Genomic DNA, 57671 nt, shown 5'->3' on the forward strand with positions numbered 1-57671 from the left:
GGAGTTCCACGATCTGCAACAAAAGGAGCAACTAAACGTTCAATTAATCCATCTTTTTCCTGTCCTTCAGGTGTTGCTTCTACATAGTCAATGATGGGCATAATCCGATCCATCTGATCTGCATTGCCAGTCAACAGTCCAAAACAAATCAGACGTAAAGCAATATACCAATAGTCTTCTGTTCCCAAACTGATATGCCAAACAAATCGTCCATCAGCATCAGGACTTAAATTATATAAATGGCTTGCTTCTGCGTACTCTTCTGTCCAATGAAGTAGATATGGATATATTTCTTTTAAAGACTCAAGACTTCCGCCTGCCGAATACTGTAAAGACATTAAATTTAAGACATCGTTTAAACGCTGATGACCTGCCACAATATAGCCACCATATTTTTTTTCATTTTTATAATTACTAAAACCATCCGTTACGGAATATATCCCATTCACAAATGTATCAAATCTTTTGCTATACATTTTTTGTTCAAGCAAATTATCTCTAAATAAAGCTGGGTCTTTTATTTCTAAACTTAACCACTTTTGCCAATCTATTGTCTGCTCATTTACTTGTATGGACATTTATTAACGCTCCAGCATGTCATTCGGTAAAAGTAAAAAAACCATCCAAAAGAGGATGGCTTTTCTCAAATGATTAAATTATTTTTCACCATCCCAATACCAATATACCTCCCCCCAATCTAGCTCGATAAGTGCGGGAACAATCTCACCTTGTTTAAAGTATTGTCGTGAATCTGGTTGTGCTGGTGTTCTCCAATAACCTGTTTTAATACAGGCTTCTCCGCCCTTAACCTTCATTCGTTCTAGTTGTTGATCATCTAGAACTACTTTTGACTGTGTTCGAGCAAAATCAACCAAATCTTTTGGATAGAACTGATGTTCATAATATGACGTATCATCTATATCCAGCAACCACGTTACCGCTGCTGCTTCCCATGACCAATAGCCATAATAGCTTCTTCCAGATCTTATGTCTGGTTGAGGATGTTGATCATAATAAGGCTCTCGGCTGCTCGCCTCATACCAATCTTCTAGGTATTGCAGCATTAAAGCTGGACGCTTTTCAGGTGAAGCATTAAACACTTTAATGAGCTTACGATAAGGCAAATGTCGTCTTGCTTCATCTGGTGGAGTTCCACGATCTGCAACAAAAGGAGCAACTAAACGTTCAATTAATCCATCTTTTTCCTGTCCTTCAGGTGTTGCTTCTACATAGTCAATGATTGGCATAATCCGATCCATCTGATCGGCATAGCCAGTCAACAGTCCAAAACAAATAAGACGCAAAGCAATATACCAATAGTCTTCTGTTCCTAAACTGATATGCCAAACATACCGTCCATCTGCCTCAGGGCTTTGATGATATTGACTATGAATTTCGGCATATTCTTCTGTCCAGTTTAAAAGATATGGGTAAAGTTCCTGAATAAACGCAATATCACCACCAGCAGAGTACTGTAATGACATTAAATTTAAAACATCTTTTAATCTTTGATGCCCAGCAGCCATCATCTTACTGGATTTAGCATTTGCCTTATATTTTTGAAAACCGTCAGTTACTGAATAAACACCATTAAGAAAAGCATCAAACCGCCTTTGATACATATCTTCTTGTAAGAAACTATCTCTATATTTTCCATAATTTAGTATTTGTTGATTAAACCACTGTTCCCAATCAATAGACTTCCGTCATAAATCAAAAAACGTACAATTTATTTGATCTTAAATTAATCAGCAAAATTATTTAATTCAAGAGATAATCCTTGGATGAAATTCAAAGATATTCAAAAATTATCAAACGTTAAGTTTCGTAGGCTTACCGGTGTTAGTTGGGCTACATTTAACCTCATGTTGGCCGAGCTAAATAAGCATTTACCTCGTCATATTGGTAAAGGACGACCGCATAAATTACCGTTGGAAGATCGTTTGCTCTTATGTATAGAATATTGGAGAGAATATCGAACATTTTTCCATCTTGGTATGAGTTACGGTGTATCTGAAACGAGTGCAATTCGTATCACACGTGTTATTGAAGATACCTTAATCCGTTCTGGAAAATTCAACTTGCCAAAACAACTTCCTAATCGAGATGAAGTGGATTGGGAAGTTGTTGTGATTGATGCCACTGAAATATTAGTTCAACGTCCAAAAAAAACAGAAGAAATGGTATAGCGGTAAAAAAAAGCGACATACCTTTAAATTTCAGCTATCTATGCACTATATAACAGGTGAAATACTGAGTGTATGTGGAAGTCATGGAAGCATGCATGATTTTAAAATATTTAAAAAAAGCATGAGGAAATTAAAATTTAAGCCCTTTTTTATCGTTGATAAGGGTTATTTAGGGATAAAGAAATTGGGTTTTGGATGCCTCATGCCATCTAAAGCAAAGAAAACTGAAAAACTAGATTCTGAATTAAAAAAGTTAAATAAAGAGATTGGTCGTAGACGAATTCAAGTAGAGCATGTATTTGGAAGGATGAAATGTTTTAAGATTTTATCTTGTGTATATAGAAATCGTCGTAAAAGATTAAACCTGCGGTTTAATTTACTTGCTGGCATATACAATTTAGATTGGGTGAAAGATAAACAATTAAATTGATTGAAAAATGATTTATGAAGGAAGTCTAATATTTAAATCATTTATTTGGTTATTCAACTTTCTTACTCCGGCAACATATCATTTGGTAAAACAAATTCCAATTTAATACCATGTGCTGTCACTGTACGTGTACACTTCGGTTTATCAAGTCCTTTACATTTTTGATGATGATCAAACTTGTCCCCAGTAATAGTTACTAAACTACGATCATAAGGACAACGGACAGCCATTGTTTGTCTTTTACCATTTTTAAATACTCTTTCTGTTGATGGCTTAAAATCTACTCGTCTCCAAGCTTCAATAGCTTCAATTAAACTATCATGTGCAGGAATAATTCTTGCTGATTCGATTTTACTAGAAACCCAGAGATGTGACATTTGCACGCCATCTCCCACAGTCGTACCCACGGAACGCTTTACTTTATCGTCTTCGTCTGAAGCCATATAAACATCTAAGCCCATTCTCAAAGCCATCATTGCAGCTTTTGGGGTCATCAATGATCTGTGACTTAAAGCATTGGTCGCCTTGCTGTCGGTTACTCGGTATTTATGTCCTAATCTTGCACTATGCCATACATGATCAATCCCGTTGTGACCTTTATCATGATATTCATAAAGCACACCATTAAAATTGATTTTAGTTCGACTTTTCATGCGCTTAACATAGTAGTAATCCGTTATATGTTCACCACCAGAGCCTAACTCTTGATTTGAACGTCGTCTTCTCTTTCTTTGCTTTCTTTTGGTTGAATTATTTTGTGTGCCAGCATTCGCCGCATTTCCACCAGTATTTTTAGGTACACTACCATTTGGCGGTGTGTGAGGCGCAGGTTGTTGATTCGGTTGTCTAGGAGTCTTTGCCGCTGGTGTTGAGGGTGCTCTCGTCGTCACGACTGGAGCTCGTGCTGTTGTATTAGGATAAGGTGTGCCTAACGCTTTTTGGTGTGCAGCCTGTAATTCTTTCATTACCATATCAATTTTTTGATTGGCAACTTTTTTCATTTGCTTCAACTGAGTAACCAAGGTTTTTAGTCTAGCTTGCCCTAATACAGCTCTAGTTAACCAGCTATCAAAAACATCAGTTAAACCATCAATAATCTTATTACAAGTCGTTTGCAGCTCTTTGGTATAAGTATTCCAGTTTACATTTCTAAACCACTTATCAACATTGCCTCGCATGGTTTTACTTGGAATCGCATCTAAAATAGCCCCCATCGCTTTACCTGAGCGTAATTGCTTAAAGACAATTTTTAACCCATCTCCAGCTACAGGAATAAATGCCACAAGATTAAAAACCAAATCAAACCAGTTATCTTTCTCTTCTGGTTTTTCAGCTATCTTCACTACAGAAACAATGACATTCCCAACGTCTACCCCTTGCCCTACAAAAGGAATACAACCAATCACAACAGCAACAATAATCTGTGCTGGGCTTGATCCACTCCCATCAAGTACCCCTTTAATCCATTGAGCTGCCGACTCCTCACCTTTCTGAGTGACTCTCATTGTTTGAGATGTTGTTCTTGCTACAGCTGTATTCATTGTTTATCTCCTAGCCCTAACCCAGAAGTTGAATCCTCGCTGCTTAATAGAATTTCTTCTGCATCATCCTCCAGTACATCTTCTGCATTATTTTCTGATGCAATCAAATGTTCTTCATAATCGCTAATGTGATCATCATATTCGATATCATCTCCTTTGATCATATCTTCAATCTCATCAGGAAAATATTCATCTAATAAGGTTGCTAATTCTTGTTGATTATATTGTTCGATTAGCTGTTCTGCTTCTGCGACACTCATAACTTTCCTATCTTTAAAAGGATTAGCTACTTTCTCTTTATCAGGCTTTGCCTCTAAGAGACTAAATCCATAATAAACTTTGGATTGTGTTTTATCTCCAGGAATAGATACCTTAGCATAGCCATTTGCATCAAGAATTCCTTCCTGAGAGGTACCATCTGAAAATATTAGTTTATAAGGTGCTTGAATTACAGGCTTTAAATCATCGTAGACATACTTTAACTCAAGTTCTTTCGGCAATAGATTTAGAGCTGGCAATGCTGGCAAATTAGGTGAAACACTCGCCCCACCCATAAACAAATGCTGCCCCGCTTTCACCTCAAACTTGCCACCTGTGGTCGGAAAAATTCCTGAACCATTCAGCTTCAATTGAGAGTCTTTACCAGTTATCACAATCTCTTTCGCACTGATAATTTCAATCCGGTCTTCAGTCGAAATAATTTGAATCCCTTGCTTGGCAAGCAAGTCTATCCCATCTGATTGGGCATGCAATTCAAACTTGCCTTTGGCAGCCACTTGCTTGATGCCATTCTGAGCAGCAAAAAGACTGATTCTGTTTTGAGCATGGCCAATCAGATTCTTCTGAGTACTTAAATTAATACTATCGCCTGCAATCTGATTGATTTGCCCATCTGCGGAAATATGAATGTCTTCATTGCTACTTAAACCAATGCCTGCAGGCGAATGAAGTAACAACAACGCTTTATTAAATTTGGCAATCTTTGCCTCAATCTGTTCCGCAAATTGTTTTAATTGCTCAACTGATTCAATTTCATCGGTCTGTTGATTCTTGGCGACTTCACTTAAAGCCTTGGCATTGTTCTGATTGCCTTCTAGCTGTTGCTTGGCAGGTTCTGCATCGAGATGTTCACCTTGCGCCTGATCCTGCTTTTGAGTACTGAGCAATAAACCTTGCCCTGCACGCACGGCCCCCCATTGATCAGTCCTAAGTTCAAAACCTTCTCCACGGTCTTCACTTTCAGCTTTATCTTTTGGATGGCTGAGTTTACCGAGATTGAGTTGGCTAGCAGCATGACTGCTTTGTAGTTGAGCGCTGATCTGCCCCGTAGTGTCATCAAAGCGTAACTGGTTAAAGCCTTCCCCTTGATATTCTTTGGATTTGATCCCTGCCAGTTTCTTGGTATCAGGCAACTTACCTGCATGGTCAAACTTAGTCGGACTACGCTGTGCTTCATGAATCCGCCCAACCACATAAGGACGGTCAATATCGCCATCAAAGAAATCAATCACCACGATTTCACCAATCCTAGGCAAGAATCGTGCTCCGTAGCCCTCACCTGCCCACGGCGTTAATACATCGACCCAAGCGGAGTCAGTATCATTGTCATTAGCACCTGCACCACCATCATGACTGTGGTCATCTGCTCGGGTAAACAGGAAGCGAACTTTAATCCGCCCCCATTCATCCACATAAATTTCGTCACCGCTTGGCCCCACCACTTTGGCACGTTGTGGATGTGTCGCAGGTCGATGTTGTAACGGGTTATATTCAGGCACCAGACCAATATTGCGTCGTTGCAATATCAATTGATTAGCTTGGCGTTCATCCGAAGCCACATGCTGAAAACGGCTGCTTTGCCAATTGCTTTGTTGAAGTAACGCTGCGACTTGATCCGTTAAATCTTTAGGCAGGTTGTTTTGGTTATAGAACGTTTTTGAGCTGATCAGAAACTCTTTGTCTGCACCCTGATGCTGATCAATTTCAGGATGTTCATTCAGTTCAAACCAATAACCCACTGGGGCATCGCGAACGGTTGATGTCGCAACAAACTGCTTGGCCTGTGAGTCATAATATTGGCTCAGGTTCTGATTCAGTTTTTCAATTTGAGCATTACCCGCTTTGGTCGCGCCATCTTCGCCTTTTAAATCCTGAATCCAGGCAGGTGAAAAATGCCACGCCTGTTCTAAAGCAAGCTGTTGGTTATCGTGTTGATCGCTCTGATAATGTTTACTCAGAACACTGCCAGCCCCTTCTTCTTGCTCTAAAGCATCCGCTTGCCAACGCTGTACATGTACTGCACTTGGTTGCAGGGAACGCTGTGCCACAAATGCCGTGATGCTATCTTGTGTTTCAGTCGCACTACTGCGATGAAAGCGGATATTACGGCGCTCTAGGGCCTGATATTGATTATTGTCATCAATGAGTCTGAGTTTCTGCGGCTGAATCTGTTCACTTGAACTGGATACTTTCAGCTGTGCTTCATCAATTAAAGTGCTAATGCCTTCCGAAGCCAAAAGCCTTTGAATAAAGTCAAAATCCCGTTCATTATGTTGCATGATGAACGGCCTGACATCGTAGTCCCGAGTAAGTCCACTTTTATCGAGAGTCAGACTGGAAGCAAATAAGGGACTCCGTTGCTGCCATTCAGAAAAAATGGTCTGCACAACGTCCACAACAGATTTCGCCATAAAAACACGGCTGTTACGACGGTGCTTCCATAATGCAGTTGGATCTTGTACGCCTAAACGATAAATGGTCAGCGAACCATCACTGGCGCCAATATCGGCTTGGGTAATAATCCCAGAGATACGCGTCAGTTCTGCCTTATCGGTCACGATATCAATGGCCACCTGACTGCCAACAAAGCTTTTTAAAGGAATGACCGCATTGGTCGAAAGACAGAGTAATTGTAGATCAATCCCATGATTGAGCTGATGCAGACCATCAATACGTTGTAAGAAAACTTGGTTATTTAAAGATGTGTTGGAAAACTGGGCGTGAATCGCACGTTTTTGTGCTGTCAGGCCCAAACTTTCTAGAGCTTGAAAGATATTATTCGCCATCTTTTTATAGATTATCTACTTAAATTTAGCGCATTTTACTCAGAATATCGTGTTACTGTCCATACAGAACCGTCTTTTTATGACAATTTACGTCACATTTCTTATCGGATTTATTTCATCTAATCCTATTAAATCCAGTGATGTATTTAAGTGCTATCCAATTTAGACCAATAATCAATCTCGTTCCCGCTCTAAAATGCGAGGACCCGAACCCTCTTCTGCCAGAATATCTTCGGGATTACGTAAACGGCATTGCTCCAGAGACAAACAACCACAGCCAATACACCAGTCCATTTCATCTCTTAAACGAGTCAGCTTTTGGATTCGCTCATCCAAGTCCTTACGCCAACAGGTCGATAATTCGGCCCACTGCTCAGCGGTTAACTTGCTGCCTATCGGGTAGACACTCAACGCTTTTTTAATCTCCTCCAATGAAATGCCAACTTTTTGCGCGACTTTAATAATTCCGATATAGCGCAGCACAGTCAAAGGAAAACGACGTTGATTGCCATTGGTGCGAATACTTTTAATCAGTCCTTTGGACTCATAAAAATGTAAGGTGGAAACGGCGACACCACTTCGTTTTGCCACTTCTCCGACGGTCAGCATTCGATTGATATCAATTTTTCGTTCGAGTGTCATGATTGAATATGTCAAGATTACTTTAGATTTTATAGTTCAGGGCAAACTGAGTTGTCAATTTTATCCCGAATATCATGCTGTAAAAATAAGGCATGATCTTCATATTTCAAATAAAAACAAAAAAATAAATTTTGTTCAAGCTGGTTTTGGGCATGTCTTATTGCGCGCTTTAATTTTTCAATACACTCTATTAGCCCCATTATTATTTGGGTTTTATGCGGTTTGGCACTGCATTACCAAATGCAATTAAACAATTCATTCTTAATGTTGTTCAGCAGTCCATCTGAATCTACTCAGCAAATACGCCTATGCCATACTTCATTAAATCAAGTTTCGAAAGCCAATGGTTATGCGCATGAGTCGGTATTGTATGGCACTGTTATTTTATCGCTTATGGCTTAGCAAAATGCTTGATAACGATGCAGGATTTCAGACAATACAGGCAAAGATCACGCTGTATTTTGCACTTGAACATATTTTGGTGATTGGTGGTTTAATCGGTATTACGATTAGCAGCCATTTTCCTCAAAACCGAATTGAGAGCAACAAGTGAAGTCAGGTCGATAAAGCTCAACCTGACTGAATGACTAGTTTAGCGCAGCATGTATCAAGCCTTTTAATTGCTCAATTTCAGCCCCTGTTGCACTTTGCAAGGGCAATCTTGGCGAACCAACCGAGAAGCCCAATAGATTGAGTCCTGATTTCACTGTTTTCGGTAAGCCCCCTTTGACAATAAAGCTCAGCACAGGTAATTGCTGATAAAATATCGCTTGCGCTTTGGACAGATCACCTTGTTGAATCGCTTGATATAATTGCTTTGGCAAGTCACCGAGCAAATTGGGTGCTGCCGTACACCATCCTGTCGCCCCAGCACAAAAGGCTTCTAGCGCCAATGGATTAGAACCATTATAAAATGGCAACTTTCCTTGGCTCAAGGCATGAAATTTATGCATGCGCTGAATATCACCAGTGCTGTCTTTGACCATGCAAATATTGTCGATCTGGTTAAACATTTTTACGATCAACTCAGGTGACATATCAATCCCACTGGTGGCTGGATTGTTATAGACCATAATCGGCAACTTTACAGATGCTGCAATCTGCTGATAATAATCATAAATTTCCTGATCAGTGAGTTTCCAGTAAGACACTGGGATCACCATAATCACATCTGCACCCAATTCTTCCGCTTTCTTGGCTTTTTGAATCGCCATCGCGGTGGTCAGTTCAGAAATTCCAACAATCACCGGAACACGTTGATTCACCACCTCAATGGTGGTTTGTGCCACCTGCTGCCATTCCTGCCAAGACAAATAAGCACTTTCTCCTGCACTACCTAAAGGTGCAATCGCATCACAGTGTGATTCAAGCAATGCATTTAGACTGATCGTTAAGGCCTCAAGATCAAGTTGTTGCCCGTCCGCTTTAAATGGCGTGATGGGATAAGCAATAATGCCTTCAATTTTCATGTGCTTTACTCCTTGATACAATCTTGATGGTTTTTCAACGCCTTACGTGCGTAGTAGGCAAAATTGACTTTGTTGCGCTTATCGGTAGACAACCAGTCATGGGCTTCTTTTGCCAGTTCATGTGGAATCGGCTGGATTTGACCTGCTGACATCGCTAATAGTTGCAAACGTGCAGCACGTTCAATCAGCAGGGCTAAATTACAGGCTTCTTCAATGCTCTTGCCGGCCACCAATTGACCATGATGAGACAACAATACTGCTCGATTTTTTCCCAAAGCCTCAGAAATAAAAATGCCTTCTTCATTGCCGACAGGCACCCCCGGCCATTCATCGACAAAAGAGCAATCTTCATACAGAGCACAGGTATCCATTTGCGAAATGGTCAGTGGCACACGTAGCATCGATAAGGCTGCAATATGAGTAGGATGAGTATGGATAATGCAATTCACTTCTGGATGCTGCTGATAAATCCAAGTATGAAAACGGTTGGCTGGGTTGGCCATGCCGTGCTGATCTAAAGGTTTGAGGTCTTGATCGACCACCAATAAATTGGCTGCGGTAATTTCGTCAAAGCCCAGACCAAAACGTTGTGTAATAAAGGTATTTTCTTGTTCGGCACGACAGGTAATTTGCCCCGCCAAGCCTGCATCATGGCCATGATCAAATAAAATACGACAAGTTAAAGCCAACTTCTGTCGGTCACTATAATTGATCTCTTGGATCATATTCATATTCTGCTGTGCAGTTTGCATCAATTGCTGTTTGCTGAGTAATGCGGTTTGCATAACACCACCTCGCTACGGTTGATTTGTGGATGGGACAGATGCAGAATACGAAGTCAGTGGATGGGTTAAAATATCCAGTTTTTAAAACTTATATGGTCCAGATCAGCATGCAGCAGCCATGGAAGATTCGTCTTCATCTTGAAGATCGAGAAGAAAAAACCATCTTTCTCAAGTTGGCCAATCAGATTATTGAAGAGATTCTGTCTGGACGGCTCAGCTCAGGTTCACGTCTGTCTGTCTCACGCTCGCTGGCGGATGAATTAAAGATTAATCGTAAAACCGTACAGTCGGTTTATGAAGATTTAGAAGCACAAGGTTGGCTGATCTCCAAGCCAAGACAAGGCACCTTTGTGGCAGAGAATTTGCCTGAGTTAAAACATAAAAAGAGCAATGCTGCACTAGCACTCAATCCGTCACCGAGTACAACTCGCCCAACAGCAGTTAAAAATGATGGCATTCCAGATACGCGTCTGATTCCTTATGAATTATTTTCACGAGCCTATCGACATGCCTTGATTCAAGTGACCCGTTCTCAAATCATGGGCTATGGCGACCCACAAGGCAGTATTGAGTTACGTCAGGCATTGCAGCAAATGCTGTCGATGGAACGCTTTATTAAAACCACAATCGACAATATTGGTGTGGTTCGCGGCAGCCAAATGGGGATTTTTTTAGCGGCTCGTGTCTTGGCCAAATACCCCTCACCACGCAAGGTGATTGTGGTGGAACAATGGTCTTATCCACCGGCGATTGAAACTTTTTTATCGCATCATTATCACATCGTTCGGGGTCGACTGGATCAATACGGTCTTGATATTGAACATCTTGAACAACTACTAGAAAAACATGCTGTGGCTGCAATCTATACCACCCCGCATCATCAATATCCTACCACTGTGACCATGGCGATGGATCGGCGCTTAAAATTATTAGAACTCTCCAAAAGCTTTGATTTTTATATTATTGAAGATGACTACGATCACGAATTTCATTATGACAGCCGTCCGATTCCACCACTGATCAGTTTGCCACATTCAGAAAAAGTCATTCATATTGGTTCACTGTCCAAAGTGTTTGCGCCGAGTTTAAGGATTGGCTATGTGGTCGCTAATCGAGACATCATCCACGCCATGAATCAGGAGATTCTGTTGATTGATAAACAAGGCAATATCATCACTGAATTGGCGATGGCAGAACTAATGCAACAGGGAGAAATTAAGCGCCATATCCGCAAGATGCGCAAGATTTATCAACAACGGCGTGATTTTGCAGTGAATCGCTTCCAAGCGGTATTTAACAATCAGGTAGAGATTAACCCACCGTTGGGTGGGATGGCGCTATGGGTCAAATTCAAATTCCCCTATCGCGCTGAATATAATGAGCTTCTGAATCAGTTGCATATTGATGCTGAAGCACATTTTGCAGCTGAAAGCCAAGCATCAAATCAGCATTTTCATATCCGTTTTGGCTATGCCGCCATCAATGAAACTGAAATTTCAAACATCATCAACCTGCTCTATACTGCATTTCAGCCCAAAGCTTGAATAAACGTGATTTTATAATCCTAAGCGTAACTCCTGACTCCATGTCGATTTGGGTTGTTGATACAGATGCCAACAGGTCTGTTGTAGCGATTGCATCAATGCATAGTTAGTACTTTGCCAATGTGCCAGCGCACAATAGACCACGTGAATTCCCTTAGGATGGAACTCTCGTGCCAAGGATTGTGCTAAAGCACGAATACTGGCAGAGAGGCTTTGGCTGAATAAATCCTGCTCCGATTCGACGGGCTGCTGAGTCCCTAAAAAAATCAAGCTGCCTTGCTGTTTGGACAGCATGTGTCGAATCACAGCTTGGGCAATACTCACCGCGGTTAAGCCTGTATTTTGCCAATAGTTCTCAAGCTGTTCAGCAGACAAAGGATGACTATTTTCAGACAGCACAAAGTCAGGCTGAAAAATGCATAAATCGATAAAATGCCCAGCTTTCTGAATCTGCTGTATAACACTTTTTAGCGCAGCAGCATCAAGCAGATTTAGTCGAACACTGATCAACCCCTCCGCTTGAGCCTCAAGCTGTGGCTGGGTTTGTATCAGATCGTGCTGGAGTTGATATACAGGCATGGCATCGTACTGAATTTGCTCAGCAAAAAGTTGACTCAATTGCTGAACATGATTGCCCACGATCACAATACAGCCTTGTGTTTTTGGTTTGGATTTAAACCATTGTAGTAACAACTTACTCATCTTAGAATTTCTCCTGATAAGGACGTAGATCCAACTCATGCGTCCATAAATCAACATTTTGTTGATAGAGCATCCAATAATTTTCAGCAATTGCCTCAATATTTAAACCACCTGTACCGCGGGTTAATCGCGCCAGCCGCCCCAAGCCCCATAAGGCTTTATTGACACGATCTCCATCGACCATACCATCGACCACCACATGTGCCACATGGATATTTTGCGGGCGATACAACGCTGCCAAATTTAAGGCATAGCTTCTCAGCGCAGACTTACCCATGGTAAATGCTGCAAAAAACGGTTTCCCACGCAATGAGGCACTGGCACCGGTAAAAATCAATGTGCCCTGCTGCTGTTTTTGAAAAATGGGAAGACTACGCTGCGCCACCAACACTGCGGATAAAAAGGTGGAACGCCACATTTGGCTAAAAAACTTCAGACTGCTTTGCAAAAAGATCGAAGGAATATTACCGCCCACATTATGTATCACCGCGGCCAATGCTTCCGGCTGACTGTTCAAATGATCAAATAAGGTCCGCACCTGCTGCTCATTTTCAGCATCCAGTGCATAAGCAATAGCCTGCCCACCTTGCCGATTGATTGTTGCGGCGACCTTTTCAACTTTATTGAGCGTTCGCCCCACCACATAGACTTTGAATTTTTCTTGAGCAAAACGGCGACAGACTGCTGCACCAATGCCTTGCTCGGTCCCTACGCCAACCACCGCAACAATCGAGGTTGGCTGCGTTATCTCTTGCTTCGAGCGATTCATAATTGTTGTATCCAATGCTGAATATGCGGATAACTGTTAATTTTTGGTCCCCAGATTTTACTGGTGCGTATCACTTCTAACAGCTGAGAACCGACTGCAATATCGGCAATGGTTTTGCTCTCACCGACGAGCCAGCCGGTTTGGCCCAATACCAACTCGATCCGCTCTAAATGCCGAGTAAATTCTGCCTCGATATCGGCCTTCGCCATTCGTCCTGTGCCTTGCATCTTCACTTGCAGATTCAACGCAGCTTTGAGCAACGGTTTCATCAGTACAACCTCATGCTTGGGACGACCTTCCGCACTTATCGCGACCGCATGATTCAGGGCATCGGCATCGCTGACCCGAAAATACACTTCATAGAAATATAACAATTCGTCCGACCAGTCTTCCCACAATTCAACATAAGCTTTTTGTAGTGGCTCCACAGGATATAACCGTGGCAAATCTGGATATGCTTCATCCAGATAACGGGCAATGCGGGTACTGTCCTGAATCCGTTGTCCGTTGATATCCAGCACAGGGACTTTACCGACTTTGCTGAGTCCTGGGACTTTGGCCCCCAATACGCCGTTATAATTCACGGTTTCAAATGCAATGCCTTTAAACTGTAACATCCGCGCAACTTTCTTGCAGAACGGTGAAATTTCCCATTGATGTAAGACCACTTTACTCATTGTTATTTATCCATTTTTTATTGAATTCTCTCGGTGATAAGCGAGCAGCTTAATATTCACTCAACTTATCTTACAGATATTTGTGACTTTAGCGATGCATTCATGCAGATGATTTTCTCTACAATTTATTAATGCATAAAAGTCGACTGCTCAGCAGACAGACCAATTTTGATTTTGGTTTTTGCCACGATGTCAGATTCATCGGTATCATTGGGATGGAAGTCACGACGATAATAAGAGAAAAATTGTGGTACTAGTTTTCGATAAGTCTGCACGGTGAAACCTGCAAATTTAGCCCAAGATTTTAAATTCAGTAATTGCGTGTCTCTGGACATCAACACCACTTGGTAGGCATTCGAGAAGCTTGTGATGAGTAGCAAGCTCAAACTAAAAATCGCTATGCGTGGGATATAAGCATCCAAACCTTTGCCATAAAGATATTCATACATGTCATAGGCAACCGCTTTGTGTTCGGTTTCTTCTACGCTGTGCCACAACCATAAATTGCGAATGGTGGTATCGGTCATTAATTCATTAACGTTCTTCATCATCTCCACCACCAGTACTGCGGTGTAATGCTCCAATCCCACTGTGACCAATAAATTCCACTTTTTCGAAAAAGTACGTTCAATGGCTTTGAGGATGATACCTGTTACTTTTTCCAGTGACTCAGGGTCTAGCCCATATTGTTGTGCACTGATATGAAAAGCATGGTGTTCTTTGGAATGCATGGCTTCCTGACCAATAAATGCGCCAATATCACGATCCAGTTGTGGGTTGCTTTTGACTTGGTTCCGTAAAGCTCTGACTGAACGAACAAAGTAAGACTCTCCTTCTGGAAATAAGGTGGAAAGACCTGTGAAATAATGGGTAAAGCTTGGTTCATTATTACACCAGTATTTGGGTATACTCTGAAATTCATAATTCATTCGGCGGACTGGAAATGATGCAGATATCTTTTGCTTTGATTTTTCTTTTAACGCTGACGCAGACATAACTCACCTCAAGAATAGATCTCAAAATAATAAGTTCCAAAAAAGAACTAATTTGAAAAATATAGCTGGCATGGTAAGTTGTCAATAAAGCGGATATCTTAATGATTCAAGTTGTCCTAAAATGACAGCCTGCTTCCTGTAAAGACATATAGATGGTATTGCGATGAAATGGCATGAACTCGGTGAAATGAATTGTCCAATTGCACGGACTTTGTCAATTTTTGGCGACCGTTGGACTCTGCTGATTATTCGTAATGCTTTTATGAAAACCCGTCGTTTTGATGATTTTCAAAAGCAACTCGGGATCACCCGTCATCTGCTGACCGAGCGAATTAACCGTTTGGTGCAACACAAGATTTTTGAAAAGGTGCTGTATCATGAAGCACCAAAACGTTATGAATATAAGCTGACGGAAAAAGGTTTAGCGCTGTACCCGATTATTGTCACCATGAGTACATGGGGCAATATCTGGCAGAATGAAAATAAGCAATTTCCTGAGTTACGTTATCTGCATAAAAACTGTGGGCATTTGACCAGCCCAAGCCTGACCTGTGATTGCTGCAAGCAGCCTCTTGATGCGAGACAGATGTCACCTGTTTATGTATCGGGTGAGGATGGGGAATAACGTCCCCTTGCCTTATATGGAAACTCAGCTCAAATAAGCGTTCAATTCAATATATAATTTTTTCATAACCCTTGATTAGCGATTGTCAAAAAGACACCAATCTAAAAAGTTCTAAATTGTTTATCCATTAAATTTTCTCGTAAATTACGATATTGTTTTGGAGTCTGATTGGCCCAGCGCTTGAATGCACGGGTAAAATGTGTGACATCGGAATAACCTAATTTTTCTGAAATATAAGAAATACTATATTCATGATGATTCAGCAGCTTTTTTGCATAACGCTCTCTGACTTGATCCATGAGAAACTGAAAAGTAGCTCCCTCTTTTGCCAATTGGCGTTGTAAAGTTCGTTCAGTCAAATGTAACTTATCTGCAACCTCTTTCATTTTGAAAAAACCTTCAACCTCGTCAAAAAGCAGTTCACGCACCAAAGCTGTTAACGGACGTTTCTCTCCACGTTTTGCCGCCAACTTATTTAAATCATGTTTGCATTGTTCTCGGGCCAATCTGGCTGCGAGTGGATCAGCCATAATCAATGGAAGTGCCAAATAACTTTCAGGAAAAATGAGGCGGTTGTTCTGCTGGTTAAAACTGATTTCGCAAGGTAATAATTCTTGGACTTGTGCTAAAAATACGGGTTCGGAATAATTCAGTTCAGCCTTAATTTCTAGTTTATTTCCTGTGATGGCATTCGACATTTGAGCAAAGCCAACCATCAGGAATGTCATTCCGACCATCCCCATCTTAAAGTTGGTCATCGGCTGGTCTAAATAAAGTGAGGCAAAACCATCTTCAATTTCTAGACGTGGTTTTAATGCGGGACAACGTAGGCCAATAAATTGTTCCATGACATTCAGTGCTTCCCCCAGATTGTGTGAAACCATTGCGGCCAGACCAACTGAACCATGACATGACACCGTCATTTGTAAGCCAAGATAGACCCCCAATGCAGGTTCATGCGTCAGTTCAACCGCTCGATTCAGCAATTGATTGAAAATATCAAAGTCTAAATACCAAAACGGCTGTGAAAGCTGTTCAACGCCAATGCCACTTCCTTCCAGTAATTTCTCGGCAGGAATATTTAATTTTTGTACCACATCAGCCATCAGGCTGACATAAGTTCCGGGTAAAGACGGATTCACTGTCGCTATCTCATCCATGTTTTATACAGAATGTCGTGAAATGGTCAAAACTGTCATTTCATGAACTATGACATATAGATGCGATTCGGCATAGTAGCAACAACAAAATTGTCGCATTTTTATCCAGCTTAATACCGGATAAACATTGAAGGAAGTTGATGAGATATGAAAGCTCTGGTTACAGGTGGTGCGGGTTTTATTGGTTCACATATCGTACGTACGCTACTGAATGAAAATTATGAAGTTCGGGTCTTACATTTGCCTCAGGAAAAACTCACCAATCTTGAAGGTTTAGATGTTGAACTGCTTGCAGGGGATATTACTGATCCTACAAAAATGGATCAGGCCGTTGCAGGTTGCGATTTGGTTTTCCACACTGCTGCCATCTACGCCTTATGGCTTCCTCAACCTGAACTGATGCGCAAGGTCAATGTTGATGGCACGCGTATTGTTCTCAATGCTGCAAAAAAAGCTGGGATTAAACGGGTGGTCTATACCAGCACAGGTGCATGCTTTGCAGGACAGCCCAAAGGTATTCAGGCCACAGAACAAAGTCCTTTTGCTTTAGGCGCAACAGGTGACGCTTATGTGCTGACCAAATTTGAAGCACACCAAATTGCTTTACAGTTTGCAGCAGGCGGTCTAGATGTGGTGATCGTTTGTCCAACAGGCCCTATTGGTCCCCAGGATATCGCACCAATCCCGACAGGAAAATTGCTGCTGACGATTGCCCAGATGCCTGCCCTTGCTGTTCCAGCTGCGATCAACAATATGATTGATGTCCGAGATGTTGCCAAAGGCCATGTGCTGGCTGCACAAAAAGGCATAGCCGGTGAAACCTATATTCTGGGAAATAAAGATCTTGATGGTCTAAGCCTGGCAAAAACTGTTCATCATTTATTAGGCATCTGGCGACCTGTAATGACCATTCCCAATCTGGTTGAAGGTATTTCTTCCCAACTGGCAGGACATGCTGCGTTATGGATAACTGAACATATTACTCACCAAGCACCTCTAGTCACTCCAGCAGCCGCAAAAATTGGGCAATTAGGTACTTCTTTTAATTGTACCAAAGCGATAAAGGAATTGGGTTTACCACAAACTCCGGTCGAGATTGCGGTCCGAGATTCACTGCAATGGTTTGCAGCACATGGTTATATCCAGTCCCGCAGTCTGATCAAAAAAATTGAAGCAATTTCAATCTGAGTCAAATAGATAGGAGTCGAATGATGACTAAGTTTATGGATCACCAGATTATTGCCCGTAAAGTCCATTTTGATTTTTCCCAAACTCCTCGGCATTGGGTTCCCAATGATGTATTGGCGACTCATGTACTGAACAGTATGCATGTGTTGTTACCTGCTGTTGAACATTGGTTTTGTCGCCTTGCCAATAAAACCTTACCTTATGTGCATGACAAAAATCTGAAAGCCGATATCCGTGGATTTATTGCTCAGGAAGCAGCCCATGCCAATGCACATAAGGGGGCTGAAATCTATTTCCAGACCCACGGTATAGATCCCACCCCTTTCAGACATTTTTTAGACTGGATGTTTAAAGATGGTTTTATGGGGGATACCCCGTTTGGAATTTATGGACCTTTTAAACGCTATTCCAAACAATGGCTGGCCTTTCGTATGGGCATCATTGCAAGCCTAGAGCATTATTTCTGTTTCTTTGGTACTTGGGTGCTCGATGCCGAAGGTCTGGAACGTGCGGACCCAGCGATGCTGGATATCGTCCGCTGGCACGGTGCTGAAGAGGTTGAACATCGTACCGTGGGTTACGATGCTTATCGTGCACTGGCTGGTGATAATGTTAAAGGCTATTTAGGTCGTCAGCTCAGTATGGGCTTCGCCTTTATTGCCATGGTCGGATTCTGGTTAGGTGCATCTGTTTATCTGTGTAAGTTGGACAACACCCCTGAAGCAAAACGAATCTCCCGCAAGAATCCATTGGCTTTGATTTGGGAATTTCAGCAAACCGCCAAGCAGAAAAAAAGCCTCCCCGATCTGGTGATGATTCTGACTGCACTTAAAGGTTGGAGTAAATTTAACTATCATCCTGAACATGATGGTGATGTGAAAAAAGCGCTGGCTTATATCGCGCATTCTCCTGCTGCCCAGCAAGTTGCCGAAGCCTATGCTCAAGCGCTTGCAGCCAAAATGAATCGCTGAGGCCGTGATGAAAAGTGATCAACTCATCCTGCAACGTGACGGATTAAGCTTGCATGCCAATCTGTATGGTCATCCTGATCATCCTGTAGTGGTGTTGCTACATGGCTTTCCAGATACACCGCATTGCTGGGACAAGGTTTACCCTATTCTGGTCAATGCAGGCTATCAAGTTTTCATCCCTTGGTTGCGGGGGTATACACTCGATTCGGTAAGCAGCGATGCTCATTATGGTTTGGCATCCGCGACAGCTGACTTGAAAGCTTGGTTGAAAATGCTCGATATTCAACAGTTTCATCTGGTTGGACACGATTGGGGCGCAGCCATCGCCATGAGTTATAGCAGCCAATATACAGCATCGCTGTACAGTATAAGTTTACTGGCCGTTCCTCCGATTCCAGCCCTAAAGAATATTTTGAGCAATTTAAAATATTTTCCAAAGCAGCTGTATTTATCTTCTTATATGCTGCTAATGCAGTCACTGTTTGCCCAAACATTGCTATCGCAAAATCAAGCTGAATTTGTTGCGAGAATCTGGAAAAAATGGTCACCCACATGGCAATTTACACAAGCCGATTTTGCAGCCACACGGGAGGCTTTTAGCCATCCACAAATCGCATGGGCAGCCACACGCTACTACCGTAACTTATTTGCAATTCATCATTCCACCAACTTGAAAGCCAACCAACATTTACTCAATCCAGTCCAAATTCCAACATTGGCTTTGGCTGGTCTGGATGATGGCTGCATGCGTATTCCTCTGCATCAAGCTTTGGCTCAATCCAAATATTTCCCTAAGGGGCTGAATCACTTTTATTTACCCAACTGTGGGCACTTCTTACAGGCCGAGCAACCGCAGCGCGTTGCAGAGTTGCTGATTGAGCATTTTCAACAGTCCCACGTCTAGGCACTAACTCGAACCATTTTTTAACTCCCTCTATATCATTTCAGGATTTTTCTATGAATAAAATCGTGCAATCATCCAAACCCACTCAAGCAGTTGATGTTTTGATTATTGGTGCAGGCCCCTCTGGACTGAGTACCTGTATCAAATTAAAGCAACAAGGTATAAACAATGTCGTGATTCTGGATTTGGCCAGCCGTATTGGTGGTACATGGGCACTGAATGATTATCCTGGCCTGTTTTGTGATGTGCCCAGTGAAATGTACTCTCTGAGCTTTGCACCCAATCCGAACTGGTCACGTACTTATGCCCCTCAAGCTGAGATTCGCCAATATTTAGAAGATGTTGCATATAAGTTTGATATTGTTCCGCAAATTCAGCTTGGCACAGAAGTGGTCGAAGCACGATGGGACAAAGCACTGAACCGCTGGATGATCAACACAGCTGATGGTCAAAGTTATAGTGCAAAATTTTTTGTTCCAGCTACAGGCTTTATTGGCGAAGCCAAAATGCCAAGCTTTCCGGGACAAGAGCAATTCAAAGGCACCATGTTCCATTCAGGCAAATGGAACCATGAATATGATTTAACAGGTAAACGTGTTGCCGTTATTGGGAGTGGTGCTTCAGCAATCCAATTCTTGCCTGCTATCCAACCCCAAGTCGGTCATTTATATAGTTTCCAGCGGACTCCATCTTGGGTACTGCCAAAACCGGATTTTGCTGTTCCCAATATTGTGAAAAAGGTTTTTAAAAAAGCACCTTTGCTCGAAAAAATGATTCGTGAAGGCGCCTTGTGGAGTCTAGAACCGTCACTGCCAGTATTCATGAATATCAAGATTATGGAAAAGCTGCATGCACTAGGTAAACTGAATATCAATCTGAGCATTAAAGATCCTGAAATGCGTCGGGCCATTACACCGACACATACGCTGGGCTGTAAACGTCCGATGTTCTCCAACAACTGGTATGATGCGCTGGTGAAACCCAATGTATCTGTACTTTTTCAAGGTCTATCGCATATCACTAAAAATGGTGTCGTCGGTGAAGATGGTAAAGAAATTGCAGTAGATACCATTATCTTTGGAACCGGCTATGCTGTTGCTTAACCTGCGATTTATAAGATTATTAAAGGAACCGATGGTCGCAGTTTAAGTGACATATGGCAACGTCAACCACGTGCCTATATGGGCATGTCAATTTATGGTTTCCCAAATATGTTCATGATGTTAGGACCAAATTCGCAGAATACTGTTGGTTCCGTTATGTGGACAGCGGAGCAACAATCTATCTATATATCCAAAACTATTAGGCTCATGCAGGATCGACGACTTGATCGTATTGAAGTGAAAGAAGCGGTACAAAAACAATTTAATGCAAACATTGATAAACGATTAGCTAAGATGCCCGTCAGAGCAGATATATGTAAAAGCTACTATCTCGATGATGCAGGACGTAACCATATCATTTGGCCAGAGTTTGGCTTTGTGATTAAACATAAATTACATCATGTCAATCTCAAAGATTACAACACTGAAGCAAACATAATCAAAGTCATCGCTTAAACCTGACATCTGAGTCTGCTCTTAGCGGGCAGACTTTTTATTCTCTGCAATGATCCTAAGATCTTGAAACCGTTTGCATCGAGGCTGATTTATCATGATTAATGCAACCACAAGATCGCATGGGTTTGCACCATCATCTGGAAACTTTCTTATAGGGCAACGAATGTTTCTCTAGGTTTGAATCTGCTGTATAAAACCATTCAACCATATCGATGTCCCATGACACAGCCAGTATTACCACAGACCTCTGTTGCCATATGATCGATTGAATTCTGCTGATCAAACCGCAGCTATTTTGTTCTTTTCATCATTTAATTTAGGGAAGATAGCTTTAGCTAAAACCACCTATATTGCATTTCACATCATATTCACGCTGCCCCTTTTAAGCTAACTTTAAAATAGTGTGAGTTTAACAATATGACATTTCTAAGAACTGTGACTCTCTCTGCACTGACCTTATTTTCATTGGTTTCTTGTAAAAGTATACCAAGCTATAGCGCGGACTATGATAGGGCAAATAAGCAAATCTCAGGAATTATATTGAATGATGAACAAGCTCAGCTTGTCGGTCAGCACTTTGTAGCTGCATTTAATACAATGGGAACCGCTGATTTTGTCAAAAATGCGGGGCAACTTTATGCAGATCATTTATACATCAATGATACCCTTTCTCAATTTTCTACTAAAAAAGAGCTGGTTAAACATTTTGAAGGAATGAATGAACATGTCAGCAATGTCTCAGTAAAATTAATCAGTGCAACACATACACACGATTCGGCCTATATTCATTGGCATATGGTATATGACTTCAAAATGTTGGGCCGTATGAAAACCATGTCCTCATATGGAATTAGCCAAATCAAAATAAATGACGAGGGCTTGATCATTTTTCAGCAAGATTACTGGGACCCTGCTAATGGTTTATATCGTTCACTGCCCTATGTCGGCAATGCTTATTCTTTGATCTTACCATTGAAAAAAAATAGTTAAAGTTCAGTCAAACAAATAGCCATGATGAACAACTGTAGATTGTTAAATTTATTGAATAAAATATATAAAATAAAAGGTAGAGGTGGCAAATGCTTCATTATTTAGCAAAAATTGAACTCAGCAGCTTATGTCTTATGGCACCTTTAAGCTTAGCCCATGCAAATACGCAACTATGTACCACAGCCCCCTTAATTGTCACAACAAAAAATGTGGGATCAGTCAGCTATTATGCCAATAATTGCAGTCAGAACTGGGAAAATCAAAATATTCGATTAGATTTTTCTTATAACCAAAATATTCCAGAATGGGCATTTAAAAAGGCGGCCACTTACTACCTCAAAAAGAACATTGCTCATTTTTCGAATGAATCAGTTTTAAATAGAATTACAGAATTATATCACCCCGTTAAAAAGGGCGATCTCTACACTTTAAATTATGACCAGATGAACAAACAATTAAGCTTGTCTCTGAATCAAAAACGATTAGGTTCAATTACTGATTCCCAAGCGAATCAATACTTTAAAATATGGTTTGGAGACTCACCATTTAATGCTAAATTAAAGCAACAATTATTAAATCGATAACTTGATCAAATTATTATGAACAATCAATTTATTCTTATGGTTGAAGATCACTTCGAGCTGGCCGCCACCGTATGTGAATTTCTAGAACAACATGGCTTTGTCATTGATCATGCCCGTAATTTAGATGCTGCACGCAATTTTTTAAAAACAAACCCCTATCATTTACTTTTACTCGATATTAATTTACCCGATGGTTCAGGCTATGATTTGTGTGAATGGCTTAGAACTGATCAAGGTAGGGATATTCCAATTCTCATGTTAACGGCCAGAGACACTTTAGATGATAAACTAAAAGGTTTTACCGCAGGTACCGATGATTATTTAATCAAACCTTTCGATTTTAATGAGTTAGTGATGCGTATTCGAGCTCTCATCAAACGTTCTCTTGGAGAAGTATCAACAAATAAAATTCAAATTCATGATCTAATCTTAGACAGTTCCACCCAAACTGTAACACGTGCAGGTCAATCGATTGAACTCCCACGCATTCAATTCAAATTACTTAAAATTTTGATGAGAAATTCTCCCAAGGTTATTACTAAACAAGAAATTATTATCGAACTATGGGGCGATGAAGAACCTGAAAGTGATGCATTACGCAGTCATATCTACAACTTAAGAAAAATGATAGATAAACCTTTTCAAGAAAAGTTGATCCATACCATTTCAGGTGTTGGTTTAAAAGTGGCATTTGATTTGAATTCACATTAATTCATATACACCACAACAATTAAACCAGTTGTATTTTCTAATTGTAGATGAGGATGAGTGCTTAAATAATATTGGCGATCAAATAGCTCAACTCTCCATCCCAATTGAGTGCATAGCTTTCTAACCAGTTGTAAACCAATCCCATGACCTTTGACTGTAAGTTGAAATTGTGAACTTAGCTCCTGAACTTTACAATCATTTGGCATTACAATTCCAATTCCATTGTCAGCTATGACAATACTGTTTTGGCGTTGAATGATATGGATATTAGAGCCTTGAGAATAATTTAATGCATTACGCAGAATGTTACTCAAGACCATCTTTGTCATTGAGGGATAAATCTGTCGAGGTAACTCTTGTGGATCATAGTGAACAAAAATTTGAACACCTTTGCTTTGACTAACAGGCTCTAAATCCTTTAGCAAATCACTAATGACAGCGGATAATCGTGTTTGTTCAGCAGTTAAGGTATTGGTGGTATTGCGTGCGATCGCCAATAAGGTTTCGACAAGCAGTTGCATATCCTCAATGGTGTTAGAAATGCGGTGCAATGCTTTATCGTCCCCGTATTTAACCTGACAAAGCTGTACATTGCCTTTTAGAATCGTCAGTGGTGTGCGTAATTCATGACTTACATCACCTGTAAATTCACGCTCTCGATTGATAAAATCACTTAAAACCTGATGATACTTTTCTAATGCTTGCTTTAAATATTCAGCTTCCATATTGCCATTGGTGCTGATTCCCTGAAAGGGAGAAGCCTCTTTATTTTGATGGGCCCAATCAATATGATCCAAAGCATTTGCCAGCCGTGTAATTGGTGAAAAATAGCGTTTAGCTCTCCGGTTTGAAAACCATAAAATGCTATACAGTACAATCAAGCTGAACATCAGGGGGGCTAAGCCAAACATCCACACAATTTTGTTGACATTACTTTCACCAAAAACAAGCAGGACATGTTGTCCATTTCTTTCGCCATAAACAGACATTCGATCTTTGCCATCGACGAAGACGCGATGAACGCCTTGTTTTAAAGTCTGATTTTTAAATGCCAAAGGTGGATCCTGACTCTGCCAACGATAACCATATAAGTTTTTTGTATCTGGCAAATCAGCATTCGGATTACGATCAACTCGCATCCAATAATGTTCCATTTCTTGCTCAAGTGCTGTTTTGAGCAGTGAGCCTTTAATGACCCAGGCACTACATGCAATGCCGATGATAATTGACAGCGCGATCAACCCGATTTGCAACCAATAATGACGGTTAAACATCTCACTCAATGGATGAATATTTTCACCGCTCTTATTGGACCTAAACATACGCCTATCTACTGCTCGATTCTCATTTTAATTATACGGTTTTCTGTTTGAACAGGAAGTGACCAACGACCCATTCTTGTCCTTGTTCAAATCCAAACAATTCCGCGCAAGCCATAAAAAAGATACGCCAACGTTGCCACCAAGCATCGGCATCCTGTGTATATACCTGCTCGAAAAGTGGTTTGAGTTGTTCAGCGTTACGATCCATGTTTTCAAGCCAGGCATTTGCTGTTTTTTCGTAGTGTGTGCCTGACCACTGCCAATGCTGTGATAACTCCAGATGTGTTTGAAAGTGCAAAAAAGTTGATGTTGCAGGCATCAATCCACCCGTAAAGAAGTAGCGTGACATCCAATCATATTCACTTTTTATTTCAAATGGATAATGTAAGAAGCGATGACAAAAAATATGACACCATAACAATCCATTGGGTTTGAGCCATAATTGAATTTTCTGAAATAATTTTTCATAGTTTCTAACATGCTCAAACATTTCTACAGAAACAACACGATCAAACGAGTTTTCTTTTAATTCGAGAATATTGACATCACAAGTAATCACCTTAATATTTTCCAGACCACGTTTTTCCGCTTCAGCTAAAATATGTTGGCGTTGCGTTGCGGAGTTAGAAACAGCAGTAATCTTGGCGTTCGGATAATGCTCTGCCATCCATAAGGTAAAAGATCCCCAACCACAGCCCAGTTCCAAAATATTCTGACCATCATGTAGTTGCGCCCGCTCACAGTATATTTGCAGTGTTAGTTCTTCTGCCTCATTTAATTGGGTTATATCGTCAGCAAAAAAGCAGGCACTGTATTTTAATCGTTTGCCTAAAACGGCCTGAAAGAAAGCGGTTGGCAATTCATAATGCTGCTCATTGGCTTTGTCAGTTTCAATCGCAATTTCACTCTGCTTCAACATATTGAGTACATCCATATAGCGTTGAGCACCCTGTTCGGGATCATAGCGACCTTCCTGAATCAAACACTTTTTACTTAACGCTCGAATCGCCGCCCGAATTGCTTGATCGGGTACTAAACCGCTCTCAACGAGTTTCAAAGATTGCTGAATAATAAAGTCCATACGCGCACCTACTGTTTGGGTTTCCATGGAATAAACATCGAAGTTCGTTTTTGATAATCGAGATAATTTTGACCTCGATTTTTTAATGCCTGTTGTTCACTAAACGGAATTCCCGTGATGTAATACAAAAAGAACCACATCAAAACAGGATAAATCCAGAGGCTATATAGTCCTGCTGCCAACCCGATTACTGGATAGGCAAACCAATGGATCCATTCAAAAAAATAGTTTGGATGACGTGAATATTTCCATAGTCCCCGATCCATGGTCTTTCCATGATTCTGTGGATTTTGCTTAAAGCGGTATAATTGCTGATCCGCAACTACTTCACCCATAAATGCAATTACCATAATCATGCCTGCAATCATGAGAAGACCATTACTTTGGTTATTCCAAACCGTACTTGGCACATTTAACAGGCTCCACATGGGAATACTGAATAAAATTGCTAAACCAGCCTGAAACATAAAAAAAACTAAAAAACCAAGATGTTGATATTTTCCCATCGCTAAACGCATGTTGGCATAGCGACGATCTTCTTCGTGCTCGGCCACATAACGGCGAAATAAATGCACACTCAATCGTAAAAACCAGATAGAACTCAGAATGGCTATAAACCATCTGACATTATCCGGCGCGACATCTACACACCAAGCAGTAATGACAATATTCAGAAAAATACAAAAACTCCATGCCACATCAACAATGCCTGCACGGCGGTTATATGTTGTCCATAACCAGCAAACTGTCATCACGACAACATCAAGTACAAACAATTGCCACAACATGACTGTCTCCTTGATGTATCAAATAACTTTATGGTGAATAAGGGCTTGCTTCGAATAAAAGCTGTACATTACTAATCACACCTTCTTTAAAGCCACCTTCGCAGTAGCAAAGATAGAAATCCCACATTCGAATAAATTGTTCATCAAAACCCAATGCCAATACTTCTGCCTTGGCATTTAAAAAACGTTCACGCCATTGATGAAGCGTTTCGGCATAGCTAAGCCCAATATCTTCAAGATGTTTTAAACGCAGCTTCTGTTCAGATGCGGCTTGAGTCAGCACACTAATACATGGAATAAAGCTACCCGGAAAAATATAGCGCTTGATATAATCCACTGTACTTAATGCTTTTTTATAGCGTGCATCTTCAATCGTAATGGCCTGAATCAATCCCAAACCAGTTGGCTTGAGTAAGGATCTACATTGATTAAAGTAAGTTGATAAATATTGTTCTCCCACAGCTTCGATCATTTCGATGGAAACCAGTTTGTCGAATTTCCCTTCCAATAAACGGTAATCTTTGAGTTCAACCTGTACACGATGGCTTAGGCCTGCCGCCGCAATACGTTTATTTGCTTCATCATATTGAGCTTGTGAAATCGTAATTGTGGTCACTTTACAGCCATAATGCTGGGCTGCATAAATCGCAAAACCACCCCAGCCGCTTCCGATTTCAACGACATGGTCCATGGGTTTCAACTGTAATTTTTCACAGATCAATTCTTTTTTATAATCAGATGCTTGCTCTAATGTCATGTGTGTTTTCTTATAAACTGCACTAGAATACATCATGGAAGAGTCAAGAAAGAGTTTGAAAAAATCATTGCTAAGATCATAATGCTCTGCAATGTTTTTACGGCTGCCTGATAATGAATTTTTACGTGTTTTATACCACGCTTTTAAAATCAGTTGGCTTGCTTGGGAAAGTATATTTTGATTGATTTGATCGAGAACATGGCGATTTCTAGCCAAAATTTGGATCAATTCAACCAGATTGTTACTACTCCAATATCCGTGAATATAACCTTCTGCAGCCCCAAGCACACCATTTTTAAAAATCAGGTTCATCAGGGCTTTATCATATACGTCTATCGTTACTTCTAAATCAGAAATTTCACCGACCGTACCATTCCATTCACCACGGAAATGGATTTGACCATGACGAAGTTTGAGCAAGCTCCGTAAAACCAATGGCAGTGAATCATTTTCACCGAAAATAAGCGTTTTTATCATCTTGTTTTAAATCCTTATCTTTTTTAGGGTGCCGATAAAATGGAACTTTCTTTCGCCATAAATAAAACGCTTGTACATATATCGAAGCGAGCATTTTGAAAGGTTCAAAAACATAATGAACAGCATAACGATCAAGCTGTGAAGGAACTGTGATATTTTCCAATTCAAAAAGCATCGTTGCATCAAAAATTAATTTTTGTGTTTGATAAAGCTGCATATGAATCACGTTTTGAATATCAGAAAAGTTAAAGCGCCATTTGTACTGAATATCCATCGGCATAAATGGAGAAACATGAAAACTTTTTTGAAATTCGAACTCTGCACCATGATAGCCAGAATGCGCTTCTAACCTCTCACGACAATCATGCACATAAACTTTACGTTCTTTCCAAGGGGTGTTGGTGATCTCTGTCAAGATAAAAACAAGCTGTTGCTGAGCATTAAAAATGAAATAAAACACCACAGAATTAAAACTGAAACCAAGCATTCTTGGTAAAGCCAAGACACGAATTGCTGATTGTATCGGTAAGACCACATCTACTTGTTGCAATAAGATTTTTTTTATTCTTTGCCTTAAATTCCCAGTATAGCCCTTCAAAAAATCATTTTCGTCTAGCTTTAAAATATTCCAGTGTGCTGTTGAACACAACCATGAATGACGGAGTTTCTTTGTGATCTGATCTGGATCAAAATATAAATAGCTTAAGGTTGCTTCAAATTGATGAGCCTTGGGGATAAATCGACGATGTCTAATTTTAGCTTTTGCGATAGCAAGTGGAGTTTGCAACATATTCAACGCCCCTATTCATCAGCCATAGTCATTAAATGTTCTACTACACGTTCGGCACTCCTTGCCCCATCTTCGTGAAATCCCCACCCCCAATACGCACCACAAAATGAACTGCAATGTTTACCATTTAATTCATGCCAACGGGATTGGGCCTCAAGCGCATTTTTATTAAATACGGGATGTCGATAATGTCTTTCAATATAAATCTTATCTTTGGCTATCGGTGTATTGGGATTAAGTGTAGAAAAAACCTGTGTTTTACAGTTCAAGTTTTGCAAGCTGTTCATCCAGTAAGTAAAGCCAAAATGAACATTTTCAGCCAAGGTCTGTTGTTCAGTTTGAGGCTGAGGAGTCACATGAACATGCCAGCTCGCCCACTGTGATCGGGATTTCGGCATAATTGCTGTATCACTATGTACCACCATACGATTATCTTGATAATCAAAACAACCTAAGACTTCACGCTCTGTCTCGGAAGGCTCACTCAAAAGTTTTAATGTATCATCGGCATGACTTGCAAAAATGACCCAATCAAATCGCTCTTCTGCCTGTGCTGTTACAATGGAAATATGATCATGACTTCTGATCACTTGCTTTACTTGGTTTTTTTTCCAGACAATTGTTGGACAGTGGCGCTGAATTGCGTAGATGTAGGATATTGAACCACCTTTAACTGTTTGCCACTGCGGTCGATCTTTTAATTGCAACATACGATGGTGCTGAAAAAAACTGATCACAAACTTGTAGGGAATATTCCCCACTTGATCAACAGGGCTTGACCAAAGCGCACCACACATTGGATAGAGGTGCTCGTCTCTAAATACTTGTGAATACCCATGAAGATTTAAATACTGGTCAATGGTTAATTCAGGATTACTTTCTTCGACAGAAATATCTTTATTTTCTTTATAAAAACGAAGTAAATCTGACAGCATCAATCGAAATTTCTTATTTAAAAAATTTTGTGGTCTAACCAATAAGGACCATTTTTTTGAAGGATTATATTGAAGTCCTGTCACTTGGTTATTCACGGAAAAACTCATGTCACTGCTTTGCGCCTGCACCCCTAACTCGGCAATCATGGCACTAAAGAGAGGATAGTTATACGCATTGAAAACAATAAAACCGCTGTCTATGCTTAGGTTCTTTTGATCAATCCTAAACTCATGGGTATCTGTATGCCCACCAAAATAATTTTCTTTTTCAAAAATAGTAACATTATGCTTTTTTGAGAGTTTCCAAGCTGCATACATTCCAGAGATACCAGAGCCAACGATTGCAATGTTCATGAAGACTCCTTCGTTTGAATTTTGATTACGTTGATTTTAAGATTTTGTTTTTGGTTTTTATAAGCAGCATAAATACGTTGTGGCACAGGTTTTATTGCCCAAATCAAGCCCAACCAAGACATTGCTTTTAACACATAATAGGTGATATCGATTTGCCACCAGAAAAATCCTTGTCGAGTACTACCTGCATAATAATGATGATTGTTATGCCATCCCTCACCTAGCGTTATAATTGATAGAAGAAGATTGTTACGACTACTATCTGGAGTATCAAAATCTCTGCTGCCATATAAATGGGCAAGTGAGTTAATACATAAAGTCGCATGAATCAATAACACAGTTGAAATAACAAATCCCCAGACCAATAATTGCAGTCCAGAAGTGCCTAAATTCGGATGAGCAACAGCGAGCCACTCGCCCAATAGATAGATAGCAAAAGCGGTCATTAAAACAATGGGTAAGCTAAAGCGATCTAACCAAATGATTTCAGGAAACTTTAACCAGTCCTTGATGAGATTTTTGCGCGTCGAAAAATTCTGTGCATTTAAAAACCATCCAATATGGCTGTACCAAAAACCATGTATAGATGAATGAGGATCTTGCTCAGTGTCGGTAAAGCGATGATGATTTCTATGATGTGCTGCCCACCAAAGTGGACCGCGTTGTGCACTCATTGTTCCTAAAAGCAGGAATATAAATTGTATAGGACGTGAGGTTTGAAATGTTTTATGGGATAAATAACGATGAAAAAAAGCAGTAATTGCAAACATTCTGATCACATAAAATATGACCATAAAAATAATCGCAAACCATGAAACTCCTACCCAAAAAACAGCCAAACAAGCAAGGTGCAATAAGATAAATGGAATAATTCTCAACCATTGGATTTGAGTATCTTTGGTACTTTCAGGGCCATCAACTGGATTTGATCCAAGCCTATCTGTATTTGACCAACTATCTATCCATCCCAGAAAAAATTTAAGCATTGATTCTTCCCGACCTACCTATTTTTATAATTTTCATTTTAGAGAGCTGGATATGAAATTTATGTGAACCCCATAACACGAACTTAAATTTTAATTCAAAACTATTAAAAAACAAAAATTTATAGTTAATTTTAATTAATATTTAGTATAGTTCAGTCGTCCCCCTTAAAGATTTCACCTGAATAGTTTTATGGATAAAATTTTGCATCAATAGGCGTTTTGAGATAGACATACAATCTTAGAGAAGGATGATATATCTTTTAGTGATCCAACTAAAAATTTAAGTACTTGAATGAACCATGTTTTAAACACGATCGTATCAAAAACGCCTCAATCAATGCTAGATGTTAATTACCCGATTCTACACACACAATCTATAGATTTCGCACGTCTAATATGTAAATGTTATTGCAAATTTAGTTGAACTAAAAAATTAAACCTGCCCAACGATTTCCATTTATTTTTTCTGTGGCGTGCGAACCAGCTTAGACACATCATATCCATAATCCCGTGCAGTTTGCACATACGATTGATACGTTGCCGCATCCAAATTCGGATCTCTTGATAATATCCACAGGTACTTATGAGATGGGCCTCCGACCAATGCGACACGGTAATTAGAATCAACTCTTAGAACCCAGTAATCTCCTTTGGTGAACGGAATCCATCGTAATCCAGAAGGCAAGAAGCTAACTTTTAGCATACTATTCCCTGCATTTTGTGGATAAGCAACACCTTCAGAACGGATCGTTTCACCTGCTTTGGTACGGCAACTGTTAATGACCGCAATAGTTTGATCAGCGTTGATTGAATAGTTGGCTGTAGTATTACTCACACATTTTCGCTGAAAATACATTGGGAAATGTGCTATTTCATACCACTTACCGACATACTTATTTACTTCAATCTTATCTACTGCTCTAAGAGTCTGGGGTTCTGCATGCGATGCAAAAGAACCAAGAAAACCGAAAGAAGCGATCAAAGCAGGAAAAATCACTGTTGGCTTGCCAAGCTGCATAAATAACCTCTTTACGTTTATCATTTTTTTTAGCTTAATAGATACCGATGTGAATAAAATGTGAAAATTAAATTTTTTATACATCACAGACCAAAATATAGATACTTTCTACTTTATTGAATTCATGAAAATTATATAGACAGGGGTGGTTTTGCTTTTTTGGATTCTATTTTCGCCCCACGAGCACAATCAAAATCACACTTCAAACCCATTCTTTTTCTCTGACCTAAAAGCTGACAATGTCTTAACTACACTCGGCAGCTGATCTAAAACTTTCTGATATCTCAATACAGCTTTTCTCTTTTCATTTATACATAGGGATTTCACAAGGGCTATGATTATGAACATGACATTCAGGTGAGATCAGTTCGACCAGGTCAAGAGTATCCTGTTTTGTTAAATTTGATTGTTACAGGCGTTGCAATTTACTCGATATTCACCCACACTATTTTATATATTTTTCAATAGCTTAAATTTTAACTCAATAACATAAGAGGATATATGTATCCTCTTGTCTTGTTTCAATTACACTATATAAAATTTAATACGCTATACGGCTACAGTCGTTTTATGGTGTAGTCTTGCTTCCGCAACTTCTAAATCAGGCACCTCAATAGAGGGTAATATAGAATCTTGTTCAACTTGTTTATTGATACTCAAGTCTCGATTGGCCTGTTCTGATTTAGCTTTGACCTTTTGCTCACGTAATCCTTTCGCTGGTGCCCATTGCAAAATTGGTAACGCTCGAGCAACGGCAAGCAAAATACGGTCATTCAAGGCTTCACTCTTGACTGTATATTCAGGCGTAAAGTCTCGGTCTGTTGCATAAACACCGATAGGCAAAGTCTGTGCCTGAAAAAAGCTGAACAAAGGACGAAGTTGGTGCTCAAGTACCAAAGCATGTCGGTCACTCCCACCTGATGCTGCCAGTAATACGGGGACATCCACTAAAGCGGTCTGCTCAACAAAATCAAATAAATGTTTAAACAACCCCGTAAAAGAAGCACGATATACTGGTGTGCCCACAATTAAGGCATCAGCGGCTTCAATAGCAGCCAAATCATCCTGTACTTGCTTGGGTAATTGACTCCGATAAATTGCACCACCCAATAAAGGACCAATCTCACTGAGTTTTACAAATCTCACATTTATTTCTATTGCTTGCGCTAATTCATCCAAGATCGTTTGAATCAAACTTTCAGTTTTTGAGGGGCTGTTAAGCCCACCTGAAACCGCGACAATGTTAAGTGGTTTATCCTTTGAATATGACATGACTTGGCCTTTAGAAAAATTAATATTTTGACTTATATAGAACAAACCAAGACTTCTAGTTAAAGTCTTGGTTGAATAGGATTGAGAATGATTCTAGGCAATACGATACTTTGATTCTTCTGGTATACGCTGTAATGCCTGACGTTGGTTTTTAAAATGTGGCAGAACATGTTCACCCAAGCGATAAGCTTCTTCTAAATGCGGATAACCGGCAAGGAAGAACAAGTCGATTCCAATACTGTTATATTCCTTGATGCGTTCAACTATCTGTTGATAGCTACCCACCAAAGCAACACCTGGAGGGATACCAATGTAGCCAAAGCCAGACCAAACATTGGGATGAATGAAGAAATCATTCACATTTTTGCTGCCATCTTTATCCGCATATTCTTTTTCAAAACTGAGTACCCGTGCTGATCTGAGTCCTGCATGAGCAGCTGAAGCATGCAAGCGTTGCTTCTCTGCTGCTTCATCTAAATAACGTTGCGCCTCTGCCAAAGCTTCCTGTTCTGTACGGCGAGCAATTGTATCAATGGATAGACCAAACTTGATGTTGTCTCGACCATACTTCGCAGCACGTTGACGTACATCCGCAATCAATGCAGCAATCTCACTTGGTTTTTCAGCACGCATTAAATAATAATCTGCGTGCTTTGCGCCAAACTCACGTGCGGCTTCAGAAGAACCTGCAGTACAAATAATCGGTAACTCAGCCTTGTTGAGCGGATATTTCAGTCCGCCACCCTCAGCAGAATAATATTTGCCTTGGTAATGGAATGATTCATTGTGCCAATATCCTTTCACCACATCTAAAAATTCTGCGGCACGAATATAACGGTCATCATGAGGCGTAACGTCGCCAACTTGACGCTGAATGAATTCAGAACCTCCATTAATGATATTCCACACCAGACGGTTACCTGTTGCACGTTGGTAGGTTGCTGCACTTTGTACGGCGTTATATGGACTAAAGTGATAAGGCTGGAATGCAGTCACAAAATTCAGTCGCTTGGTTTCTCTCGCCAATAGCGAACACACCGTCCAAGGCTCCTCTCCTGTTGGTGCATTGACCATCAAAGCACCTGCGAAACCATTGATTTCTGCTGCGCGCGCCACCTGTGCTAAATAGTCAATATAAGTAAAGTCATCCCCGACTTGATAGTTAGATGTCGCTCCCGTATTTTCCACGCCAGATACCCTTGCCCAATCCCCACGATTTCGAGGATCTCCAGCCAGAAATTCAGCTTCACCATGTAAAGGTAGGCGAGTAAAAAATTCAATTCCCATCATATTTATCCTTATCATTTAAAATCTTGCAGTTAGAGAAACACCAACCTGACGTGGGTTTCCGTAAGTTAAAACATATTGTCCTGCTGGACCATTTGGACGACCATGTACCTGATATTCTTCATTCAGTAAATTCTTCACATAGGTATTAACTTGGTATTTATTATTTGCGCTGTGATAACCAATATTGGCATTCCATAAGGTATAGGCTTTTTGGCTGAGGATTGGATCAACCGAATCGTCTTGGCGATTCACCAAGAAGTATTCACGGTCGCGATAGCTTGCGTCAGTACCCACAACGATACGAGCACCATCATTTAAGTTGAAAGTATATTCACCGCCAATACCGACGGTATATTTAGGTGAACGGACCAGACGATTACCGGTATTGTCAGCATTGACCACATTAGTTACCGGGTTCTTGTCAACAAAGTCAGTGTATTCACTATCTAAATAAGCACCGGCAAAACGTAAACGTAGATTTTCAGTGGCTAAATAATCCAGCTCTAACTCTGCACCTTTCACTTCTGCTTTTGGCCCATTGGCTAAAACTGAAGTAACACCGCCCCCTTGCCCCTCTGTTGCAACTAATAAATTGGTTTGAATATCTTTATAGTCATAATAGAAAATATTGGCATTTGCGACTAAATCCCCATCCAATAAGTTCGATTTCAAACCGAGCTCGTAACTGTTTAAATATTCAGGGTTAACATCTGCAAGTTGGGTTAAGCTACTGGATAAACCTGTATTAAAACCACCAGAACGAAAACCACGTGCAAATCTGAAATAGCTATTTAAATCAGGCGTGATTTCATATTCTGGGGTAATATCATAGGTCAATTCATTCCATGTTTTCTTTCGGCTGGTTGAACCATTGGCATTTGCAGTTGGGTTATAGACCGCATTGCTATACCCATCTTTTTTCCACCAACTACCTTGGGTATAGTCACCTGTGGTGATTTGAGTCAGATCCAGATCAATATCTTTTTCTTCACTGGTCCAACGTAATCCACCCGTCACCTTAAATTTATCTGTAAATTTATAGGTACTATTTCCAAATACAGCAAAACTTTGTGTGGCTTGGTTATAAGTAATGTCTCTAAATGCAGGAGTTGATGCCGTCTGTGCTGCAGCACCATTTGGCAAAGTTTTCTTGACCCGTGCACTCACACCCGTAGAATCTAAATCTTCGTTAAAATAATGTAATCCTGCAATCCAGCTTAAACGTTTGTCCGCATCGGATGAAACTCGAAACTCTTGGCTATATTGACGCCATTCATTATCGCTATAACTTCTCGCAACATCATAAGGTGTGTAATCACCATCTGAAATCGACTTTTGTGTGGTCTTGTCAAAAGCAGTGATGGAGGTAAAGCTATGGCCTCCTCCCAAATCTCCATTTAAAGTGAATGAAGCACCGTCATGCTGAATTTTATTACTTTCATCTAAGTCTAAATTGGTATTACGTCCCTCTGGTCTTTCATAAACGCCCCAGTATTTCCCAACGCTGAGCGCACCATTATTTCCTAAACCATTGTAGGTTTGGCTATGTAAATTAACTAATGCATTCCATTGCTCATTCACTTTACCTAAAATCTGGAAACGGAAAGATTTCTTATCAACATCACCATAATCTTCGCCATTCGCTAAATTTTTTGCATAACCATCACGATCTTCAGAATAAAAAGCACCTCGAACCGCAATATTGTCTGAGACTTTGCCATTCGCTGCACCTTCAAAGGTACGTAGATTATGATCACCTACACCTATCGTTGCGTAGCCATTTGGTTTTTCTGAGAAAGTTGGTCTTTTGGAAATATAATTAACCGCACCTGCTGTGGTATTTTTACCGTAGAGCGTGCCCTGTGGCCCACGTAAAACCTCGATACGCTCTAGATCGAATAAGTCTCCTGCACCTGCAACGGGTGCATTCAAATACACACCATCAGCATAGATTCCAACAGGAAATACCGTCGATGCAGCAACATCCCCTGTACCTAAACCACGGATATACCAACGTGGTCGGCTATCACCATCTGGATTTTCCGCTGCTGCATTCGGTGTATACGTTAAAACATCACCAATAAAGGTTGAGCCCTTGGCAGCCAAATCTTTACCAGAAACAGCCGTAATCGCGGTTGGAACTTTTTGAATATTTTGTGCTCGATATTGTGCTGTTACAATTACGTCACTTAACTTTTTGACATCTTTTGCATTGACCACCTGTGCTTGTTGCTCAGCTGTAATACCTGTATCGATCTCTTCATTTGCCAAAGCCAGTGTTGAAACACTCGCTGTTACCCCCCACATCGCAGTTAAAATACTCTGCCTAATTTTTGTGACCTTAAACATGCTGACTCCATTTAAATAAATCTATTGTTATAGTCGCAACTTCCATGCCACTTAATTTATTTTATAAATTTCAATATCTTAGAAAACAAAAGTAAAACTTATGATTCAATTTTGCTGATAGATAAACATTTTCTCCTGTGCTGTTGTTGTTATTCCAACATTGTTTATTTTGGAAAAATGAAACAAAAAAAATAGCCATACAACTGTATGGCTATTAAGAATTAAAAATATTTCATGTATTTAAAATTTATAACTAAATTGTCCCTGCACCGTGAGTGGACGCATTGGCTGTAAGAATTCACTGTTTGCACCAGCTAAACCATTCACAAAATTACGTTCATTGGTTAGATTCAAAATATTTAAGCCCACAGTCCATTGGGGTTGTCGATAATATAATCCCAGATCTAAATTATAGTTATTTGGAACTTTAACCGTCTGGCTTAAATTGGTATACCAGTTACTGGTCCACCAGCCTGAAAGATTTACACCAAAGCCTGATTGATGTTGATAATCCACATAAGCACTGGCAGAGTATTTCGGAATGCCCGCCGCATCATAACGACCTGCTTTACGCTGGTTTAACCCATTACTGTCCCCCCAGACAGTTGCATTGTCTGCATGGAAGCCAAAGGGAGAAAAACCTGCTGGAATAATTGAGCTATATTCAGCATTCAAATAGGTTAAGTTACCGCCTATCGCAATATTTTTTTGGAGCTGCCAGCGTAATGAAGATTCAATCCCTTTCACTTCAAAGCGTGCCATATTGCCATTAGTATCCGGTGATAAATCTCGCTTCTGCTCAAATCCGCTTAATGTGAGGAAGAGTTGATCGATGATCGGCTCATATTTAATTCCTAATTCTTTTAATTCACTTTGACTGTCAAAAGCCAAAGGATTCAGTTGATTGCCTGCCCCCCAAATTAGAAATGGGCCAAAAACACCGGTGTTGAGTGCAGTGCTCTTATCATAGGTAAAATACAGGGTACTTTTTGCTGTTGGCTTGATAAATGTACTGGCTTGATAACTGAGCAAACTATATGTATTGCGATCTGAACGGACATCTGTCGGCACTAACACCAACGGGTTTTCCAGTTTGGCTTTGATTGAACTATGATTAATCCCAAGATTAATGCCAAACACATCATTAAACGTAAAGTTCTGCTGAGTAAACACACTCCACGTATCCCAAGACCCCGTTCCTGTATAAACAGCACCACCACCATTGGGAGGGAACCCCCCTTTTTCAGCATATAAACCATGGCCGACTGGATACATTCTTGGCAAATTTAAATAACCAAAGTATTGAGAATATTGAGGAACACCGGCCTGTCCAATCCAGCCTCCTGTTGAACTGCCATTATTGACCAACCCCAGTAAATCACCTGGATTTTTTTGAGAAGGATCATTGGTCAGATCATAAGGATTAATATTAAAACTATTATTTGCCGCTAAAGAAGTAAACTCCTCACGGCGATAAGCGCCTCCTGTACTGCTTTTATTATTCACTTTCAGGCCAAACAACTCGAAATCATAATCTGCGAGGAATTCTAGGCGATTATCAAATAACTCATGTTCCAGATCAGTAAAGAAACTTCCAACCGAATCACCTAAATCCTTACTGTTTTGATAAAGCGTACTATTAGAAACAGACCAATGTGTATTCAAATCTTTAACTAATTTTAATTGGGTGCTGAATCGTGTGGCACTATTTTTATCTTCGCTTCGACCAGAAATATTATCGTCTAGTTTGACCAATCCATTCCCGGGTATAGATGGATCATAGACCCAACCTCGAATCGTTCCAGCCTGATCTGCTGTTGCATTCGGTAATGGTGTTGTTTGAACTGGACCTACAGCAATATATTGGTTCTTATCATTCTTTTGTCGATTCTGCCAACCAATTACTTTCGAATTCGCTACTCCAGATTCAAATACAGGTGACCAGAAAGCTGAACCATTTTGAATAATTGGCGTCGCTCTGCCTTTGTAATACTGGCGGCTATCAACAGATTGTTGTGTTGCCCTATTCCAACCATGCGTCACGTTAAAATCATAATAATCGTCATAACTTATATTCCAGTCAACACGTAAACTATCATCTGGACGCCAAGCCAATGCACCATAGAATGCATTAAAATTATTTTTCACATTGTCATAATAATCATCGGTTTTTTGGGCTGTTGCACTGACACGAAATGCAAGTTCTTTAGAGATCGGGGCGGTATGATCAATACTGACAGAAAAATTAGGTTCTGTACCTTTTCCTGCATAAATTGAACCAACTGAACCAGAAATCGTTGTTTCTGCTTTATTAAAATTAGGTTTTTTAGTGAGATAATTAATATATCCACCTGAACCCGAAGTAGGCGCAAAAATCACTCCCGTCGGCCCTGCCACAATATCTGCCGCTTCATAGGCATTGAGATTAGTCGGATGACGGGTACTATAAATTCGTTGGCTATCTTGAAAGACCTCTGAATTTTGCCCCCGTATCTGCGGTGCGAAATTGGCATTTTGTCCCCCGCCTCGGGTAATACTTGGCGCATATTTAACCAGATCATCTGCACTACGGATCACATCTTCACGAAATTGTTGTTCCGATACTTGGGACACCACACGAGGTGTGTCTAATACTGAGCTATCCGTTCCATAGATTGAAGTCACTTTACGTTTGGGAACAACAGTTTGTTTTTTATTTGCACCAGTCACCACGACATCTGCCAAAGTAATCACATCACTTTCAGTATCTGCCGATGTTTTTTGGGTTTCTTCGGCAAACACATGTATGGGTAAAGATGCCCCCAAAAAGGCTAAGGCAATCACTAAAGGTTTTAATTGAAAAGGCTGCTTCATATCATACTCAGTAAAGTAAATTTACAGTACATTACGCAAGGCCTATGCCAATCATTAAACTGCCTCCAAACAACACCCAAGATATTGATTTAATAGTTTTTAATTTTTATATATTTAGATATCAGCTTTATAAATGTTTATTTTTTCAACAGATTTGTTGAAATAAAGACAGTAAAAAAAAACCACAATAAATTAAGATGCTGATAAATATAAATAAATTATTGGCATTTATTCTGCAAGTCCATAAAGATGACTATCCAATATGAGTATTTATAATGACAAACCGATCAATTCTATTGTCACGTCGAAAATTTTTAGCACAAAGTCTTAGCGCAGTAGGTGGCGTTTCTTTAATAGGGAGCTTGTCTGGCTGCGATCAATCACCACAAACGGGTACTGACGTACAAAGCCCATCTTCTCTCACTCCCAAACATGGTGGAACGATTCGATTGGGTCTAATTGGTGGACAACAATCTGGCAGTTTAGATCCACATCTGTCTACTTCAAGCGCAGGAATTACCCGAGGTTTTGCCATATATAACAAGCTATGGGAATGGGATGAAAATATGCTGCCACGTCTTGCCTTGGCTGAATTTGCTGAACCCAATCATAATGCGAGTGAATGGACCATTCGTCTACGTAAAGGTCTAGAATTCCATCACGGTAAAACGATGACTGCTGATGATGTGATTTTCTCAGTAAAACGTTTAACTGACCCAAAGCTTGCTTCGCCGTTTCGAAATCTGGTGCAATGGATTGATCGGGATCACATTCAAAAATTAGATGAATATACCGTTCGTATTCCTTTTATCAATTCAATTGCTGGTTTCGTTGCACTACCTGAAACTTGGGTGAATTTTGGTGGAATCGTCCCTACCGACTTTGATCCAATCCACAATCCAGTCGGTGCAGGCCCTTATAAAGTCAAACAGTTTATCCCTGGTCAACGTTCTGTGTTTACCCGTTTTGAAAACTATTTTAAAGCGGATCAACCTTATGCAGACAGTTTTGAGGTGATTGATTTTAAAGATCAAGTCTCGCGTTTAAATGCCTTATTGGCAGGGCAAATTGATGTCGCCAATGCCATTTCACCTGAATACATTAAAATTCTGGAGCAGGCGAAACACATCCAAACCATTCGTTCTGAAACCAATACCCATAATGGTTTTGACTTTAATACGCAACAAGCCCCTTTTAATGATCCTAAAGTCCGTCAGGCATTTCGTTTAATTGCCAATCGTGAGGAGCTTGTACAACGTGGGTTAAATGGTCAGGGACGTATTGCCAATGATCTCTACTCACCACAGGACCCTGCTTTTCTTAACCTACCCCAACGTCAACAAAATATCGAGGAAGCAAAAAAATTATTGGCACAAGCTGGTTTTAAAGATGGTTTAAGTGTTGAACTTGTTGCACCTGCTGGGAGCGCTCAGCCTGCACTGATCTTTGCAGAACAAGCAAAACATGCCAATGTAAATATACGGGTCAAACAAGTTGATGCTGCAACATTTAATGGACCAGACCGCAATAAATGGCAATTGTCGAGTAACGCCACCAATGTCGGTACACCCTATTTATCTACTGCTGTTGTCAATGATGCACCGATTTCAACCACCCATAAAATCAATTTTAAAGATCCTGAATATAGTGAGTTGTTTTATAAGGCGCTTGCCGAACCAGATTTAGCAAAGCGAAAAGTGTATTTGACCCAAGCACAGAAAATTCAACATGAACGTGGTGGAATGCTGATCTGGGGATTTAGCCATACCATTGATGCAGCCACAAAAAATATTGGAGGCTTAGCCCCAGAACATACTATTTTTCCAACGTGGCGTTTTGAGAAATTATGGAAGGCTTAAGTACATTCGTTTAACTTTGTTTCTCCCCTCTTTATGAGGGGATTTTTATTCTGCCAGAATAAATTAAAAAAGCTGCCGAAGCAGCTATTTAAGATGTGGCTGGGATTATTGAGGAACAGTGATCACCGATAATTTATCTACGCCAACTCGTTCAATACTTGCCAATAATTTTGCCACTGTCCCATAAGGAACAGTTTCATCCGCATTCAGGTTCAAAGCCAGCTTCGGGTTGCTATTCTTGCGTGACTGGATTTCTTGTTCAAAACTTGCAAGTGACACTTTGTCCTTATCCAAAAATATCTCACCCTGTGGATTAACACTAATCACGACAGCTTTATTCTGATCAGTGGATTGAGTCGGTGCGGCCTTAGGTAAATTGACTTTCACCGTATTGGTCAGCAAAGGTGCTGTGACGATAAAGACAATCAGCAAAACCAACATCACATCCACCAACGGTGTAATGTTGATTTCACTCACCACGTCATCATCTTGAGAAGTAGAAATTGCCATTATGCGAATACTCCTTTCTCTTTCACTTCTTTTGTTGAAGCATCATTCAGAATCGTACTCTCTGCGGTATTTTTGGTTTTGGCAGTCGGTAATTGAAAACCAGCCTTTTGATTTAAACTGACAAAATCTGTTGCAAAATCATCTAAGTCTGCACCAATCGCTTTAACTTTACGTACAAAGTAGTTATAGGCTAACACTGCAGGTACAGCAACAGCGATACCAATTCCTGTTGCAATCAATGCCTCACCAATCGGTCCAGCAACGACATCCATACTTGCATTACCAGAATGGGCAATCGCCTGTAATGCATGAATGATTCCGAATACGGTGCCAAACAAACCAATAAAGGGTGCATTGTTACCAATAGATGCCAATAGTGCTGAACCTTTCTCCAATTGACGACGTTCAGCTAGAATTTGTTTGCGTAAATGACGTTCCAATAAGTCCTGACGGCTCCAACTGTTTTGCAAGTCATGGTGTGTTTTTTCATCTGCTTCTATCAGTGTTTTAAAACCCGCATTTGCAACACGTGCTGCTGGTCCTTGACCCGATTCAGATTGAGTTACGGCGTCAGATAAATTTTTTGCTTTCCAAAACGCCTCTACGAAACGTTTATCTTGTTTTGATGCTCTTTGGGTCTGAACGATTTTGATGACAACCAGTGCCCAAGTCACAATTGAGAAAGCAACCAATAACCAGATAGTGCCGTCATGGATCAATGAATTAATGTCAGTCATGTAAATATCCTCTTAATCTATAAAATTAAATTTATTTCGGTAATTGATAATGAATTGGAACATCGACCCAACCTTCTACAGGGGTTTTACCTTTTAAAGCGGGTGAAAATTTCCATTGCTTTACTGTTCTTACAGCAGCGCTATCTAAAAGTTTTTTGCCACTACTTTGCTTGACACTGACCGTATCAGGGCTACCATTTGCTAATACTTTGACCCTTAAAATCACGGAACCCTCCCAACCACGTTCGAGTGCCTGTTCTGGATATTCGGGTGCAGGATTGCTCAGATAACCAGCATATCCTTTCGCTTCTGTCACAGGTAAGTTGTCATCGACCGACTTCACAGGTTCAACCACTTTCTGAACAGGTGCAGGAGCCACCTCTTTGGTCACAACAGCCTCTTCCACTTGTTGTGGCGTAGGTTGAGTGACTGCTTTTGCGACTGGTTTAGGTTGCTCTACCGCTTTCTGTACAGGTTTGGGTTGTTCAACCTGTTTAACGATTGGTTTTGGCTTTTCCACAACCGGTGGAATTTTAGGTTTCTCTGTGACAGGAGGAATTTTGGGTTCAATTACTTTGGGGGGTTGTTCAGGTTTTACAATTTCAATCACCACCGGTTCTGGCTTATGAATGTCCAAAGTAGGTGTAGGCAAGTGTTTTGCGATATACCAAATTCCTAAATGCGCAGAAGTAACTGCAATAATCGCAATCAACACCTTATTCAAGCGAGGTAGTGATGGTTGGCTCAGCGCCAAGGTATGCCGTGTAAACGGATCTGCTATGTTGTTTGAACTAGCTTCAGGTGCATATTGTTCAAATAGCAACGCCCGTTTATGCGAGTTAAATATTAGTTCACTCATAGGGTTTTAAACGAAAAATAAAATATTGAATAAAAAATTGCACAAGTCATGCCAAAATAACAAGTATTTGATTTTTATATTCTTAATCAGTATTTTTTAATTATTCTATATTCAATATGTTGGTTTTCAGACAGTGTTATGCTGTTCAAACAACAAGATCCCTTTGATATCTCAAAGGGATCTAAATTTATTATTTTAATTTATATCCAACCAGTGGTAAGACCTCTTCTGCTACCCGATAGGCTTCTTCCAAATGAGGGTTACTGGCTAAAATGAAATGACCAACACCAATATCAATATATTCTTGCAAACGCTCTGCAACCTGTTCATAGCTACCCACTAAAATACAGTTTGGTCCGCCACGTACATTGGACATCCCCGCCCAAACGTTCGGACTTACAAATAAGTCTTCGAAACGATTGCCCTGCACCAAAGCCTGCTGACGTTTTGCACCAACCGACTCAGTATCTTTTCGTTCAAAGGCATGACCATCAACAGCAATGGTTTCATACATCTGTTTAAGCTCCTGAAAAGCTTGCTCTTGTGTAGGCCGTGCCAGTATATCAATACGCATACCAAATTTAACTTTCCGATCAGGCGAGTTTTGTTCAAAAAACGCTTGCGCCTGTTCAATGACTTTTTTCTGCTGCTGAACAGGTTCACCCCAAGTTAAGTGAATATCAGCATGACGTCCTGCGACGTGTAAGGCGGCATCACTCGCACCAGCCAACCATAAACGAGGGACATCATATTGATTCATTGGGGATCTCAACCCACCCTGCTCAACATGAAAAAACTTGCCATCATAGTCAAATGGCGCATGATGTGAATAACCTTTTACAAACTCCAAAAACTCGTTGGTCCGTGCATAGCGCTGGTCATGTTCAATAAAATCACCGTAAGCACGTTGCTGCGCACCGCCTCCACCTGAAATGACATTCCACTCGACTCGCCCCTGACTTAAACGCTGTAAACTGGCAGCCATTTGACTGGCATAGGCTGGATGAATAAACCACGGCTGAATCGCAATCAACAGTCGAAGTCGTTTGGTTTCCCTTGCTAATGCTGAAGCCAATACCCAAGGCTCTTCCGTATGAGGAAAAGCGGGAATCAATGCGCCATGAAAGCCAACAATATCAGCCGCTTTTGCCACTTGTTGTACATAATCATAGTAGGCAAACAACTGATCTTCATGTTGTGGTGCTACGCGTTGTGGAGATTGAATTGCTGGATTTAACTGATTCCATTCACCACGGGTATGTAACTGATGTGCTCGACGACCATCCCCATGAACAGGAATTCTCCATAAAAACTCAACTGACATAATAGTTCTCAATAATTAAACATTTCACGACATCGTGTTCGTTAGCTATGTCATGAGCAGAAATCATGCCGTTTTTTATTCGATAAATTTTTGACATATATTATTGTTTTATTTAAACTTTATAAAAACATACCAAAACGTAGTGTTGAAATTTCAACACTTCTCCACATTTAAATGTCTGTTTCACAGCATACATGGCTGATTCAACAACAATAATCCGAATAAAAAATAATAAACAATTGATTTTTATATATTAATTATTTTGGCTTGGTTCTTGCTCTATTCCTCTATATTTTTTAATTCCTATGACGATATGCGTATTCTTCCTAGCTTATTTTTAAGTTTGAGTCTTTTAGGACTCGTCGCTTGCGATGCAAAACAAAACCAACAAGCATCTGAGAATAAACCCACTCAGCAACAGTTGCGTATTGCTGTCGTAGCAAATGGAACATCAGGTAGTCTGGACTTTATTGGCGTACCACAACTCATCTCTCAAGACCCTATTTTTCTCAAGGCCTTAAAGCAACAACATATTGAATTGAAATGGGAGCCAGTGACCACTGCAGCTGTAGCGACTTTAGTGAATGAAAGTTTCCTGAACAATAAAATTGATTTTGCTTTTTATGGCAACCTACCGGCTGTGGTACTGAATGCAACTGGGGTAAGAACACAAATTGTAGTGCCTGGGGGGATTGGTAATAATGTCTATCTGATTGTGCCACCTGATTCACAGGTAAAAAGTATTGAGGACTTAAAAGGTAAAAAAATTGCTTTACATCGTGGCCGTCCTTGGGAAATCAATTTTGGTCAACTGATACAAAGCAAAGGTTTAAACCTCAAAGACTTTCAAATTATTAACCTAAACCCTCAGGCAGGTGCAGCAGCTTTATCTGCCAAAAGTGTGGATGCATTTTTTACTTTAAGTGATGCGCTGACTTTACAAGACCGCCATCTCGGTAAAATTATCTGGTCATCTCAATCTTTGCCTGCTGACTGGAAAATGCGTGCAGAATTATGGGGACGTAAAAACTATCTTGAACAACACCCAGAGACCACTCAGTTACTTGCTGACGCAACAGTGAGAGCAATGAACTGGATATCCCAACACCAAGATGAATTTCAGCAAAGTCAAACCAAGTTTGGTCAACCTTTAACTGTGATTCAACGTGAAAGCCAGAATAGTGCAAGTACATGGCAACAGGATTGGTCTCCTGAATACAACGTTGATTTCCTTAAACAACACTATGCCAAAGTCATTGATCATGCTGTGAAAAACCAGTTGATTCAAACGCCTATCAAAGCAGATGAACTGTTAAATCCAAAATTTGCCGATCAAGCAATTCAAAATTTACATACAAACGATCAGCAGAATAAACAGGGAGACTAAGCGATGAAAACGCTTGTAAATCCTTCTCTTGAAAAGAATATCGTTGTGAATAGATCGCCATTATGGAGGAGGATTTCTGCTGAGCAGTGGTATGGGCTGCTCTCGCTGATTTCCCCCTTATTGGCTGTACTTACTTGGCAATTTATTTGCTCGCTGCAAATTTTCCCAACTCAAATTTTGGTGCCACCCACAACGGTCTGGAATACATTTATTGGTTTATTGCAGAGTGGTGAGTTACAGCTGCACTTAAAGGATAGTCTTTCCCGATTGTTTTTTGGATTTTCTATTGCAGCACTCAGTGCCATTGCTTTTGGAATTGCCTATGGTTCAATCACCACATTCCGTAATTACACTTATATCTTATTCAACCTCCTTTACCAGATTCCGATCTTTGTCCTTATTCCTATTTTTATTCTCGTTTTTGGGATTGGCGAACTGTTTAAAATTTTACTCATTATCAAAGCCTGTTTTTTCCCAATTGCTTTGGCAACAGCAGATGCAGTGAAAAATATTCCTAAACACTATATTGAACTCAGTCAAATCTACAAACTTAAAACACGAGCGTGGCTGAGGTACATCGTCATTCCCTCAACATTACCACCCTTGATCAGTGGACTGCGAATCGCATTAGGCCGAGCATGGTTGATTTTAGTAGCCGTTGAATTACTTGCAGCAGGTACTGGTATTGGTCAGATGATGGAACTAGGACGGCAAATGCTTCGTCTGGATGTGGTGATGGTCGGGGTATTTATCACAGGTATGATTGGTTTTAGCCTCGATAAACTTTTACGGTTGGTCGAACAACGCTTTATATCACCTGCGCTCAGTTCAAGGGGGAAATAATGTCGTCACTATCACTGACTTTGAAAGGTGCATTACAACAGCCTGTGGTCCTATTACAAGGTCTCGTACTTCCTGTGCTATTACTGGTTTTATGGCAGTACAACTCAGAACTAGGCTCTAGTCATGCCTATGCCTTTGTCCCTTTACAGAATATTTATTCTGCTTCTCTTCAACTACTAGAAACAGGGGAATTGTGGGTGAATACATGGGGTAGTCTGAAGAAAGCGGGATTAGGCTTTTTATTTGGTTCAACAGCTGGACTAATTTTAGGCGTCTTACTCGCCTATTCAAAAGTTTTTAATGCGCTGGTTTCTCCACTGTTTAACAGTATCCGACAAGTTCCACTCCTCGGTTTAACGCCATTAATTGCTTTATGGTTTGGCAATGGTGAAGAAGCCAAGATCTTTATTATTGCACTGGCTTCTTTTTTCCCCTTGGTTATTAATACCTTTCAAGGACTTAGCCACTATGATGAAAAATACAGTGAAGTCGCACGAATGTATCAGTTTTCATTTTGGCGTGAATTTAAAAGAATCCGTTTGCCACAAGCCTTGCCACATATTTTAACGGGGTTAAATTTAGCGGTCCCTTTTACCTGGATCACCACCACCGCAAGTGAGTTGCTATTCAATGCAGGCGCTGGCTTGGGCAATCTCATGATGAAAGCTGAAATTAATGCCGAAATGGACATCCTACTGGTGTGCGCAATGACCGTCACGATCAGTGGTATTGTGATGACCACATCTATCCACTTCATTTCAAAACGTGTGCTGCAATGGCGAGCTTAGTAGCCTCTAATTTAAAAATACAATCAGGATTTCAACATGTCTTTTCCTTTACTCTCGATTAAAAAACTCAATAAATCATTTCAACGTGATCAGAACACCTTAACGGTTTTAGACGGTATTCATCTCGACATTGAGCAAGGCGAATTTATCTCGATTGTCGGCAGCAGTGGTTGTGGAAAATCGACGTTACTTCGTCTGATTGCAGGACTAGACCCAGACTATCAAGGTGAAATTTTACTCAATAAAATTCCGATCCAAGGAACAGATTTAAAACGAGGCTTAATTTTTCAGGAGCATCGCTTACTGCCTTGGCTCACCGTTTCCGAAAACATCCATTTAGCGCTGGAAGAAACGGGGTTAAGCCGTTCAGAAAAAAATGCACGTGTGAAAGAGCATATCGAAATTGTTGGACTTACTGGATTCGAGAATGCCTACCCTCACGAATTGTCTGGCGGTATGGCGCAGCGGGTTGCCATTGCACGTGGCTTGGTCAATAAACCTGATATTTTACTTCTAGATGAGCCATTTGGTGCATTGGATGCCATGACGCGGAGTCATTTACAGGCTGAACTGCAACGTATCTGGCAACATGAAAAAATCACCATGATTCTTGTGACGCACGATATTGAAGAAGCAGTCTATCTTGGAGATCGTGTGATTGTGATGTCAGCTCGACCAGGGAAAATCAAGGAAATTATACCTATTCCTTTAGCCCATCCAAGACATAAAGACAGTGAAAGCTTATTCAATTTTCGTAATCAAGCACTTCATCTACTGGATCATACCGCATAATTAAATCGAATATTGATCGATATTAATATGATTTAGAAAACAGACGATGTCGTGATATTAATAGTCTTTATTATATATTATTCAGGAGTTTTAGCATGGGTTTATCAATTTGGCATATTCTATTATTTGCCGTTATCGTTATTTTATTATTTGGCACTTCAAAGCTAAAAAACCTAGGAAAAGATTTGGGTGGTGCAATTAAAGATTTTAAAGATTCTGTTCATCCTGATGATCCAAAACTAATACAGAATCAGCAATACAAAGATATTAATTCGTTAGAATCAAATAACGAAAAGCAGACCAAATTATAAGTGATATATTGTCATGTTTAATATCAGTTTTGGGGAACTATTTGCTTTTGGAGTTATTGCCCTCATCATTTTAGGGCCTGAAAAGCTTCCTCAAACATTAAGAACGGTACTAGTCAAATATAGAGCAATTAAAAACCAGCTTCATAAAATCCAGAATGATCTAGAGAATGAACTGGAATTGATTGAACTCAAAAGAATCATGCAAGAAGAGCTGCAAAAAATAAAACAAAATGAAGAACAGCTCAAACAACAACTCGCGCTCATGCAACAAGAAATTGAAAATGTACAATCCACTGTTGCTATGGAACAAAGAACTACAGCAACGTACACCACGGATTATGTCTATATCCAATCATATGACAAGTTAAGGACGCCATTTTTAACTCATTTTAAAACAGTCAATAAATTCAATGAGGATCAAGCCGCATGACTGAACATCTCGTCAGTGAAAACCTCACTGAAATGAAATATAGCGAACACCTAAAAGAGTTAAGAAAGCGTTTGATCTATAGCATTGGTGCGGTTGTTGCTATTTTTTTAGTGCTTCTGCCGCTTGCCCAACAAAACTACCATGTTCTTGCTCGACCTTTAATCTCATTGTTACCTGTTAACTCAACCATGATTGCAACGGATGTCATGGGTACATTCTTAGCGCCGTTCAAGCTCAACATTTATCTGGCAATTCTAGTGAGTATTCCCTTTATCCTGTATCAGTTTTGGCAATTTGTTGCACCTGCACTCTACCAAAACGAGAAAAGATTTGGTGTCGCGCTAGCTCTTTCCAGTATTTTTTTATTTTATCTCGGTCTTTTGTTTGCTTATGGCCTAATCTTACCCTTAGCCTTGAAATTCTTTGTATTGGCTTCTCCTGAAAATGTATTACCGATGACGGATATCAATAGCTATCTGGATTTCTGTTTAAAGCTTTTTCTTGCTTTTGGTCTGGCATTTCAAATTCCAGTTTTGACTTACATTCTTATTTTTATTGGAATTCTCTCTATTCAACAATTAGAACAACATCGCAAACACATCATTGTATTCTTCTTTTTTATTGCAATGTTCATTACCCCTCCAGATGTGTTCAGTATGCTGGCTCTTGCTGTCCCTATGTGGCTGTTATTTGAATTAGGTTTATGGATCACTAAATTAACAACCATAAAAAAAGAACATCCATAGCTCAAAGATGGATGTTCTTAAAATAGACTATTTTTTCTATGCAATTTCATTTTCATTCTTATTGGGCAATAAATTATAGCGAGACAAAAGGTTGCGCAAAACATTGCGCGAAAGGCCTAACATTTTTGCAGTCTTGACCTGATTATTCCAGCAACTTGAAAATGCGGTATTCACAATCTTATCTTCAATAATATGCCAAGCTTCCCCATCATATTCCTGAAATAAACGCTTCAGGATATCTTCAAACTCCTGAATTAAATCACTATCAGGTAATGCTGCTGATCCACCATTTTCAGAAAATCGCAGATGTTCAATATCAATCGTTTTACCACTACTCATCAGCAACGCATAATGAATATTGTTTTCCAACTCTCGAATATTCCCTGGCCAACTATAATTCAGCAGTGCATTTCTTGCTCGATCACTAATATTTGGCTTGGTGGTAATCAGCTTCTGAGAATATGAATTTAAGAAAAAATCGACTAAAGGTAAAATATCGCCCTTACGTTCCCGTAATGGCAAAATATTCAGTACCACGACATTCAAACGGTAGTATAAATCGAGTCTAAACTTGTTTTCAGCCACAGCCTTACGCAAATCGACATGCGTACCAGACAGAATACGTACGTCGATTGGAATCGGTTTACGGCCACCTACGCGCATCACTTCTTTTTCTTGCAGTACACGTAATAGCTTGACTTGTAGAGACAGCGGCAACTCTCCCACCTCGTCCAAGAACAAAGTACCACCATCTGCTGTTTCAAAAATACCAGCACGTGTTTTATGTGCTCCGGTAAAGGCACCGGCCTCATAGCCAAATAACTCAGACTCAGCTAATGTTTCAACCAGCGCACCACAGTTCACCGCAAGAAAAGGTTTGTTTTTACGGTCACTTTTTAAATGAATTTCACGTGCAATCAACTCTTTACCCGTGCCCGATTCACCTTGAATAATAACACTGGCAGAGCTTGGAGCAATGGTTTCAACTTGATTTAACAATTTACGGGAGTTTTGATCTGAGAAAATAATTGCTTTTGCTCGAATTGGTTTTACAGGTACCCCGTTATCTGGCAAAGTAATTACTTTATAATCATTATCCAAATAGGATTTCATAATTAATCCTTTAAATAGATGAGGATGATATTAAAATAGAATAGTACAGTTCAATTACAAAACTGATAAATAACAATTACAGATATTTAATCCATGAATTAAATATTTATTCACCTAAAAAATCACTCTTATAACTTTATTAACAATATAATTCTCATTTTATGAAATGTTGATTTTCAAGCAGAATCCAGATGCTTCTGATCAAATTTAGACAGATAATTAAAATCCTATTTCCTAATCACCTATTTTATATCAGTTTAAACTTGGCATTTATTTTGCTCATTGGTTAAAAATCCATAAAATAGGTTTAATAATGAGCATCGAATTTGTTGGTATGGTTTTTCCCAATCAATGGTCAGAAACCAAAGGGAAACGTATTGGTCATAAAATAGACCTCGACTATCTACGTTATCATGCACGGGCACATGAATATGCGGGTTTTGATAAAGTCTTAATTGCGAGCGGACCAAGCAGCCCTGATAGTACACAAATCGCAGCTTATCTAGCACAGCATACTGAGCAACTCGGGTTTATGATTGCCCATCGTCCCGCGCTTGTATCACCAAATCTGGCTGCGCGTTCTTTTGCGACACTTGACCATACGACAGGTGGCGGAAGAATCCGTTTACATACAATTACGGGAATTACAGCTGAACCTCAAGAAGGTGATTATCTTGTCGATAAAGTTCAACGTTATGAACGGACGGGAGAATATCTGGATATCATCCAGAAACTATGGAAGAGCGATCAGCCCATTAGCTATCAAGGTACGTACTTTAAGTTAGATAATGCTTTCTGTCCGTTAAAGCCAGTTAACGGAACAATCCCGATTTCATTCGGTGGCTCATCCGATATTGCCTATGATATTGCAGTTCGCCATGCAGACCTGTATTCACTATGGGGGGAACCACTAGCTGGTGTAAAAGAGCAAATTACTAAATTAAAGCTCGCAGCAGAACACGCCAATAAACCGCAGCCTCCTGTTAGCTTATCCGTACGCCTTATTATTGGCCCAACTGAAGAACTTGCGTGGCAGCGCGCAGAACAGATTCTTGCCGATATTCAGAACAATCCAACTTTTCAGAATAACGGCACATTGTCAGGGCATAAAATCAAAGGAATTGGTTCACAACGCTTATTGGCAGCAGCGCAACAAGGTGATCGACATGATCGTGCCTTATGGATGCCCACAGCCACTGCTGTAGGCGCTTATGGTGATACCACTGCCTTGGTGGGTACACCAGATACCATTATTGCGGCATTACTCGATTATGTAGATTTAGGCGTTACCACCTTTTTAAATCGTGGCTACGATCCGATCTATGACACGGTCGATTATGGCCGCTATATCATCCCTGCTGTACGTGAAGAGGCTGCAAAAAGATTAAAGCGCATCGCTTAAACATTTAAAGCATAAAGCCGCTCTTCAACATCTTTGAAGAGCGGCTTTTTACAATAAAGATTCTCTTTAGTGAGAAAATCTTTATGTCATCTTTTATTGTAAGTCAGGCTTACAAATAGCCTGAACTTTCTCTCCCGCAATCACCTTTTTAGCAAATGGAATCGAATCTTGTAATGAAGCATTAACGGTCTCGCTATGCCCTAAGCCATGATACAAATGGCCTTCGACCACGGTACCCGCTTTACACGCATCGGCCACCAGCTTCATTTGAGATCGGGCATCAGGGGTGCGGTCGTTTGCCCCTGTTCCGATAAAGAGTGGGTGACTGATTTTTAATGTCGGATAATAACCATAATCATTCGATTGTTGCTCTTGCAGCTTTTTATAGTTTGCAGGTGGATGAGGTTTATACGCTTGTGCTGGCGAAAGACCCGCAGATTGAATATCCCCCATAAAGCTGGTTAAGCACGCATTTCTTGCTTGTTCAACTAAAGGCACTGCTTCAGGCGTAAAAATATCTTCTGTTTTTATTTCTGGATATAAACTTTGCGTCACTAAAAAACTATAGATGCCATAAGCAAGCGACGGACTGACTTCATAAGGATTTAACTTTAGCTGATTCTTTTCAGGGGTCGCCTCAGGATCTTGATAAATCACGCCTGTACCAATTGAACCTTTAATATTTAAGTCAGGTGCATACGTAGCCGAATAGGAAGAAGCCGCAACAGCGCCAGCACCTCCTTGAGATTGGCCAACAATCACAAACTTATTTGCAAGGGGTAACTTTGCTTTTAGAGCAGCTCGACCACTATCTAAAATACTATAGGCCAGCATGGGGTTATTGATTAACAAATGCGGCCCAGCAACCCCCAGACCTTCATAATCTGTAGCCACCACGGCGAATCCTTCTTTCAGCCAACGATTTAAATACTGTACATCACGGTATGATCGACCACTCCAAGACGGCGCACAGGCATCGGCCAAGCCTACAGTCCCATGTGCCCATAACACCACTGGCCAACCTTCTTTCGGTGGCGTTCCTTTCGGTAAATGAATACTGCCGGAAACCACAATCGGTGTTTTGCTATCTTTGCCACTGGTCGAACTATAAAGAATTCGAATGGCCTGACTGTCATTTGCCAAGCGAATATACGGGTTATGGATAGGCTCTGTTCTTAATAATTTTCCTGCCTGTGCTGGAATCGCCGATTTCCATGTATAAAACTCGGAAACCCGGCCATCTCCATATTGATCTTGAAGCGTAGGAGCTGGTTGAGCAAAGGTCAAACCACTCGAAGTTAACATCGTGGTGACTAAAGAAAATTTGCATAACGTTGATAAAAAAGTAGGTTGCATTGTCATTTACCTTAAAATTTGTTTCATCATTTTTGATTTAAAATTCGTAACTTACGCGACCATACAAATACGTTCCAAATGCTCCTTCAGGCGCATTAAAACTATATTTGACAATGTTGCCGACCGAAGAATCTTTGGCTTTATCCGGATGGCTATTCAATAAATTGATCGCCCCTAAATTGAACTTCAGACCTTTCACAAATGCATCCGCTTTGTAGCCGATATCCAAATCTGCAATCCACTGCGGATCAAAAGTCTGATCTAATGCAGTGTTGGTATTATTTAAAGTGGTCCATTGATCATAGCGACGGACTGCGGTATTGACACTCCACGCTTGATTTGACCAAAGTGCGCCAAGCGTCAGCTTGGTTTTCGGTGCAGCAGACTCAATCAGGCTTTGTGTATTTCGTCCTGCAATGCTTGAAACCGGAATTCGCTCACCTTTTGCGGTGATAGAATCTCTGGTTTCTGTGATTTCATTTTTGTTATAGCCCAGACCGAGGTTCAGATTTAACTTGCCATATTGGTCAAGGTTTAAATCATGCTTAAGCGCGAGCTCTAAGCCTTGGGTACGTGTGTCGAGTAAATTATTAAAGAACGCCACATTGGCAATGTTTGCATATGCTGTATTGGCAAAAGCATTGGTGATTACACTTCCAGTAATATTGTCTGAAAGCAAAATACGATTTTTAATATCGATTTGATAAAGGTCCAAAGTTGCTGAGGTATTCGCAAGTGGCTTCCACACAAAACCTAAAGAATAATTCGTCGATTTCTCAGGTTTAAGTGAGTTTCCGCCAATAAGTAAAGCCGCCTCACTGCCTGCAACTAAAGTACGTTGTTGCACATCTTGCCAACCTGAAGCGGTTTGTACTGTTTGTACGCTATAAGCAGAATATCCTTGTTGTGCCAATGACGGCGCTCGATAGCCTGTATTGATTGAACCCCGTACCGCAAATTGAGGTGATACATCATATTTAGCAAACAATTTTCCGTTTGTGGTCGACCCAAAGTCTGAATATTTTTCACTTCGAACAGCTGCGCCCACATTCAAGTCTTTAATAATATCTGCTTCTAAATCTAGATAGACACCATAAACATCACGACTAATTTTTCGTTGATCTTGGTCTGTGATTCCGGCATATATCCCTGGAACACCAACGCCTAAAGTTGTGCTTGGATTAAAATATGGACCGCGGGTATAGGCTATCGGATCACCAGCATTTTGCTTATATTGCTCCCAACGATATAAACCCCCTGTAGACAACGTCAGCGGACTTGCCAACCCATCAATTGCAATATCACGGCTATAATCGAGCCCTGTATTTAATTGCGAAAAAATATTTTCGCCCAAGTCATAGTTTGAAGGAGCGTTTGAGCCATAACTTGGGTTAATACCATTGCCTTGTTCTGTGCTGACTTTATTTTGCCCATAGGTCGCATAAAGATCATATTTACCTGACTTCAACTCCCCTTTTTTCACTCCAACTGTGGTGGCAAAATCATCTACAGTGACTAAGCTCAATGGCGAGCGTCCATCTGGATAACGTTCTTTAAAATAGCTGGATTGATTCAGTACTGTTTTGGTCGTTGGTGGTTCATAAAAGTTTTCACCTATTGTTTTGCGATGGCCATAGCTACTAAAACCATAAAGTGCAAGGTCATCTGTCAAAGGTAAATCTAGATTGGCAGTCACATTGACTTGATCTTTTTGTTCGGGTGAACCAAATTTCCACGTTCGATAGGGTGTATTTTGTTCTGTATATTGAGCTTTGGTTGAACCATCATAAAAAGTTCGCGTATCAGGTGCCGTGTTACTTGCAGCTTCGCGTTTGCCTAAATCTAATGCAACCGTCAAAGCACCATCATTAGGGAGCGCAAAACCTTTCCAAAGATTAACTTTGTGCTGTTCACCATCTCCTTGGGTATAGCCACCCGTTTGATAACTTACCCCACCCCCATGATCACGTGATTTCAAGATAATATTCACAACACCAGCGATTGCATCCGAGCCATATTGGGCCGCAGCGCCATCCCGCAAGATTTCTATGCGTTCAATCGCACTCACTGGAATTAAACTTAAATCAGTTACTGCTGCTCCCCTTCCACCAGCATATGCTTGGCGGGTGAAATAAGCGGATGTATGTCGACGTTTTCCATTAATTAAAATTAGAGTTTGATCCGCAGATAATCCTCTGAGCGCAATACTGGGTGGAACTGATGCACCAAAACCACCTGCAGGAGAACTCGGTAAACTCACAGAAGGAGACAACCGTGTTAACGCCGCAGCAAGATCAGTTGCTCCAGTCTGTTGTAAGTCTTTAGCAGTTAAAATATCAACAGGCGCAGGCGCATCGAGCGAACTATGAATTGCGCGTCTAGAGCCTGTGACAACCACAGATTGTAATGTGATGGCATCCTCTTTCTCTGACAAATTCTTTTGATCATTTGCCATCGCAATTGAGGCAGTAAGTGTACTCAGTGCAAAAAGTGTGGAGTGAAGGATGAATTGAGAAAAATATGTACGCATATAAGCTTCCTTAACGATCTAAACCGATATAGCAAAGCCAATGCCAAATATTTTATTTATAATTATCAACATATTGAGTGAAAAAACAAAAGAATCATTGTTTAAATTTAAACAATGATTCAAAAAAATGTTTATAAAACTACAGTTTTTAAATTTGCAGACCGCTAGACAAGCTGATTTTGTAGATAGGACTGATACAATTGAAAATAAGCTGCCTGTTGCTGCATTAACTGCTCATGCGAACCTTGCTCTACGACATGACCATTTTCAATAACAACAATTTTATCCGCCTCACGAATGGTACTGAGCCGATGTGCAATGACTATACAGGTTCTATTTTGGCATAAGCGTCTAAGCGCATATTGTATTTTTTGCTCAGTATAAATATCAATTGCAGAAGTCGCTTCATCTAGAATTAATATTTTAGGGTTTGCCAAATAAGCACGAACCAGACAAACAAGTTGCCTTTGTCCATGACTAAGATTTTTACCAAGCGCTCCTACTTCGGTGAAATAGCCTTGCGATAGCTGCTGTAATATCTCATCGGCCTCTAACTCTTCAATTACCTGAATCAGTTGCTGATCTGAAGCCTGAGGTTGAACTAGACGCAAGTTATCTAAAATTGTTCCACTAAATAAAACATTATCTTGTAAAACAATACTGACATGCTGTCTTAAACTGGCAAGCTGAATACTCTCTATTGGATAACGGTCTAGAAAAATTCCACCCTGCTGGGGTTCATAAAACCGTGTTAGCAACTGTGCCATGGTACTTTTGCCATGTCCTGTTGGCCCGACAATCGCAACGATTTTTCCAGCTTCAATCTCCAAATTAAAATTTTGTAAAACAGGTTTGTGGGTATAAGCAAAATCGACCGACTGAAATCGAATATGACCATTCAACTGTACAAGC

At 40.3% G+C, this 57671-nt stretch carries 51 protein-coding genes and 2 pseudogenes (1 of these 53 only partly in view); 21 read left to right on the plus strand and 32 right to left on the minus strand.

Annotated features, from left to right (window positions below; all coding sequences use genetic code 11):
* Both F895_RS15920 and F895_RS15915 read right to left on the minus strand, forming a co-directional pair.
* A partial coding sequence (locus tag F895_RS15920) for a PoNe immunity protein domain-containing protein (RefSeq protein ID WP_005239024.1) occupies positions 1-578 on the minus strand: 578 nt, incomplete at its 3' end.
* A gap of 78 nt (positions 579-656) precedes the next feature.
* Positions 657-1667 (minus strand): PoNe immunity protein domain-containing protein, encoded by a 1011-nt coding sequence (locus F895_RS15915; protein WP_416202037.1) that lies wholly within the window; start codon positions 1665-1667, stop codon positions 657-659.
* 117 nt (positions 1668-1784) lie between these two features.
* On the opposite strand from F895_RS15915, the gene F895_RS15910 reads away from it, so the two are divergent.
* Entirely contained in the window at positions 1785-2189 is a 405-nt protein-coding gene (locus F895_RS15910; RefSeq protein ID WP_000669095.1) for a transposase family protein, read from the plus strand.
* Between the two features lie 37 nt (positions 2190-2226).
* Positions 2227-2619 (plus strand): annotated as a pseudogene (locus tag F895_RS19310) (transposase family protein); the annotation flags it as partial.
* Between the two features lie 62 nt (positions 2620-2681).
* Here F895_RS19310 and F895_RS15900 read toward each other — a convergent pair.
* The 3 genes from F895_RS15900 to soxR form a co-directional block, all read right to left on the minus strand.
* On the minus strand, positions 2682-4160 hold the full coding sequence (locus F895_RS15900; protein ID WP_005239026.1) for a hypothetical protein: 1479 nt from the start codon (positions 4158-4160) through the stop codon (positions 2682-2684).
* A complete protein-coding gene (locus F895_RS15895) occupies positions 4157-7225 on the minus strand; it encodes a type VI secretion system Vgr family protein (protein WP_005239028.1) in 3069 nt (1022 codons plus the stop codon). Before F895_RS15895 ends, F895_RS15900 begins: the two co-directional genes overlap by 4 nt.
* A gap of 174 nt (positions 7226-7399) precedes the next feature.
* Positions 7400-7867 (minus strand): redox-sensitive transcriptional activator SoxR, encoded by a 468-nt coding sequence (gene soxR, locus F895_RS15890; RefSeq protein ID WP_005239029.1) that lies wholly within the window; start codon positions 7865-7867, stop codon positions 7400-7402.
* A 370-nt stretch (positions 7868-8237) separates the two neighbouring features.
* On the opposite strand from soxR, the gene F895_RS15885 reads away from it, so the two are divergent.
* On the plus strand, positions 8238-8420 hold the full coding sequence (locus tag F895_RS15885; RefSeq protein ID WP_005239030.1) for a hypothetical protein: 183 nt from the start codon (positions 8238-8240) through the stop codon (positions 8418-8420).
* A 34-nt stretch (positions 8421-8454) separates the two neighbouring features.
* Here the strand turns inward: F895_RS15885 and F895_RS15880 are convergent, their stop codons facing one another.
* Both F895_RS15880 and F895_RS15875 read right to left on the minus strand, forming a co-directional pair.
* On the minus strand, positions 8455-9336 hold the full coding sequence (locus tag F895_RS15880) for a dihydrodipicolinate synthase family protein (RefSeq protein WP_005239031.1): 882 nt from the start codon (positions 9334-9336) through the stop codon (positions 8455-8457).
* A 5-nt stretch (positions 9337-9341) separates the two neighbouring features.
* A complete protein-coding gene (locus F895_RS15875; RefSeq protein WP_005239032.1) occupies positions 9342-10121 on the minus strand; it encodes an aldolase in 780 nt (259 codons plus the stop codon).
* A gap of 38 nt (positions 10122-10159) precedes the next feature.
* On the opposite strand from F895_RS15875, the gene F895_RS15870 reads away from it, so the two are divergent.
* Entirely contained in the window at positions 10160-11665 is a 1506-nt protein-coding gene (locus tag F895_RS15870) for a MocR-like pyridoxine biosynthesis transcription factor PdxR (RefSeq protein WP_005239033.1), read from the plus strand.
* A gap of 12 nt (positions 11666-11677) precedes the next feature.
* On the opposite strand, the gene F895_RS15865 is transcribed toward F895_RS15870, so the two are convergent.
* The 4 genes from F895_RS15865 to F895_RS15850 form a co-directional block, all read right to left on the minus strand.
* Positions 11678-12367 carry an SDR family NAD(P)-dependent oxidoreductase gene (locus F895_RS15865; RefSeq protein WP_005239034.1) on the minus strand — a complete coding sequence of 230 codons (690 nt, stop codon included), beginning with the start codon at positions 12365-12367 and terminating at the stop codon, positions 11678-11680.
* Between the two features lies 1 nt (position 12368).
* The gene (locus F895_RS15860) at positions 12369-13136 is read right to left on the minus strand and encodes an SDR family NAD(P)-dependent oxidoreductase (RefSeq protein WP_005239035.1); all 768 of its coding nucleotides are present in this window, start codon (positions 13134-13136) and stop codon (positions 12369-12371) included.
* The gene (locus tag F895_RS15855; protein ID WP_005239036.1) at positions 13133-13813 is read right to left on the minus strand and encodes a glutathione S-transferase family protein; all 681 of its coding nucleotides are present in this window, start codon (positions 13811-13813) and stop codon (positions 13133-13135) included. The genes F895_RS15860 and F895_RS15855 overlap by 4 nt, the downstream gene beginning before the upstream one ends.
* A 128-nt stretch (positions 13814-13941) precedes the next feature.
* Positions 13942-14808, minus strand: a complete 867-nt coding sequence (locus F895_RS15850) for a metal-dependent hydrolase (RefSeq protein ID WP_005239037.1) — start codon at positions 14806-14808, stop codon at positions 13942-13944.
* A gap of 163 nt (positions 14809-14971) precedes the next feature.
* Here F895_RS15850 and F895_RS15845 point away from each other — a divergent pair, with 163 nt between their 5' ends.
* Positions 14972-15433 (plus strand): winged helix-turn-helix transcriptional regulator, encoded by a 462-nt coding sequence (locus tag F895_RS15845; RefSeq protein ID WP_005239038.1) that lies wholly within the window; start codon positions 14972-14974, stop codon positions 15431-15433.
* 101 nt (positions 15434-15534) lie between these two features.
* On the opposite strand, the gene F895_RS15840 is transcribed toward F895_RS15845, so the two are convergent.
* Positions 15535-16575, minus strand: coding sequence for an AraC family transcriptional regulator (locus F895_RS15840; protein WP_010589914.1), 1041 nt, complete (start codon positions 16573-16575; stop codon positions 15535-15537).
* A 165-nt stretch (positions 16576-16740) separates the two neighbouring features.
* Here F895_RS15840 and F895_RS15835 point away from each other — a divergent pair, with 165 nt between their 5' ends.
* From F895_RS15835 to F895_RS15800, 7 genes and pseudogenes are all read left to right on the plus strand, one after another.
* On the plus strand, positions 16741-17781 hold the full coding sequence (locus F895_RS15835) for an NAD-dependent epimerase/dehydratase family protein (RefSeq protein WP_005239040.1): 1041 nt from the start codon (positions 16741-16743) through the stop codon (positions 17779-17781).
* A 23-nt stretch (positions 17782-17804) separates the two neighbouring features.
* Complete coding sequence (locus F895_RS15830) at positions 17805-18752, plus strand: metal-dependent hydrolase (RefSeq protein ID WP_005239041.1); 948 nt, start codon at positions 17805-17807, stop codon at positions 18750-18752.
* A gap of 7 nt (positions 18753-18759) precedes the next feature.
* Positions 18760-19656 (plus strand): alpha/beta fold hydrolase, encoded by an 897-nt coding sequence (locus tag F895_RS15825; protein WP_005239042.1) that lies wholly within the window; start codon positions 18760-18762, stop codon positions 19654-19656.
* Positions 19657-19709: 53 nt separating this feature from the next.
* Positions 19710-21215, plus strand: a pseudogene (locus F895_RS15820) (flavin-containing monooxygenase).
* A 417-nt stretch (positions 21216-21632) separates the two neighbouring features.
* A complete protein-coding gene (locus tag F895_RS15810) occupies positions 21633-22205 on the plus strand; it encodes a nuclear transport factor 2 family protein (protein WP_005239045.1) in 573 nt (190 codons plus the stop codon).
* Positions 22206-22294: 89 nt separating this feature from the next.
* On the plus strand, positions 22295-22789 hold the full coding sequence (locus tag F895_RS15805; RefSeq protein WP_005239046.1) for a chalcone isomerase family protein: 495 nt from the start codon (positions 22295-22297) through the stop codon (positions 22787-22789).
* Positions 22790-22804: 15 nt separating this feature from the next.
* The gene (locus tag F895_RS15800) at positions 22805-23500 is read left to right on the plus strand and encodes a response regulator transcription factor (RefSeq protein ID WP_005239047.1); all 696 of its coding nucleotides are present in this window, start codon (positions 22805-22807) and stop codon (positions 23498-23500) included.
* Here the strand turns inward: F895_RS15800 and F895_RS15795 are convergent.
* The 12 genes from F895_RS15795 to F895_RS15740 form a co-directional block, all read right to left on the minus strand.
* On the minus strand, positions 23497-24822 hold the full coding sequence (locus F895_RS15795) for a sensor histidine kinase (protein ID WP_005239049.1): 1326 nt from the start codon (positions 24820-24822) through the stop codon (positions 23497-23499). The two genes, F895_RS15800 and F895_RS15795, sit on opposite strands and share 4 nt — an antisense overlap.
* A 31-nt stretch (positions 24823-24853) precedes the next feature.
* A complete protein-coding gene (locus tag F895_RS15790) occupies positions 24854-25903 on the minus strand; it encodes an SAM-dependent methyltransferase (protein ID WP_010589918.1) in 1050 nt (349 codons plus the stop codon).
* 8 nt (positions 25904-25911) lie between these two features.
* Positions 25912-26691, minus strand: a complete 780-nt coding sequence (locus F895_RS15785) for a DUF1295 domain-containing protein (protein ID WP_005239051.1) — start codon at positions 26689-26691, stop codon at positions 25912-25914.
* Positions 26692-26719: 28 nt separating this feature from the next.
* Positions 26720-27925, minus strand: coding sequence for an SAM-dependent methyltransferase (locus F895_RS15780; RefSeq protein ID WP_005239053.1), 1206 nt, complete (start codon positions 27923-27925; stop codon positions 26720-26722).
* Entirely contained in the window at positions 27900-28715 is an 816-nt protein-coding gene (locus F895_RS15775; protein WP_005239072.1) for a DUF1365 domain-containing protein, read from the minus strand. Before F895_RS15775 ends, F895_RS15780 begins: the two co-directional genes overlap by 26 nt.
* A gap of 11 nt (positions 28716-28726) precedes the next feature.
* Positions 28727-30004, minus strand: coding sequence for an NAD(P)/FAD-dependent oxidoreductase (locus F895_RS15770; protein WP_005239074.1), 1278 nt, complete (start codon positions 30002-30004; stop codon positions 28727-28729).
* Positions 30001-30990 carry an acyl-CoA desaturase gene (locus F895_RS15765; RefSeq protein WP_005239075.1) on the minus strand — a complete coding sequence of 330 codons (990 nt, stop codon included), beginning with the start codon at positions 30988-30990 and terminating at the stop codon, positions 30001-30003. The genes F895_RS15770 and F895_RS15765 overlap by 4 nt, the downstream gene beginning before the upstream one ends.
* A gap of 457 nt (positions 30991-31447) precedes the next feature.
* The gene (locus tag F895_RS15760; protein WP_005239078.1) at positions 31448-32008 is read right to left on the minus strand and encodes a lipocalin family protein; all 561 of its coding nucleotides are present in this window, start codon (positions 32006-32008) and stop codon (positions 31448-31450) included.
* Between the two features lie 549 nt (positions 32009-32557).
* Positions 32558-33280 (minus strand): FMN reductase, encoded by a 723-nt coding sequence (gene msuE / locus F895_RS15755; RefSeq protein WP_005239079.1) that lies wholly within the window; start codon positions 33278-33280, stop codon positions 32558-32560.
* Between the two features lie 93 nt (positions 33281-33373).
* The gene (locus F895_RS15750; RefSeq protein WP_010589920.1) at positions 33374-34567 is read right to left on the minus strand and encodes an LLM class flavin-dependent oxidoreductase; all 1194 of its coding nucleotides are present in this window, start codon (positions 34565-34567) and stop codon (positions 33374-33376) included.
* An 18-nt stretch (positions 34568-34585) separates the two neighbouring features.
* Positions 34586-36919: a TonB-dependent receptor gene (locus F895_RS15745; RefSeq protein WP_005239083.1), complete on the minus strand. Its 2334-nt coding sequence runs from the start codon at positions 36917-36919 to the stop codon at positions 34586-34588.
* Between the two features lie 240 nt (positions 36920-37159).
* A complete protein-coding gene (locus tag F895_RS15740) occupies positions 37160-39772 on the minus strand; it encodes a TonB-dependent receptor (protein ID WP_005239085.1) in 2613 nt (870 codons plus the stop codon).
* Positions 39773-40047: 275 nt separating this feature from the next.
* Here F895_RS15740 and F895_RS15735 point away from each other — a divergent pair, with 275 nt between their 5' ends.
* Positions 40048-41631 (plus strand): ABC transporter substrate-binding protein, encoded by a 1584-nt coding sequence (locus tag F895_RS15735; protein WP_005239087.1) that lies wholly within the window; start codon positions 40048-40050, stop codon positions 41629-41631.
* Between the two features lie 105 nt (positions 41632-41736).
* Here F895_RS15735 and F895_RS15730 read toward each other — a convergent pair whose 3' ends face one another.
* From F895_RS15730 to F895_RS15715, 4 genes are all read right to left on the minus strand, one after another.
* On the minus strand, positions 41737-42141 hold the full coding sequence (locus F895_RS15730) for an ExbD/TolR family protein (protein ID WP_004655022.1): 405 nt from the start codon (positions 42139-42141) through the stop codon (positions 41737-41739).
* Positions 42141-42878 carry a MotA/TolQ/ExbB proton channel family protein gene (locus F895_RS15725; RefSeq protein ID WP_005239089.1) on the minus strand — a complete coding sequence of 246 codons (738 nt, stop codon included), beginning with the start codon at positions 42876-42878 and terminating at the stop codon, positions 42141-42143. Before F895_RS15725 ends, F895_RS15730 begins: the two co-directional genes overlap by 1 nt.
* 31 nt (positions 42879-42909) lie before the next feature.
* Positions 42910-43737, minus strand: coding sequence for an energy transducer TonB (locus tag F895_RS15720; RefSeq protein ID WP_005239090.1), 828 nt, complete (start codon positions 43735-43737; stop codon positions 42910-42912).
* A 190-nt stretch (positions 43738-43927) separates the two neighbouring features.
* On the minus strand, positions 43928-45061 hold the full coding sequence (locus F895_RS15715; protein ID WP_005239091.1) for an LLM class flavin-dependent oxidoreductase: 1134 nt from the start codon (positions 45059-45061) through the stop codon (positions 43928-43930).
* Positions 45062-45374: 313 nt separating this feature from the next.
* On the opposite strand from F895_RS15715, the gene F895_RS15710 reads away from it, so the two are divergent.
* From F895_RS15710 to tatC, 7 genes are all read left to right on the plus strand, one after another.
* Positions 45375-46448 carry an ABC transporter substrate-binding protein gene (locus F895_RS15710; RefSeq protein ID WP_005239092.1) on the plus strand — a complete coding sequence of 358 codons (1074 nt, stop codon included), beginning with the start codon at positions 45375-45377 and terminating at the stop codon, positions 46446-46448.
* Between the two features lie 3 nt (positions 46449-46451).
* The gene (locus F895_RS15705; RefSeq protein ID WP_005239093.1) at positions 46452-47291 is read left to right on the plus strand and encodes an ABC transporter permease; all 840 of its coding nucleotides are present in this window, start codon (positions 46452-46454) and stop codon (positions 47289-47291) included.
* Positions 47291-48079, plus strand: coding sequence for an ABC transporter permease (locus tag F895_RS15700; protein WP_005239094.1), 789 nt, complete (start codon positions 47291-47293; stop codon positions 48077-48079). Before F895_RS15705 ends, F895_RS15700 begins: the two co-directional genes overlap by 1 nt.
* Positions 48080-48115: 36 nt before the next feature.
* A complete protein-coding gene (locus F895_RS15695) occupies positions 48116-48871 on the plus strand; it encodes an ABC transporter ATP-binding protein (RefSeq protein ID WP_005239095.1) in 756 nt (251 codons plus the stop codon).
* 95 nt (positions 48872-48966) lie between these two features.
* Positions 48967-49182: a Sec-independent protein translocase subunit TatA gene (locus F895_RS15690; RefSeq protein ID WP_005239096.1), complete on the plus strand. Its 216-nt coding sequence runs from the start codon at positions 48967-48969 to the stop codon at positions 49180-49182.
* 13 nt (positions 49183-49195) lie between these two features.
* On the plus strand, positions 49196-49612 hold the full coding sequence (gene tatB / locus F895_RS15685; protein ID WP_005239097.1) for a Sec-independent protein translocase protein TatB: 417 nt from the start codon (positions 49196-49198) through the stop codon (positions 49610-49612).
* Positions 49609-50358, plus strand: a complete 750-nt coding sequence (gene tatC / locus F895_RS15680; protein ID WP_005239098.1) for a twin-arginine translocase subunit TatC — start codon at positions 49609-49611, stop codon at positions 50356-50358. Before tatB ends, tatC begins: the two co-directional genes overlap by 4 nt.
* A 36-nt stretch (positions 50359-50394) precedes the next feature.
* On the opposite strand, the gene F895_RS15675 is transcribed toward tatC, so the two are convergent.
* Positions 50395-51471 (minus strand): sigma-54 interaction domain-containing protein, encoded by a 1077-nt coding sequence (locus tag F895_RS15675; protein WP_005239099.1) that lies wholly within the window; start codon positions 51469-51471, stop codon positions 50395-50397.
* 313 nt (positions 51472-51784) lie between these two features.
* Here F895_RS15675 and F895_RS15670 point away from each other — a divergent pair, with 313 nt between their 5' ends.
* Positions 51785-52873, plus strand: a complete 1089-nt coding sequence (locus tag F895_RS15670) for an LLM class flavin-dependent oxidoreductase (protein WP_005239100.1) — start codon at positions 51785-51787, stop codon at positions 52871-52873.
* A 93-nt stretch (positions 52874-52966) separates the two neighbouring features.
* Here F895_RS15670 and F895_RS15665 read toward each other — a convergent pair whose 3' ends face one another.
* The 3 genes from F895_RS15665 to F895_RS15655 all read right to left on the minus strand — a co-directional run.
* The gene (locus tag F895_RS15665) at positions 52967-54229 is read right to left on the minus strand and encodes a lipase family protein (RefSeq protein ID WP_005239101.1); all 1263 of its coding nucleotides are present in this window, start codon (positions 54227-54229) and stop codon (positions 52967-52969) included.
* Between the two features lie 37 nt (positions 54230-54266).
* Complete coding sequence (locus tag F895_RS15660; RefSeq protein ID WP_005239109.1) at positions 54267-56759, minus strand: TonB-dependent receptor plug domain-containing protein; 2493 nt, start codon at positions 56757-56759, stop codon at positions 54267-54269.
* 164 nt (positions 56760-56923) lie between these two features.
* Positions 56924-57671 carry the end of an ABC transporter ATP-binding protein gene (locus tag F895_RS15655; protein WP_005239111.1) on the minus strand. 1085 nt of this gene lie beyond the right edge of the window, so 748 of the gene's 1833 nt are visible here — the last part of the coding sequence; its start codon lies beyond the right edge, outside the window — the gene reads right to left on this strand; the stop codon is at positions 56924-56926.

The sequence above is a fragment of the Acinetobacter sp. CIP 64.2 genome (genome assembly GCF_000369645.1).
GTDB lineage: Bacteria > Pseudomonadota > Gammaproteobacteria > Pseudomonadales > Moraxellaceae > Acinetobacter.

Bases quoted from the DNA above. Each gene is read 5' to 3' on its own strand.
- F895_RS15880 (WP_005239031.1), bottom strand. From the start codon at position 9,336: ATGAAAATTGAAGGCATTATTGCTTATCCCATCACGCCATTTAAAGCG.
- F895_RS15715 (WP_005239091.1), bottom strand. From the start codon at position 45,061: ATGTCAGTTGAGTTTTTATGGAGAATTCCTGTTCATGGGGATGGTCGT.
- F895_RS15855 (WP_005239036.1), bottom strand. From the start codon at position 13,813: ATGAGTAAAGTGGTCTTACATCAATGGGAAATTTCACCGTTCTGCAAG.
- F895_RS15850 (WP_005239037.1), bottom strand. From the start codon at position 14,808: ATGTCTGCGTCAGCGTTAAAAGAAAAATCAAAGCAAAAGATATCTGCA.
- F895_RS15675 (WP_005239099.1), bottom strand. From the start codon at position 51,471: ATGAAATCCTATTTGGATAATGATTATAAAGTAATTACTTTGCCAGAT.
- F895_RS15735 (WP_005239087.1), top strand. From the start codon at position 40,048: ATGACAAACCGATCAATTCTATTGTCACGTCGAAAATTTTTAGCACAA.
- F895_RS15660 (WP_005239109.1), bottom strand. From the start codon at position 56,759: ATGCGTACATATTTTTCTCAATTCATCCTTCACTCCACACTTTTTGCA.
- F895_RS15730 (WP_004655022.1), bottom strand. From the start codon at position 42,141: ATGGCAATTTCTACTTCTCAAGATGATGACGTGGTGAGTGAAATCAAC.
- F895_RS15760 (WP_005239078.1), bottom strand. From the start codon at position 32,008: ATGCAGCTTGGCAAGCCAACAGTGATTTTTCCTGCTTTGATCGCTTCT.
- F895_RS15670 (WP_005239100.1), top strand. From the start codon at position 51,785: ATGAGCATCGAATTTGTTGGTATGGTTTTTCCCAATCAATGGTCAGAA.
- F895_RS15910 (WP_000669095.1), top strand. From the start codon at position 1,785: ATGAAATTCAAAGATATTCAAAAATTATCAAACGTTAAGTTTCGTAGG.
- F895_RS15870 (WP_005239033.1), top strand. From the start codon at position 10,160: ATGCAGAATACGAAGTCAGTGGATGGGTTAAAATATCCAGTTTTTAAA.
- F895_RS15690 (WP_005239096.1), top strand. From the start codon at position 48,967: ATGGGTTTATCAATTTGGCATATTCTATTATTTGCCGTTATCGTTATT.
- F895_RS15785 (WP_005239051.1), bottom strand. From the start codon at position 26,691: ATGTTGTGGCAATTGTTTGTACTTGATGTTGTCGTGATGACAGTTTGC.
- F895_RS15780 (WP_005239053.1), bottom strand. From the start codon at position 27,925: ATGATAAAAACGCTTATTTTCGGTGAAAATGATTCACTGCCATTGGTT.
- F895_RS15900 (WP_005239026.1), bottom strand. From the start codon at position 4,160: ATGAATACAGCTGTAGCAAGAACAACATCTCAAACAATGAGAGTCACT.
- F895_RS15805 (WP_005239046.1), top strand. From the start codon at position 22,295: ATGCTTCATTATTTAGCAAAAATTGAACTCAGCAGCTTATGTCTTATG.
- F895_RS15825 (WP_005239042.1), top strand. From the start codon at position 18,760: ATGAAAAGTGATCAACTCATCCTGCAACGTGACGGATTAAGCTTGCAT.
- F895_RS15885 (WP_005239030.1), top strand. From the start codon at position 8,238: ATGGCACTGTTATTTTATCGCTTATGGCTTAGCAAAATGCTTGATAAC.
- msuE (WP_005239079.1), bottom strand. From the start codon at position 33,280: ATGTCATATTCAAAGGATAAACCACTTAACATTGTCGCGGTTTCAGGT.
- F895_RS15800 (WP_005239047.1), top strand. From the start codon at position 22,805: ATGAACAATCAATTTATTCTTATGGTTGAAGATCACTTCGAGCTGGCC.
- F895_RS15790 (WP_010589918.1), bottom strand. From the start codon at position 25,903: ATGGACTTTATTATTCAGCAATCTTTGAAACTCGTTGAGAGCGGTTTA.
- soxR (WP_005239029.1), bottom strand. From the start codon at position 7,867: ATGACACTCGAACGAAAAATTGATATCAATCGAATGCTGACCGTCGGA.
- F895_RS15895 (WP_005239028.1), bottom strand. From the start codon at position 7,225: ATGGCGAATAATATCTTTCAAGCTCTAGAAAGTTTGGGCCTGACAGCA.
- F895_RS15765 (WP_005239075.1), bottom strand. From the start codon at position 30,990: ATGCTTAAATTTTTTCTGGGATGGATAGATAGTTGGTCAAATACAGAT.
- F895_RS15710 (WP_005239092.1), top strand. From the start codon at position 45,375: ATGCGTATTCTTCCTAGCTTATTTTTAAGTTTGAGTCTTTTAGGACTC.
- F895_RS15835 (WP_005239040.1), top strand. From the start codon at position 16,741: ATGAAAGCTCTGGTTACAGGTGGTGCGGGTTTTATTGGTTCACATATC.
- F895_RS15810 (WP_005239045.1), top strand. From the start codon at position 21,633: ATGACATTTCTAAGAACTGTGACTCTCTCTGCACTGACCTTATTTTCA.
- F895_RS15875 (WP_005239032.1), bottom strand. From the start codon at position 10,121: ATGCAAACCGCATTACTCAGCAAACAGCAATTGATGCAAACTGCACAG.
- F895_RS15750 (WP_010589920.1), bottom strand. From the start codon at position 34,567: ATGGGAATTGAATTTTTTACTCGCCTACCTTTACATGGTGAAGCTGAA.
- F895_RS15845 (WP_005239038.1), top strand. From the start codon at position 14,972: ATGAAATGGCATGAACTCGGTGAAATGAATTGTCCAATTGCACGGACT.
- F895_RS15700 (WP_005239094.1), top strand. From the start codon at position 47,291: ATGTCGTCACTATCACTGACTTTGAAAGGTGCATTACAACAGCCTGTG.
- F895_RS15865 (WP_005239034.1), bottom strand. From the start codon at position 12,367: ATGAGTAAGTTGTTACTACAATGGTTTAAATCCAAACCAAAAACACAA.
- F895_RS15770 (WP_005239074.1), bottom strand. From the start codon at position 30,004: ATGAACATTGCAATCGTTGGCTCTGGTATCTCTGGAATGTATGCAGCT.
- F895_RS15705 (WP_005239093.1), top strand. From the start codon at position 46,452: ATGAAAACGCTTGTAAATCCTTCTCTTGAAAAGAATATCGTTGTGAAT.
- F895_RS15725 (WP_005239089.1), bottom strand. From the start codon at position 42,878: ATGACTGACATTAATTCATTGATCCATGACGGCACTATCTGGTTATTG.
- tatC (WP_005239098.1), top strand. From the start codon at position 49,609: ATGACTGAACATCTCGTCAGTGAAAACCTCACTGAAATGAAATATAGC.
- F895_RS15695 (WP_005239095.1), top strand. From the start codon at position 48,116: ATGTCTTTTCCTTTACTCTCGATTAAAAAACTCAATAAATCATTTCAA.
- F895_RS15795 (WP_005239049.1), bottom strand. From the start codon at position 24,822: ATGTTTAGGTCCAATAAGAGCGGTGAAAATATTCATCCATTGAGTGAG.
- F895_RS15665 (WP_005239101.1), bottom strand. From the start codon at position 54,229: ATGCAACCTACTTTTTTATCAACGTTATGCAAATTTTCTTTAGTCACC.
- F895_RS15860 (WP_005239035.1), bottom strand. From the start codon at position 13,136: ATGAATCGCTCGAAGCAAGAGATAACGCAGCCAACCTCGATTGTTGCG.
- F895_RS15775 (WP_005239072.1), bottom strand. From the start codon at position 28,715: ATGTTGCAAACTCCACTTGCTATCGCAAAAGCTAAAATTAGACATCGT.
- F895_RS15720 (WP_005239090.1), bottom strand. From the start codon at position 43,737: ATGAGTGAACTAATATTTAACTCGCATAAACGGGCGTTGCTATTTGAA.
- tatB (WP_005239097.1), top strand. From the start codon at position 49,196: ATGTTTAATATCAGTTTTGGGGAACTATTTGCTTTTGGAGTTATTGCC.
- F895_RS15745 (WP_005239083.1), bottom strand. From the start codon at position 36,919: ATGTTTAAGGTCACAAAAATTAGGCAGAGTATTTTAACTGCGATGTGG.
- F895_RS15830 (WP_005239041.1), top strand. From the start codon at position 17,805: ATGACTAAGTTTATGGATCACCAGATTATTGCCCGTAAAGTCCATTTT.
- F895_RS15740 (WP_005239085.1), bottom strand. From the start codon at position 39,772: ATGAAGCAGCCTTTTCAATTAAAACCTTTAGTGATTGCCTTAGCCTTT.